A 56,258-nucleotide genomic window follows, 5' to 3' on the forward strand; every position below is an offset into this window, starting at 1 on the left:
TCCAAGCAACTTGCTGTCCACAACCGCCGCTCAAACAACTTTCCCATGAGGCCCCTGGGCTGGCTTTCTCCCTCTGAGTTCACTGTCCAATATGTTTGACAAACCTACAAATGGATACTTGACAAGCGGTGACACACATCAAACGGTATTTTTTAGCCGCTGCAATATCTCCGCATCCGCTGGGCAGAACTCATACTGGTCAATCTCATTTACCGTAATCCAGCGAATATCGTTGTGTTCCAGTTTTTGTGGTGTTCCTTCCTGGATTGTAGAATGAAACAATGTCAGGTGGACGGTCAAATCCGGATATTCATGGATAACGTCCATAAACACCTCGTCCACATCCAGCGTGACAGCCAGTTCCTCCTGGCACTCCCGGATGAGCGCTTGCTCTTTTGTCTCGCCTGGCTCCACCTTGCCACCCACAAACTCCCACAGTAGCCCTCTGGCCTTGTGGGCCGGGCGCTGGCAAATCATAAACTTGTCTTGATCCCAGATCAGAGCTGCGACTACTTCTGTCATATATCTTACTTTTGGCTCAGTTCAATTGCTGCGTCTAAGTTGTCTAAAATAAATTGTTGGGCCACTTTGTTATAGACGACCACTGTATAAACTCTGTTTTGTCCTTGACGCTGCTCTAATGTAATTCCCAGCTGTATCCCATTATCAGTTGGCTTTCGAGTTGTCGTTCCATCATCGTTTGTAACTAATACCAGAAAACCTGCCCGTATCAACCAATCTGAGATGAATTTATAATTTAGCTTCTTCATATCTTCCGATTGGATCAACTCATTAATGCGTCTTGTGATCTCACTGATTGGAATCGGAGTTTCAGAGTAGCGAAAATTTTTCCGAGCTTCATAGTCAAGTTGAAACGGCACCTTTGCCGTTTTTGTTTTTCTTTGCGATACGCCTCCATTTTCCACGATCTGCCTCAGAAGATCGGACACATAAAAAAGGCAGCGGGATATTCTAACATTATTTATACTATCAGCGTCTGGAACCGGTTGATCTGTCAATGGATTGATTCCGTTGGCAAGCTTTTCGATATAGGTCTTTGCATAAGCAATTTTCTCCAGTTCGGTCATTCCAATCCCTCCTTATCCCACAACAAGTTTATTTGTCTTCTTCAAAAACTTCGCCGGAATCGGTCGATCCAACTGCCAGGTGATATTCATAGGTCTGCTCCCGTCATGCTTCACATAGTTTGCTGTACCCAGGAAGGTATAGGCCTCAGCGCCTCCTGTGAGCCGGTCCACCTTGAACTCTCGGACAAACAGCAGCACCTTACTTCCGCGCTCTCGATGATGGATGTATCGCTGGCCAGTGGGAGCGTCCGCCGCCGTGGTGCTCTGGCTCTGCCAGTGGAACAGGTTTTCATTGATAGAATAATCGTGATACATGGTGGTGGGCGAATAGTCTTTATCTGCCTTATTCAGTGTCACAAAGAACACATCCAGTTGCTTTTCCGGCAACCACTTGACTCCCTCGCGCACCGTTGCTGGTTTCATGAAATCCATCGCCACCAGCAGTTGGTCACGGGTATAAGTGCAGTGGAGATCCAACGGGCAATCGAAGCCAAGTTCTACTGGCTCGTCAATGAAATCAATCTGCTCATACCGGTACTTGAGCAAATCCAGAAGCTCACCCAGCAGCACCGGGCTGTCCGAGAGGACGTACAGGTTGTCCAGCACCTCATCGGATGCCCAGCTCTCCGCCGCCTTGCCCCAAACAGTCACATAGAACATCTGGAGCATCCGCTGCTCCAGCTCACTCAGTGCTGTAAAGTCCACCTCGTTCAGACGCGGCAGCACATCCAGCAAAAATCGGATCCATCGTCGGGAGTCCACAACGGCCAACCGACCAAGGGCTTTTGTGAGCACCTCCTCCAGTGGTTCGCTAAAACCTGCAATCACATCCGCCCGGGCGCAGATCCGCGAGAAGGAAGAAAACTTGTAAATTGCCCTGGGGTCCAAGTGGTAATAGTCCAGGAAATTTGCCAGGGTCAGTTCCAAACCGCTATCTTCCGCAAAGCTGGCTACCCGAGACACAAGCCCGGCAGTATTGCCGTAGGAAGCGCGAATGTTGTCCAGAATATACTTGGCGGCCTTCTTTTCCAACTGTATATAACACCCTTTAGGTGCAGAAACGAATCCGTCTTTAATTTCTCGAGTTACGCTACGAGTGGTGTTGGACAACAGGGCGGCGAACTTGTCCTCGAAATTGTACTTCTTATTGGCCTGGCCGATGAAGTCCAGCACCGTCAGGCACTCCTTATCCTCCGCAAGCCGCAGGCCACGGCCCAGCTGCTGGAGGAAGATGGTCAGGGACTCGGTGGGACGTAGGAACAGCACGGTGTTGACCTCGGGAATGTCAACACCCTCGTTATAGATATCCACCACGAAGATGAAACGAATCTCGCCACTCACCAGCCGCCCCTTGGCGTCTTTTCTCTCCTCATCGGAGGATTTTCCGGTTAGAAAGATGGACGGAATCCCGCGATCGTTGAAATAGTGACACATAAACTCCGCATGCTCGATAGAAACACAGAAGCCCAGGCCCTTTACCTCATCGATGTCAGTCACATACTTCAAGAGCGAGGACACCACCAAATCGGCGCGGCGATTGGCCACAGCTCCGCTGAGAGTGTATAGATTGGAAAGCTCTCCCTTATCGTAGCCGCCGGCGCTCCACTTCAATGTGTTCAGATCCACCGTGTCGGTGACACCGAAATACTGGAAGGGACACAGCAACTTGCGGTCAATGGCTTCCGGCAGACGAATTTCCGCGGCAATCCGGTTGTTGAAGTAGGGCAGTACACTTTTGCCGTCCATACGCTCCGGGGTAGCAGTCAGGCCCAGGAGAATTTGGGGCTGATAGTAGGACAGTAGCTTCTGATAGGTAGGCGCCGCCGCATGATGGAACTCGTCCACAACGATGTAGTCATAAAAGTCCGGGGCAGTCTTAGCGGTGAAATCCTGAGAGTTGAAGGTCTGAATGGAAAGAAACAGGTGGTCGATACTCTCCGGCCGGTAATTACCCACGGACAGCTCTCCAAAATTGGCGTCCTTCAAAACACCACGGAATGTGTACATGCTCTGCCTTAAGATCTCCTCCCGATGGACCACGAAAAGCAGTCGGCAGGGTTTGCCAGAGTGTTGTTTGCAAAAGCACTTATAGTCCAAAGCGGAGATCACCGTTTTTCCGGTACCGGTGGCTGCTACCACCAAGTTACGAGTATATCCTCGGACAGTACGCTCCGCCTCCAGCTTGTCCAGAATCTCCTGCTGGTAGGAATAGGGAGTGATGTCCATGGTGTAGACTTCGGCGTTATTGGAATCGAAGTATTTTTCCGCCTTTAGTGCCCGGGCCAGCCGCTCCTTCTGATCCTCTGAGTAGTACTCAAACTCGCTGGAATTCCAGTAGCTCTCGAAGGTGGCGGCAATCTTGTCGATGGTCTCCGGCAGATCCCTGCGGGTAACCTTCACATTCCACTCCAGGCCGCTGGAGATAGCGGCGTTGGACAGGTTGGAGGAGCCCACATAGGCGGTGGTAAAGCCGCTATCCCGGTAGAAGACATAGGTCTTGGCGTGGAGCCGGGTGCGCTTGGTGTCGTAACTGACCTTGATTCTGGTGTTCGGTAATGCTCGGAGCTCCTCGATCGCCTTCACATCGGTAGCTCCCATGTAGGAGGTGGTGATGATACGCAGTTCTCCTCCGTTTTGGGTAAACTCCCGCAACTCATCCAGCAGGAGGCGCAGGCCGCTCCATTTGATGAAGGACACCAGCATATCGATGCGGTCGGCGGAGACGATCTCCTTTTTCAACTCTGTGTACATCTGTGGCTCATGAATGGCCCCGGTAAACAGGCTGCTCTGGGCGATGGAGGTTTCCGGCCGGATCAGGTCGGCAGCCGTTTTGCCTACGGCCAGCCGGGGGTCCTGCTCCCGTAAAAGCGCAAGAAGCTGCTCTGCCCGCTGGTCAACACTCAGCGTGGCAAAGTCAGCTTCTTGGGTTGTGTTCTGAATGAGATCTACGATCTTATTGGCGAGACCAATCTGCGTGGAGATGTCTCCACCGTTGTCCAGTACGTTGTCGAGGCCCTTCTGTACCACATCCGCCAGATACTGCGCCAGTACTTTCGATGCCTCTGCCTTGTCAATGGGCGCAACCGATTTGCGGGCGTCAGGAATCTCCGAAAGCTCGCGGTTTAGGGCAGTATTGATAACTTGTTCGTAGAGGCCGGGAGACAGCATAATCGTTCCCTCTTCCAATCTTCTCTTTGGCGATGTATATTGTACTTAGTATAGCTGGAATTACAAAATCCAGCAAGGGCTGATTGGCAAACATCGACAAAGCTGTTCGGCTTTGATCTATCCCATTTCCCATCATTGAGAACCCAGTTTAACATGATATTTGTCCCATAAGCAGGACTATTCTGTGCAAAACTCCCTATCGAAACAGAAAGCGGATGATGTAAGCTGGGTACGCCTTCTCGACCCAAGGCAAAATGGTATCCATTTTTCCATGTCTTGAGGCAACTGTCCCAATTGTCTACCTCAACACCTTTTCTGACGAGGGACGGAAGGTATATGAGGCCGCGCAGGCTGCCGGCTGCCCGCCGTTCACGCTGGTTGCCATCAGTGATTTGGACTGGAACCACGATATGGCGTCCTGGGACAGTCCGCCCGCCTTCAAAAACGCCGAGCCCTGCACCGGCGGCGCGGACGACTATCTGCGGTTGCTGACCAAGGAGATCATCCCAACAGCAGAGAAGGAGCTTGCCGGAGTTCCTTGTTGGCGCGGGATCGCCGGGTACTCCCTGGCCGGGCTGTTCGCCCTGTACGCCCTCTACCAGACGGATCTGTTTTCCCGGGTGGGCAGCATGGCCGGCTCCCTCTGGTTTCCCGGCATGAAGGAGTACCTCTTCTCCAATGAGCCCAAGCGCTGGCCGGACTGCATCTACTTCTCCCTGGGGGACAAGGAGAGCAAGACCCGGAACCCAGTCCTGCGGAGCGTCCGGCAGAATACGGAGGAGATCCAGGCCTTCTATCATGACAAGGGGATTGACACAGTGTTTCAGTTGAATCCTGGCAACCACTACGACCGCGCGGCGGAGCGCACCGCCGCCGGTATGGTGTGGCTGCTGAACAGGTAAGAAAGGTGGAATCCGCTATGGCGACCATTCGATGCCCGCACTGCGGCAGTCCCGTAAAAATCCGGGGCAGCCGGTGGGAGTGCGGATATTGCGGTGACTTCGGCAGCATCTCCTCCCTCCAGCCCTCGGAAAAGGCCAAACTGATGCAGTCAGCCCCGCCCACCGTTCAGGTCACCGTCACAGTGACGGATCCCTCTGCGGAAGAGACGCCACGCCGGTTTTCCCAGGCGGAACTGGAGGACATGGTGCGCCGGTGGGACTTTGACGAAAACGAGTGGGCCTGCCGGGATCTGCTCATAGCCGCCTTTCCCCAGGCGGCCAGCCGCTGGTCCCAGGAGGAACTGGCGGAGATGCACACCATGAACCTCCTGGTGGAAACCGGCCGGCGCGACCCTCAGACTGCCCTTGAGATGGCAAAGCTGCTGCTCAACACGGCGGAGGACCACCTTCAGGACAAGGGAACGGCCAATCAACTGCTGGGCTGGGACCTGTACGATCTGCTGGTCAGCAACGACGTGCTGCCGCTGTTGGTGGAGGATCTGAAGCGGGATGATCGTCTGGCCCGCCAGCTGTTCCAGAGCGCCTATGTGGACCGGCCTCAGGAAAAGATCCTGAACGACTGCGACCGCTTGGGCGAGAAGGAGCTGCAGCAGAAGCTGCTGGAGCTTCTGGACTGCACCCCCTTCCCTCACAACACGATCGAATATTAATAAGTATTTTCGTAACTTCCATCGTGTTTTATATCATAGTATTAGAGAAGCCGCAAATCACTGTTTGGTTGATTTGTGGCTTCTCTAATTATAAATTGTCTAAAATGGTTTTCAACGCATAGGGCTTGGCATATTTCAGATTAGCATCACTCACAAAAATAGTATCTGTCGACGTGGGTTTCGACCACATGGCTGGATATACGATTATCTTTTTCTTACTATACTTTCCCTCCGCAAAAATTGGCGCATGACTAACATCAATGTGTACGCCAGAAATCTGTAGTATCTGTTCCAAAGATTTCAAAAGATGCTGCTGCCCTCCCTGTGGGACCGCAGATACTTTTACTCCTGTTTCTCCCCAGTTCAACAAATCAAGTGCAGCCTTACGATCCAGAACGCTATGGATATATTGATTTCGATAGTGCTTTAGGCACCTGTGGCACGCACTGTCGCAGGTACATCCTTCAAGAAGTTCTCGAGTTTTGGTAAGTAACTGGCGAATGGAGGATTCAATACTAACGGCATAGCCGGCACCACTGGAGAGACTGTCATATAAGTAGATATCAACGAAATCTCCTTTACGATTTTGTCGAACACGAAAACCAGTCACAAGCTCTGTAAATTCAATGTCCAACTCCTGACACGCAGCCAAACGCAAGCCTTCTGCAAGAGACTGTCCAGCACGATTAAGCCAAGAATTCCTGGTGGGATTAATATCGATCTGCTGTCGATCCAAAGCAAATTCCAGGACAAGCATATCTGTAACAAAGTCATATCCAAGATTCACATTGATTGTATCGCTATGTTTGCAACGTGTCTTAATGAATTTGGATCTATATGGACGCAAAATATCCTTAAGGACCGAGGGTTTATCTCCGGGCATTGCAGCACCGCAGTCACAGCAGATTGTGAATCCCTTACCACTAACACCATTGTTAAGCATGATAATTCGCTGATTGGGACGAACCGCCATTCGGACGTTGGCACATCCATTAACCGTCGTAACATCATCTGCATCGGGTAGTGTGGAATATAGAGGTTGCTGAGTTGCTGAGTATTCTTCATTCAATTGTGCCGTTTCAATGGATGTGGCATTTCGTGGTGCGAATCCCCATGGGCGCAGCATTGGCAACATATTTGTCAATGCTTTATTGCCGCAGAAAGGACAAGTATCAGGGTTATCCTCTTCTAAGCCAAACCAACCACACTGACTGCAGGTACGAATGCTTTTTCGGTAGCTTGCATCCTGAATAAATGCTTTGGCTGGAGATGCAGCAGTTCTTTCGCTCCGCTCTCCTCCGGGATAATACAAACCACCAATCTGGTAGGTCGTCTTATCAACAACAATCGCTCTGCCAGGCGCATATTCACCAATTGCAACATCCAACCCTCGTTCAACCTGATATTTTACCTTCCCGCTGACATCGGAAATATATGTGCTAACAACATTTTTGGGGAAAGAATAGGTAGGTATAACACCCTCTTCATAAAGCGCATCCAAAAGCGATTTTTTCCCAGAATCACTGCTATCATCTGTTTCAAACAATTCAGGATGATCATCTCGTTTTTGCTTCAGCGCCGACAGAGATTTTTCAAGTTCATCTTTGTAGCTACCTAATGCACCTTTGGATCCAACGGGCACAAGAATATCATCTTTGCTAATTTCAAAGATTGCCAAAAAGCTGCTGAAAGGCTGTAGGTGTTCATCCAGAAATTCAATGGCGGGAATAGCATCCAAACTGTTAGATTTCTCTCTCAGATAGGTTTGAAGTGCAACCATACCAAGATGTCGCTGGGTGATTTTCTCGCTGCTGATATCAATCCACGGACTTCTGGGATCACCTCTGAACATTGGTACTGGGTTGGAAAAGTACAAGGAATCATGGGGGCCATCCTCGCAAAAAGTAACAATCGTAGACAGACTTGAACCGCGACGGCCAGCACGACCAGCACGTTGCTGATAATTCTCACGCATAGGAGGAATATTGCGCAAACCGACAGCAACCAACGATCCGATATCGATACCTACTTCCATCGTAGTTGTGCTGCTCAGAATATCTACAGGCGCCTCGCCGTTCTGCAAAAAATCCTGAAAGCGAAGTTCATACTGCTCTGTCCTGGACCAGAGTTCATCCCGCTGATCTTTATGGGAAAGTTGTGCAGTATGTTCTTCAGTATCAATTACACGAATGGTGTCACCTTGAAGCGCATCCTCAATGGGCTTACGCCAAAAAGCCAATGCATCAATTTCTTCCGTTGTCATGGGATGAATCTTTTCGCACTGACAACTTGGGCATTTCCCCTTTAATAAATACGGCGTGAGCTCTGAACATCGTTCACAACGGAACCACGTGTGTTCTAAATCAAAACGCGGTTTTATACGAGAAAGATCAATATAATACTTTCCGTTGGAAGACGAACCTTCGTCCATAAATGTTTCCCGCAAAATCTGGCTCCACTTTGCAGCAACGGAATCATTATCGCTCCATCCCATTATTTCGCGGATATCGGTCGAAAACTTTTTGCTCTTATCAATGCCATATCCCACATAGTTTGGCCGCGCTTTTTCACGAATCACATCCGGGATGGTATGTCCAAGAATCACCGAAGTATCACAAGTTGAAAGAATCCATGCATTAAAGAATTCCATGAATTCCTCCTCACTTATTTCGATGCCTGTTTCCTCTAACGCATCAAGTGCATCCCATTTTGCAGCATCCGTAGGCTCTATCCAACTGAGGGCTGAATCAACCAGCGTATTATATCCTCCACAGTAAAAACGAATGAGCTGTTCCTTCATTTGGGTAGGCGCATTATCAATAGTAAAGCGAGGAGTGTACTGTTGCCCACGTTTCTTTGCACGTGTGTAATTCTTCAGTGCCTGTGTTCCATGCTCAATTAACCGTTCTCGTTGTTTTTCTGTCTCGCTATCATGGAAAATTTGAACATGATGCTCTACAGCTACCATTGCAAAGTAGTCATAGAAATAGTTCATGGACTGTTCCGCAACTTCATGTTCCATTCGATCAATGGCAAGCACCGCAAGCTGTCGGGCTGCAGTTATATCAGATGCGTCAGACATATCTCTTGCCAGTTTAGCTGCACGTTGACGGCTATCCGAGAAAAGCAGAACTTTCCGTCCTTCGTTCGGAAGTCGATCGGGATCGCCTGTTTTCCCTGGAACTGCGGGTTGAGCTTGGAATTGTGCTTTAATCAGATTGAAGAAGGACTGGTTGCCTCTTGTACTAAAAGAGGTCAGTTGCATCTTAGATAGTTCATGCCGACAATGTGGACAGGTGGAAAATGTCAGAATATCCGGTCTGGCCTTTGCTGTGAAGCCGCTATAATACAGCTTCCTGATGCCCTGCTTTCCATCCAGGGAATCATCAGAAAAGTCGATGAAGCCGCTTTGAACATCCAAATAGCAAGGCGAAATTTTATTCTGTCCTTGACGTTCCGGCAATCGATAATCTGCGGACGGAATGAAAAGATGTATTTCTTTAACCTCATTTTCATTTATCATACCAGGTTGGTGCCAGAGGTATGTACGTCTTCTGGCTTCAAAATCTTGCTTCAGCACAAAACCTCTGAAGAAAATACTACCGCACCGGCGATCATTGTATAACTCATAAATTGTGCTTCCGCATTCTTTGCAAGTAAGGTTACCATCCGAAAAATAGACCTCACCCAATGTTAATCCGTTTTCCGTGTGTGAATGAGGACATTCTGGATTAGTACAAGCGTAAACGCCCTTGATTCCACGAAAAAGCATATGTATTCTTGCCGGAAACAAAACGCTTCCACTTTCGTTTCGCGCCAAAGGTGCGATCGAAAGCATAACACTGACAGCGTGCAGGGCATCTTCTGAACTATTATCAGGAAAGATAGACTCCGCTAATTCTTGTAAAGAGACTGCTGTTCCGCGGCAAAGTTTGAACATTTGGCAGAATGGTACATAGTCTACCAAATGGTCGTATAGCCATTGGTATGCATCTTCAGAGGAAACGAATGGAGCAGGACTATTGGCAATACCTGTCCAAAATCCATTGAGTGCCATAAGGCGCTCCGGATCATCGCCTTCAAACGCATCCGGAATAGATTTTTTAAATTTACTGAAGGGAATATGAACTGCGCTTCCGCTGCCTATTTCCTCTCGTTCGCCAGTGAGATAACAGAACGGATGCATGTCGTCAGATGCAGTCAATTCATTTGCAAATGTCCTGACGGCCAACCTGTCATTCTCGTCATTGTTGGGCATACTTGCAGTAGTCAATATAAATTGAACTCTACTGCGATCAATGCCCAAACGATGGAATAAACGCCGGATGAGCAATGATACCTCGCCGCCTGCAGAACCACGATACATATGCGCTTCATCGATGACGAATAGAAGCTTATTATTCGGATCTACATTTAGCCATGCCTGAGTATCTGACCATATTTTATGCTCTCTTGGCCGAAGAAGCATATATTCAAGCATGGAATAGTTTGTAATCAAAATATCGGGGCAGAATTGCTGCATTTCAAAACGAGTTACCAGTTCTGCATCCTCATCGTTCGGAATATGTTTTCCGTTATAGAGTTTTTCAAGGAATTCATCAAAATTTTCTTTGGCCGGTAGTTTTCCGTCCTTAATTAGTTTCTCTAAAAAGGCTTTTTCTTCGTCGCTTTCTGGATTGACCATACGAGAATATGTTGCCGCAAGTGAACGGTCCTCACTACGTCGGGGCTCCTTACCTGCATAAGGAGTTCTGCCGGTATACATGCCGAATTGAGGGCGGCGGGAATTATTTCCACAGGCGGTGCGGAATATATTTATAAATCGGTGGTTTGGATCACCAATCAAACGACGCAAACGACTAATCTGGTCAGAAACCAGAGCGTTCATAGGATACATGATAATCGTTCGGACACCACGCATAGCCCAGCTATCAGGGTTATTTCTTGCTTCTGAAGCAAGTTTTGCCATCAAGGGCCACATAAAGCATTCCGTCTTACCAGAGCCTGTACCTGTTGACACAAACAGATCCTTACCCTCAAATGCCGCTTCCAAAGCGGAAATTTGGTGACAGAAAGGTGATGGGTATACGCCAAGATTGGCATCTGATAGCGCCTTAAAATAGTCTTTCAACCAATCAGGTAACTTGGGAGATAACTGGATTCCGTTTGTCGTACTCTTGTAAGCAGGTGATGATTCAACATACGGTTTTTGATAAAGAACACCTTCTTGATTTAGCTTGTTTTGTGCAGCAGACAGCAAAATAGGTGACTTCCCAAAATATTGCGACTTTATATAGTTTTCCAGAGCTTCACGCAGTTGCAAGTGAACTCCGTTTGCACCATTGGACATAATCATTCCTCCACAAAGCAGTAACCCATTGATTCCAACTCATGTTTGAACATAGGATAGATTTGCCTTGCCATCATTCTTGTAAAGACTTGGGGCGTTTTTGATGTAAAATCATATCGCACAGGCCAGCTATAGAGTTTGAAGAAGTTTTCTTCCGAAGGTGGCAGACGATAGCCAAGTTTGATTTCTATCAGACTTCCCTTTGCCTTCGTTTTGATTTCTGGAAGTGTTCCATGTTTTTTTAGAAGTGATATTGCAATCCTTCTATATTCGCCGTGGTTGCCTGGAACATTTGAAAAATAGTCCCGCATTCTCCATTCTGGAATCGGTGTATTCAGAAATACCCCATTACTGTATCGATAAAATACAAAAATTTTATTTGGTTCACCATATCTTGCAAGGGATATATGGTCATTTTTTTCGGGAATCTGTTGCCAATACCCCCATTTAAATGGAGGATCAAGCCGCAGAAACTCTGAGTTATCTGGCCATTCTATTTGTTCCCATTCGCAATGCGCCAACAGTTCTTCGAGATAGCTTTCAAACGACTGCTTCTGCAAACCAAACATTGATGATATTGTCCTGTCGGAAGTTGAAGTTTGAACGGAATAGAAACCCAATCCGCTCATAAATAACTTCAAGTCAGGTGAAATACCTCTGTGAAGAACAAGATCCCCATTTCCTCCAGTTGCAAGAGCGGCTGGGGATATTTGATAAGCGGAATGATAAAAGAACCCATTTCGCAGATAGATAGAGTACATTTCCTCAATCAAATCCGTCTTGTCATGCGGGAGGAGAAATCCAATCTTCGGATAAATGCCTTCATAAGCATCAAAAATCTGGCCAATTCTGCTTTTGAAGTGCTGAATAGAAACTGAACCTCCATCCTCGGTGTGATCCCAAAGCGAAGCGAGAGCCATTTGCCCAGCAACACTATAAACGACCCGACAAACCCATTCGTTGTCATCTGACTGCGGAATATTTAATTGCCTTCCAATTGAAACAATTAGGTCGTTTATCATATCGTTCACTCTTCCTCAATATATCTTGCAACTTCAGCTTTTACCGAACTGGAGATTCCGCTCTCGCCTTCAATAACATCCTTTAAGACATCCAATCTCCCGGTAAGTACGCAGAGAGGAAGCACACCAAAGAGCAGTTCCAAGTCCTTATCTTTTGCGGGATTCTCCAAAATGCATTTTGCATCGGACAGGACACGGGTTAACTGGCCCAATAGGAGTTTGCTAAGGCCCAAACGCTTAAATGCAGATATCCGGAGAGACTGTTTTTCCTCAGAAACATATGGTTGGAACTTCTCAGCGCGTTTACTTGGCCATGTCTCGAGAGCAGGTAAACTTCCTATAAAACATTCACTCAGGACGGGGAGCATGTAATTATAAAGGCCTTTCGGCTCAATAAGCATATCCTCGACATATGGATGGGTCCAGATTATCTGCTTTTTGAGTCTTGTAAACTTCTGCGGTAATGCATCCGTCCACCCTTTTCCGAACATATTTTGAACCGACACAATAGAATCGTCAGCCTCGCTGATTCTTTCCACTATAGAAAGGTCACATTCATCTCCTAAAGTCAATTGTCCTGCTCCGTTTGCGTACATCGAAACAGACAGCACCTCAGCAATATCCTGTCCCCCAGGGCCTGCAATCAAAGTTGGCACATTGTTGATATGGGTTGCATACAGAAAAGCAGTGAGCATTGAGCAGAAGTCTGGTTCAATGCCCAACGCACATGACAAATTCTGATAGATTGCATCATATTCATTGCGCCAGCTTTCTGCGAGTTCAATATCCTCATCAGAATATTGGCCACTGGTACTGCTGTATTGCCATGAGGCAGGGGGATTCCCATACGGCAAGGTTGCATTTGACTGAGGCAGAAAAACAGAAATATCAGCAATGAATCCTGCCATATCTTTTTGCGCGTCAGCAATTTTCTGGCGCACTGCGACCAGCGTTTCTTTTCCAATCGATTCATATTGCGCTATCTCTGCAAGTAACCGATCAAGTTCACCTTGTTTTGTGGCAATTTCTGCAAGTAGTTCACTATGCTGCTTTTTTGCAATGGATATTGTTTCTTCCATTTCTGAAACTTCTGCCTCAGCTTTGGAAATTTCAGCAGCATGAGAATTATGCCATTCCACGGATACGGCTTTTTCGCATAATTCTCTTAATTCATCGTGATTCTTTGCAATTTCAGCCAACACATTAACATCGATATCGCCGACTTTAATCAATGCATCTGCTCGATTAACAAAATCATCAACTGTCTGTTTTGCTTGGTCCAGAGTACAATTTAGTTTTTGAACAATCGCGTCGTACAAAGATTCTCCGCAAATCTTCTCAAGAAGAAGTTTGCAATGTTTCCATTCAGCCTTGGTGGCACCAATACACTCCTTAAACAAAGGCCATGTGGTGCGTTCAAGAATGAGCGTGCGAATAACCTCGTCTGTATTTCCTATTGAAACATATCCAGAAGGCTCTCCCACCTGAAGTGTTTTTAGAAATCTTAGGTTACGATCATCCCAATTATAGATATCCCCGGAGGAAATTGTGTAGCTTGGCAGGGAGTAGACAGTTTCCGAAAGTTTTGCACATCGATCCGAAATGTTGAACTCATTTGCACGACACAGTACGCCTGCGAACTGCCCCCATTTAGGTTCATAGCAAAAAAGTGTATCGCAAAAGTAAGCTTGTGTACGAGCAGTTCCATTCTGAAGTTGTTCAACCACTTCGTCTAAAGACTTTGCCATAAGAACTACTACACGTACCGGCGAGTAGTCTTTGACATAGTACGACTGGACATAGTCAATTGCTGGGTTATCCCTATTAGGAATTGCTGTCCACTCCCAAATACCGACCGTTCCAAGCGCAGTAGGCCCATCGTTGCGGTACAGTCTATCTCTGTTTTCAAAATAGTTATCCGTCCGTTCCGACTTGAATGGTGTATGTAAAATATCATCTTCCACATCTGCTAAACGGTTCAGCCATATACGCCCTTCGTAATCTACTGTAATGTAGCACAGTGATGTGAAGGAAACTTCATTGTCAATCATCATTATCCCTCCCAGGATTATTTTGAATGGTTTTCCTGAGCAAATTTAAAGCTGTACGGGAAATTTCGCCTCGCCGCAAAGCCTTGCAGAGCCATTTTTGCGTTTGGGGATATTTCGAGAATTTACTGACAAAACTTCCAACTGCATGCGTTACAGGAATCATCGGGCCAGAGCAAGAACTCAATTTTTTGACAAGCACAGCATCCAGCAACATAACATCCATGTTGACGGTTTCCTGCTCAAAACGAATGGAGCGAATGTAGTCGCAGCCTTGATAAAAATGTATCTCTGTGCCAAATGATAGTTCGTCGATTGTTAAATGCTCCTCGCCAGAAAGCTTGTAGATATATTCAGTCTTACCATTTCTTTGAACCACAGCCTTCCCATCATACGGGCAAGAAACTGATATGCACTTTAATTTGGGGAGTTTTGCATAGCTCTCTTCATTCAGCGTGTTGCCAGAATGGTCAGATATGATTATTGCTGGTAACGGTGCCTTTTTGCGCAAGGGTTGCTTTACCAAATAGGAGAATCCCAAGGCTCCAGATTTGCCAAGTGAGATTAGCTGTTCTCTTTCCCTTGTACAGAGCTTGTATAATTTCCCGTCTTGAGTACCCAGCACATTCGCAGTTGCGGGATATGATTTCAGTTCAGCATCATCACCGCATAAATAGAAGTAAAACTCCGCTGAGTTGTGGTATATAAAATATGGGGCCTGTATGTATGCTGGCCAGATAGGATAGAATTTTGTTGGTTTTTCGGTCAAGAAAATAGCATATTTAAGAAAAAACTTTGCGGAGCGTTCTGAAAACCTTTTAATACGAATTTTATATAAATACCAACTATTGAAAGAGTTTGCGCGCGTTTTGGCTATTTCCATTGCTTCGATATCTGCAGGGAAAGTATATATTGGATGTCGTTGCAATAAATAATAGAAATTTCCGGCATACGCCTTTCCGCCAGATTGGAGAATCTGGCCAGTTCGTCCGTCAAAGAAGGAGCCGGCCTGATTAATTCCCGGTATATTATCGGACCAAAATCTTCTTAATTCGGGATTAGCATTTACATATTCAACACAGTAAATCTGGCTTGGAATAGAGCCAACACTCAAGTAGGTGGTTCCTATCCGCTCAATTCGTTCAAACGAGTATTCATAAACTTGGTGTGAATCTCCGGCTATCTTAATTTTGTCGCAGTGTGCCTTGTGGTCTGGAGGGTAGAAGAACCCTAATTGTAGAGAAAACATCGATCCTGTTACAACAAGACGCAAAGGCATTATATGGCTGTTAAGTGCTCGCAGCGATCGGCCGTAGTTTGGATCAAAAGAAGCTTGGCGTTCGTCGCATTCTTTATTGGGAGATGCCGGATCATGACGGAAGTGTTGAACATTCATACCAGGGGCGGTAAGTAAAACATTTTGTGCGCATAATTCACACACAAAATGGCCACTTCGTGCTGACGCACCATAGGGATACATCTTGCAAGCATCTTCTACCGTGATACGACGATATCCAATTTTAGAATCCCACACGCATACATGAGTTAATGGCATATACGATCATCCTCTGCATTTTTACAGCAAATTCGAATTGTCCAGGAATGTACGCAATTCAATAAATTCATTAGCGATTGCCCATTTGTGAGCGGTTTCTATTAGGTAGTAATAGAAGACACATTTCTCATTTTAGTGATACTTCCTATGCATTATGTGTAGCCGTGATACAGGACTCCGTTTTTTAAAATCTTAAGCACTACTTTTAATATTTATTTTATGATACGACACAATATCTGTTTTTTCAATATAATACGCATCAGGCTGTATTCTTTGTATAGGCGTGTTAAAAATTGATACGCCTGACTCGAAAAAAACTCTTGCTTCTCGGCCTCTGCAGAGGTACAATACCCCAAACCTGAACATGAAAAAAGAGCCCTTCTGAACAGGCGGTGGCAGCGGATGCCGCGCCTGGTCAAGAAGGGTTCTTTGACCACATGTTTGACCACAGACAGCGTCGGAACACTCGGAAACAGTGGAATTAAGGGCACCAAAGAGTGAGTAAAATGTAGCGAAAAGGGTTGAAAACCATTAGAAAGTACCAGAAAAAATTTAGTTTAACCGTTTAAGTCGTTTTAGGAATCAGAAACGAATAATCGTGAAAAGATTACCAATAATCTCTCAAAGCGGGGACAACTCTCTTAAAGATTGGAAAATAGTTATATACTTTTATAAATATTGACCATCACAAGCGGAGGGAGAAATTCTTCTGAAGAAGGCACTGAAGTGAGAAAAATTCGAAAAAACAGCGCTAAATGCTTTTATTTCTCTTACAATAATTAGTTTTTGAGTATTAGAATTTGTTTATAGCCCGTATCTCTCGGTTTGCTGGCTTAAAGGCCTTTTTTGAATATGCTTTATAGCACCTATTTCTTTGTATATTGCGTGCTAAAAATTGGTACGCGTGTTGTCCGCCAGCATCTATGTGTTTCCCTAACAGAGAACTGTTTCTGGGATTTTTCGATTCAAGTTTTAGTTGATAATTTCCATGTAATTAGGTATGATGGAAAAGAACCATCCGACCTTATTGTTTGAAAGAAGCAATTAACCATATATGAAAGTATCACAAGCAACTTACACTGTACGCATGGAATCATGCGTGATGTAGGCGGAAGTTTTTGGGAGATGCACACGAATCAGTTAAAGATAACTTTGATTCTATATAAAAAATGGATTTTGCCTGCGGAGGAAACCACATCTGGGGGTAGATGTGGCTTCTTTCTTGCGGCCTTTTCACGCCCTGCGTCAGCCTGTCCAAGTGACAGGGTGTCGCGGGGCGTTTTTCTATCTTTGGAAAGGAGTCAACGAATATGAGCCTGAAGTACACCTGCCCCGGCTGTGGGACACCCTTGGGCTATGAGGGATTGTGCTGGAAATGCAAATCTGAACAGGAGCGGAAGGCTGCTCTTGCTTGGACACCGGAACAAATCACAGAAAAGCAAAGAAACCTGATTCAGAACATCCAGCGGCTGGCTGATATGGAGGACCCGGAGTTCACCGACTTCTGGCAGCTGCTGGGGTACCATGATGCCATCACCCCGGAGATTCAGCGGGCGGCACTGGCCGCAGAGGTGTTCTGGCCGTGTGAAATCTATTATCACGCTCCCGCCGATGTGCGGGATGGTCTGATTCATGCGCTGTTGTCTTCGGAATATTCCAGCGCGGCTTCTAACCTGATGAGTTGCCTTGCTATGCAGGGAGATGACAAGGCAATGGAGACGCTGCTGGAGCTGGAGCGAAATCCCCGGCCCTGGCGCAAGGGCCTCTATGTGGACCCATCCAGCTATGCACAGATCGGCGGCTGGACCTTCGACAAAGAGGGCCAGAAAATCCAACTCAACTTCGATACCTGCTATCCTATGGTCAAAGGAACTACCGGCGAGAAATCTCCCGTCCGCATTGGCCGGGCACGGGAGGACACATGCCCCCACTGTGGCGGACGCATGGTGGACATGCTGGTGCTGGATGGCCGGGATGAGCGGCTCCGGTTCCTGGGGCTGGATGGTGTCCTGACTGCCACCTGCTGCCCCAGCTGCGTGGGATTCCTCAAAGGCCCCGCCTTCAACCGGTTCGCTCTGGATGGCGGCGTGGAGGTCTTTCCCTCCGAACTCTTTGACGGAGCGGAGAAGACGGATTGCTATGTCAGTCCCGAGGACTACAAGGCCCTCACGGAAAATCCCTTTGTGCTGGGCAAGATGCCTGTGCCCCTGTTTTACGGTGCGGCCTGCCAGGATGTGAACACCATCGGCGGCTTTGCCAACTGGGTACAGGACGCGGAATATACCATCTGTCCCCACTGCGGGAAACCTATGAAGTATCTGGCGCAGATCCAGTGGGATACGGTGTTTGACTGTGCGGAGGGCACGCTCTATGTGGAATTCTGTCCAGACTGCCAAATCGTATCCATGCGGCATCAGCAAACCTGAGAGGAGACCTTGCCATGAGTTTGCCAAAGCGTGATGGCGTACATGACCGCTACTATCTGATCCACAAGCCGGACACTTCCCCGGAGGTGCTGGCGGAGGCGGATCTCTGCATTCAGGATGTGCTGAACGGAACCGCTCGTGAAAATCACTCCGCCTACCCGACCGTGGTGCGAAATCACAACGGGACACCCTTTCTTCCCAGCCAGCTCCTGGAGCGGTATCTGTCCAAACTGCCTTTGAAGGGATTCCCCTATGAGGAAGCTGTTACATTCTGCGATGCCCTGCGGCGACTGGTGGGCTGGCAAGAGATCCGCTATAAGTTGGAGAAGTACATAGAAAAGCAGGTGCAGGAACGCTACTTCCTTGTGGGAGAGCGGGAAGATGGGTTTACCGTCTTTCCGCCCTGCACAGTACTGCCGGAATTGCGTCCGGAGGATGTGGACGAAGGTCTACTGCGCTTTGCCTGCTATGTGGCTATCTGCCATACCGTGTACGGGCAGAGTTTTGAATCCCTCACGACTGAACACATCCTCGGCCTGGTTTCCCAGCTCCGCCCAGATATGGTGAAGCAGCTGAAAACAGCCGGCAGCGGCAAATTACCAAAGGAAATCCAGCAGCGTAAGACGGAGCATTTCATCGCATCGGCCAATGATGCGTTTGCTGCCATCCGCATCACCGCCAGGGACTCCACCGAGGAGTGCTATGCTGAAATCCTGGACTACCTGTGTGCGGTGTTGGAGCAGGAGGAATTTCCCCGCAGTTACTCGGTGGAGTTCCGTGGGAAGGAAAAACTCTATCTGCCTATTCCCGGCCTGCCCAAGAAGGGAGTCAATCAGCTCTTTGCCTGCGCTGTGCAGCACCCCAATCTGCATCCAGCTATGGAGCGATACGCTCGTCTGGCTATGCGGGAGTTTGAGTGGTACCAAAACCTTGCGGACGAAGCCTGTGCTATGCCTGGCACCTTTGCCGTGTTCGCCCTGGGACTGGAAGGGCCGAAGTGGTGGCGGCTGGTGTGCGATTACCTGGATCGATGTGATGACGAGCACTCCTCTTTGCAGGAGAAGTTCCTGCATATTCTGTTCAAGCAGTACGGGTTCACTGCCCAGTCCCTGCCGGTGCTGGTCCACGGAGTACAGTCCATGCAGAATCTGAAGCCCGCAAAGGAGTTCCGCGCCCTGATCGCCAATGAGGAGAGCCTGGATGCTCTGCTGGAGATCAAAGGGCATCTGGAATATTACCTGCCGGAAGAATCCGGCAATGACAAAAGGGCGCTGGCCTACCTGTGGTGTGATGTGCTCTGGGCCATCTGGGGCACAGCCTCTGAAAACGGCGGCAGCAAGGTCATCAAGACAGCGCCCAAGGAACTGAAAGAGAAATACCAGCAGGTATTTGCGTAAGGAGAACGCCATGAAAAAGAGAACGGTCAAGGACTTTATTGCCCTATATGTCCCGGAAGATGAGGAAAAACTGGTACTGATTCAGGATGGTATCAGCGCGGACAAAACCTTTCTGGATACCTTTTGGACGGCACATACCCATGCCCTCGCCATGGCGGATGCCCAGACCGGACAGGTGATCTCCGGCCGATGCTACCTGAGCTGGCCGCTGACGGACAAGGAACGGGAAGCCAGCGACTATTCCAAGCGGTTTGCCAAGGGCAATATCTACCGGATCAAGGCCCGCGGCTGGAAAGGTGATGCCCTCTACGAACCTCAGTGGTATGTCACGGAGGTGCTGGAGGAAGACATCCCCTGTTCGGCGCTGGAGAAGATTTGGGCGGAATACACAAAGCCCATTCTTTTGGAGGACGAAGTGCTGGGAACCCTCACGCTGGATCGTGAGATGAGCATATTCGAGGGAACCTGTAAGTGGATGGGAAAAGAAGTCCGGATCTCGTTGGATGTGGAGATTGAAAAGAAAGCGTCCTGGACCCGTGTCACCAATGTGATGAAGAAACTGGTGGCAGACCAGGAAGCCTGGGATAAGTCCCTGCGTGCGATGGCTGCCCAAAAGCTCACCGCTCAGGCCAACGAGTGGCTGGCGGACAATGACCAGACCGACCGGGACCCGGAGAAAGACCCCATCACTGAGGATGAGTTCGCCCGGCGTATCCTGCTCACCGAGTTTACAGTATCTCCCGGCGGCCGTTTTACCGCCTGGTATGAGGACGACGATATGTTTTGGGGCCATGTGATCACTGTGGATGGAACGCTGAAAAAAGGCCCCGTTGACGCTGATATACAGGGATAGGGATAAGGAGAGGAGGAAACTTAAATGAACGGCGAGCAGATCACGGCCTTTTTACAGGCACACTGGGAGTGGGTGACTTTGATCATGGGCATTGTGTCCGTGGTTGGCTCAATTCTGAATTGGAACTGGATGTGCGACCCTACCGGCAAGCCGGACTCTCACCGCTATGGCCGCGGCTCCAGGCGGGCGATCTTCTTCCTACTGGGAATCGTGCTGATTGTGACCAGCATCATGTCCTGGGTGCTGTAAGGAGGACGAACGATGAGTGAAAAATATCCTACCTGGCTCACCGGCCATGTGAAGGAGTGGGCACAGAAACGCCTGCCCACCGTGACATTGTGTTCTACCACTGGCAATGAACTGCTGGAGGTTTGGTACTACGGTGACCTGTTGACCTTAAACGCAGAACCACAGCTATATATTGTTCCCAGTTATTTCGCTCCCGAACTTGTGACAGCTCGTGACCCGGAGAGCGGCGAGGAGTTCGTCATCTTCGACGGCGGGCGGCATGGCTACGACAATATGTTCTGCGATGAACATGATCCATCCGAGCTGGAACACCGTCCCCTCAAGCGGTATGAGATCCCCGCCTCCAAGTTGGTGCTGGAGCTGGGGTACAGCGTGGACTACGAGGACGAAAAAGAAGACTTCGAACCGGATGAGGCGGATACTGTGGAACTGATTAACGGCGAGCGTATGCCTTGGGAACAGGTCAAGCGGGACGGCATCGACTATATCGCCCTTTACTATGTGAACGAGGAAGGAAAACAAGTCCAGATACTGGACGCAGAGTTGGCATGAGTATGGTAATTCAATCTTTTGACAATCTGCACGACAACAGAGTCCTGCGCTACTGCGCTGATTTTGAAGCCCATACCCTGCACATGGATACCCGGACCGAGGCCGGAGAGAAAGTATCCGTTCACTTCACCGGCCTGCTGGCCCACTGGTTTGAAAATGTGATCCAGGACAACATCCTCTTCGGCATGGACGAGATCACCGTGGACGGTTTTTTTGAACAGTACAAAGACCTTCTGGGCGGGACCATCTCTTACGGCTTTCCCGCCTGCTGCAGCATCGAGGAACTGCGGGAGCGCATGGAACGGGAGCACATCCGGGTATTTGTCATCGACTCTTCCCTTGGGCTGTGCGGATTTGTACTGGCTCAGGAGGTGGAACTGCAATGTCCATAACTGCCTATAAAGTGGAAGCCGTCGGTCATGACCGAACCGGCAAGGACTTCGGTTATGCGAATATCATGTACCGATACGGCAACAAGAAGTCCTGTCCCCGGCCAGATCAATGTGAGAAGATGGAGGTCATGTGGGAGGACGAGAGCGTCTATGGGCCGCCTGCTCCCGGCAGCAAGGTGGGCGACTTTATACAGACATGGCTGATGGGCTCCTGGGACTGCGGAGTATTTACCCACCGGGAGATTGCCCAGCGGCTCATGGATACCTTCACCGGCCTGAAGATCAAGGAACTGGCGTGGTTTGAGAACCCCAGGGAAAAGACTCTGAAAAATGGTAAACCGCGTGCGCGCCAGGCCAAGTGGCTGCCGAACCGGGAGGTGGATCTGGTCTACCTCTATTCCGACCGCTATCTTGACGCCAGAAATCCCTCTCCCGCCGAAACCGACTTCTTCACCGTCACAAGGATGGATGCCTGGGGCGTGAGCACCTGGTTCATGTGTACCACAGAAGCCGCCGGGAAGCTGATCGCCATGAATTACGACAATCTGGCCGTCCAGGAAACCACCATTGTGGGATAGGAGAAAATGAATGATGACTTTGGAACAACTGCCCCCCAAGGGCATAAAGCGAGAACAGGCCATTTTGGAGCTGGGCAAGGATGAAGCAAACGGCGAACTGCTGTTCCAGCTTGTGAATACAGAAAAGGGCAAATGCAAAACGGCTGCTCAAAAGGCTTTGGCGCAGCTGGAGTATGCCACTGCTGCCCCATTGTGGGCCAAGCTGGTCAAGGGCAAATGGATGGGCAGCAATATCATGTCGGATGCCTGTTCCGACTGTGTATCGGAGCAGATTGCCCCAGTTATTCTGAAGACTCTCTCCCAGCTGCTGGACGAGGGGGACACAAAGCCGCTGGATATAGAACAACTGAACTTCTGTTTCCATTTGATGTTGGGGAAAGCCTCGCCTAAAATGCTGGAGGTCTACCGCTTCCTGGCGGAAAACACCCAGCGGATCGCCCAGCTGAAACGCACGCCTGTTTATTCTGATGATGATTGTACCTCCTGGTGGATTACGGACGGGCTTCGCATTTGGGATGCCGCACCCAAGGAAAAAGAGAAAATTCCCGCTGTGGTGCTGACTGCCTCCCTGATCCGCAACCCGGATGAGCGACTGCAAGCATTGGCTGATGAGCTGAATGAACGCTACGGCGGCAGCTGGCTGATGCCGGTCTTTATGAAGGCGATCATCACCCAGCCCAAGGAGCAGGTGTATGAGACCTATTCGCCCCTTCTGGATACGCCGCAAAAAGCCTATTTGTTCCATGCGCTGGGAATGCTCCATTACCGCTGTTATCCGGAAGACTGGACCTATGAACGCCTGGGCCCGGATGGAATGATCGCTCTGATTTTCTGGGGGGATTATAGCTATGGAACCTATGACACAAGGTTTATGATTGAACGCTATGTGGATCTGGATGAGCAGTGGCTCTTTGATCTGGCCAAGGACCCAGAGGGCCGCAAACCTACGGTGACATGGCAGACCTACAACCGGGGCGGTGTGCTATATGGAAGCTACGACGAAATGTTCATCAGCCTGCTGCCCCGCAAGGTGGAAAACCCGGAACTGAAGCGCATTCTGCGGGAATACTTCCGTATTCGCAGCGAAAAAGTGAAAGTGGAAGAAAGTATTACTGTTTACAAAGATGCTGCTGAGCGGTTCGGGGATGAATGAGTACAAGTCGAGAAAGCAGGTGCCTTATGTACCAAATTGCATATATTGGCCGCTGGGAGACCCTCCCGGAAACGGCTGCCGCCATCTGTGACCATGACACTCCCAAGCTGGAGGCGCTGCTCCAAGGCGGTCTGGATTTAGATGTTCCCATCCAGCTCAGCGAATACATCAAGCTGATGCCATTGGAGATTGCGGTTTTTCGGAATGATGTGCCCATGATCCACTTCCTGCTGGAGCATGGAGCTGATCCCGGTCTGGCAGAGGAACAGCCCCTGCTGCTCACCGCTGCCCGCTGTTGTGGGCCGGAGGTGGTGGCGCTCTTTGCTGGACAGGCCGCAAAACTCAGCCCGAAGCAGAAAGAGCGGGCCTTCCAGGAAGTGCGCTGGGGGCAGCGAGCGGAGAATATCCAGGTGCTGGAGCAAGCCGGGATCACAGTGAACCAGTTCGGCGGCGAGGCGTTCCGTGCGGCTGTGTCCGATGGACAGGCCGAGCTTGCCAAACTGCTGTTGGAAAAAGGGGCGGATATCAATTACCACAAGCCGGACATGGTGTTCCCGTATGCCTCGACCCCTGTCACCGAGGCCGCCCGCTCCAACAATTTCCCCATGGTGCGCTGGCTGGTGGAACAGGGGGCGGACATCACCCTTGTTGACAAATACGGCGACCGGCCTTACACCGTGGCGGTGCAGAACAATAATCAGGAGCTGGCCGACTACCTGAAAGCCCTGGAACCGGAGGAATGGCACAACGAGCAGGAGAAGCTCCGGCAGCTTATGCCCTACAAGCTGCCTGCCAAGCTGGTGGAATACTTGAAGACCGGCCCCCTACGGCTGGAGTTCCCGGATCAGGAATGGGTGAAGTGGGCAGAGCTCTACTCCTTCATGGATGTGCAGGAGATGACCTGGAAACGGAAGAAGCTGCTCTCCCTGATGGTGCAGATGGACAACTACAGCGACTATCTGCTGCTGTGGAGCCCCAGGGACAAAAAGCTGTGGTATCTGGACATCGAGCATGAGGAATTCCACCCTCTGGCCAAATGGGATGACTTCATCGCAGATCCCGGACGGTATCTGAACGGGATGATCGAGGGTGAGTTTGAGGAGTAAAGCCATGACATCCATAGACTTTCTGAACAAGGTACATAAAAACCTAGACTCGCAGGAATACAGCCTCTCTTATTCTCCGGCCAAGTCCAAGAATTATATGCTGTACTGCAACGGCAACTTCATCGGTGGCCTGTTCGATGAGGAGCTGTGCTTCGTCTACGCCGACAGTGTGAGCGAGCTGCTGGGGCAGCCGGAACCCGTCTACCGCGGCTACTCCAGCACCGCCCAGCACAGGATGCTGGTGATCCCGGAGGAACACTGGGCGAAGGCGCTGAAACTGCTCTATGCTGAGAAATTTGACTGGAGCCGTTTGGTGTACGACATCACATACACCAGCATTGGCGCGGCTGTGGTGGAGGACTTTTACGATGAGAATGTGGTGTTTCTGCGCTTCTGCTTTGAAAAGGAACTGCTGAAAAAGAATCCTCTGGACCGGCAGGGCCGTATCCTGCGGATGGTCTATCTCAATCAGGATCTGACAACAGCGGGCAAATATCTATTCCCCAGACTGATGCAAAAGTTCCTTGTTTTTACAGATCGAGGCGGGAAAAGCAGTCTGGAAACCATGCTGAATCGGTGGTACACCGCGCTGGAGAAGGAGTACCTCAGCCATACAGCGGGATAAGGAGGGCAGCAACATGACAGAGAAGAACAGAATCTACATCACCCATCTCAAGGTCGCTGATGTCCCGTGGCACCGGCTCACCACCGCCTATGGCCGGGGGACGGATTTTCCCGCATACCTGACAGTGCTGGAGCAGATGCGTGATTTGGCATCCGTCAAAGAGTCTCTCTATGAACTTACCACCAACATGGAACACCAGAGTACCCTGTGGCATGCTACCCCCTTCGGCATGGTGTTCCTGTGCCGAATTCTGGAGAAGGCCCTCGCAGAGAGCGGGCAAAACCCCGCAGCCCATTTTCTGGCCGGGGAGCTGCTTGACTTCTTCTCCTGCATCCTCCAGTGCTTCCACGATGGAGATGAGATGGAGCACGCCGAGGCGCTGCCGCTGTTCTCCGATCTGCTGAAGGAAGAATACCTGTGGTCGGAGGAATACGACGAGGAAGAAGATGAGATGCGCTACGAGGAGGACGAGGTCTTCCCCGATGACCTGTTCTACAGCTTCTATTACTACTCCTGGCAGGCGGTAAAAGCCTACCAGGATGTATTGGAGCAAGTCCCGTCAGAGTTTGCCAAGCCCGCTGCCGAGGTGCTGGAACTGCTGTAAAGGAGGCTACACATATGTTTGAAGAATTCTATGAGATGTACGAGCCCGAGGAGCAGGAAGTGGTCGCTCTGATCAATCGCTGCATTGGGGGCGGATTTAACTGGAAAGGCAGCTTTTGGGAAATGACCGTTGTGACGCTGGGCATGGTGTTCTGTAACACCGGCAAGGTCAGCACCAAAGAGGAACGACTGGATTGGCCGGTCACCGAGGAGGAACGCAATAGCGACAAGGGCTGGGGACGCTTTGGCAAGGAGCAGATCTGCCGCCTGAAGATCCGCCAGATAAAAGAAGAATTGGCAAAGGATCTGGTGGTGCGCCCCTGGTGTATCTCCCAGGTGGTCAAGGCCCATGAGGACTGCCCGGAACTCCAGGCCGTTCTGGACGAGTACCACAAGCCAGTGGTGATCCAGGACCAGGTGCTGGGAGAACTGACACTGGACAAGGACTATGATACCTTCGAGGGCGAAATCCAGTGGTGCGGAAAGGATGTGAGCCTTTCTCTGGAAGTCAATGCCGAGAGTAAGCCCTCCTGGACCCGCGCCCGCAGTGCCGCCAAGAAGCTGCTGGCCGACTGTGAAACCTGGGACAAAGCCATGCGGGAGCTTGTAGCCAAGAACCTGACCGAGCTGGCCAACAACTGGCTCTCCCAGGATGAGAAAGACCCCCGCAATCCAGAAACCGACCCCATCACAGAGGAAGAACTTGCCCGGCGGATCAGCATAACGAGCCTATCCGTCACCTCCGGCGGCAGCTTCACCGCCTGGTTTGACTGCGATGAGATGTTCACCGATCATGCTGTGACGGTCTACGGTTCCTTGAAAAAGGGCCTCAAAACTGCCAACATTGAGGGATAAGGAGGCGCAGAGATGAAGCTGAACTGTAAACGCATTGATTTTACATATACCCCCGGCAAGGAAATCTTCAACTTTCCCGAGGAATCGGGACTACCCTTTATCTTCGATGTAGAGGAAGAACTGACCGGCGATCCTGCTGCCATGGATGCGGTGGGAGAAATGCTGGATGAGGCGGAGAAATTGGCGGAGAAGGCCAAAGCCGCCATCAAAGCGGCGCTGGCGGACGAGGACAGCCGCTACCATAGCGTTGTGACATTTTTCATGGAGTTCCACCGGGACGATGTAGGCTCGGATATTGCGGCGGAACTTTTTCCGGGAACCGACCCATCCAAGCTGTCCTTTGCCGAGATGGTGGACTTTTTGAAGCTCAAGCGGTTCGGCAGTCTGGTGGATGACGAGATGGATCAACAAGTTTTCATTATGGATCTGTCCTTCAACCCGGAGATCACCGACGAGTTGATGGTAATCTACTTTGACTTAAACCAGGAGATTTTCTGTATTACCCATGAAAGCTGATGAAAGAGAATTGCCTATGGAAAAAGCGACTGCTGTTAATACCTGCTTAGGTGTTTTGAAGGGACGGGACTGCATCTATCTGGATCAGGTGAAACAGGATGCTCTGAACAATCTGACCTTTACGGGGGACATCAATGGCCATCTAATCTCCCAGTGCAGGGACGAAAAAGACTGGTTTCCCTATACACTCACCTTATACACTCACCTTCCGGCAGGTGCTGGCCTATTTTACCTGTGAATTGGACACCTATGAAAATATGGCTGGGACGGAGTATCTGGATGGCAGTTCCTTCGATTTAATTGAGGACAGCACCTGGCTGAAGTCTCTGCCAGTGCGGGAGGACTTTGACAAAGGCATCTATCGGCACTACCGGCTGTTTACATACGATGATGTTTACAACATCATTGCAGTTTCCTATGAGTTTGTGGCAGAGTTGTAAATGTCTGAAATCTGGTAATGGAGGTAACCACCATGATCAAAGAACGCATCCCCATTTCCGGCGATCTTAAAAGCAAGGTCAAGCAGCTGATGGAGTACGCCGGATGGCAGGAAGGGCGAAAAGTGGACATCTCCATTGCGGAAAAGTATTACGCCGAGCATGGTGCCCCGATGATGAAGTCCACCCAGCGGTTTTACCGCAAGTATTTCGGCCTGTGCTGTGAGTGGTATCTGGAGCAGAAAAAACTGAACTGGGCGGCTGACTTCCAATTCGCTTTGTTCCCTTACCTGGTCAACGGGATCAAAAACCATTTGGAAGAAGCCTATTTTCGGGATATGTCCGGCTGTGAACTGGCAGAGATAGAACAGGCTGCCGGTGAAAAATGCCAGCCTATCGGTCATATCGGCTACTACTACCCGGCGGAGGTTTGGATCTCCGAGTACGGGAAACTGTATGCGAAATATGAGTACCAGGATGAGATTGAGTGCTTTCCGGATGTGTTTGCCCTGATTGAGCGGGATCTGCGGCAGTGCAAATTTGATTCCGCTGCCATGAAAACAGTTGAGGCACTGGACGGAAAACTATGAAACATGACTTTACTATTTGGCGCAATCAAATATTGCAGAATCCGCGGGACATTTCACCGCTGAAATTCGGAATATCGCAGGATGAGGTCATAGAAATCTTCGGGAATCCCGATGCTGTTTCCACCATGAGAAGTGACGGGAAGCCTTTGATCCTCAAATATCATGACATTGAACTGCATTTCGATAGAAAGGCCCCTCATGGGCTCTACTTAGTTTATAGCGACGACGAAATCGAGCTGAGCATAACAGATGATCACGAAGAACTGCTGCAGCCGATCACAAACATAGAGCCGGTGGACAACGAATTTTTCCTTCGGGATGGAGCCGTTTATTTCTCCGGTCTATACGAAAACGGCTTGTTGAAGGGTGTTTCGCCCAAAGACTTCTGCTGTTGGCGTTACTGGGGCAAATCCTCTACGGCCTGCTTTCTCGGTGGGATTCGTCTGCGCGGAGCAGACCCGGCATCGTTTCGGGTGTTAAACTATGCCTACGCAATGGATAAAACAGCCGTCTACACTACCAGCGGGAGAATCCCAGATGTAGAGCTGGCAGCCTTCCAGGTGTTGGACAATGGCCAGAACGATTCAGGCGCGCCCCAGGGATATGCAAAAGACGGTCATCAGGTCTACTTCCATAATGGGGACGGCAATGTGAAGATCATCAAGGGCACGGAAGTTTCCACTTTCCGCTCGTTGGGCGATACCTATTTTGCCAGGGATGAGAAACGGATCTATGCCTACGGGAAGCAGCTTCCCAAAGCGGATCTGCCCTCATGGGAATTGCTCAGTCACTGGTATTCCCGCGATGCCAGGCGGGTGTACTACCTCAACCGGGAGATTAAGGGGGCGGATTGGGACAGTTTTACGGTATGCACCCCGCTGGACGCACCTCCACTTGCCGATCATCTGGCCCGTGACAAGGAACATTTTTACCAAAACGATGAGATGATTGAAGAACTGCTGTGGCTGGAAAGGCTGCAAGCAATACAGGAAAAATGAAAGGAGCAATCTCTATGAAAGCATTTGACCCCAATTACAAGCTGCTGGACGAGATGTATCAGGACAATTACTATCCTGCTTTTCTGGTAGACAAGGTAAAGCACGAACTCCAGAAAGTCATCGACCTGCTGGAGGGCGGCGAAACCGACGCCGAAGTGGTGCAGGAGACGCTGGACGAGGCGGTCTGCGGCATCAATGATCTCCAGGAGGAGTTTGACGAGAACGACAGCGAGATCGAAACTGTGGCCCGGGAATGCATTGCGGAAAATGTGGCCTACATTCTGGCGTGGTTCAACATTCCCATTGATACCGAGGAGGCCATCCGGGAAAGAGATTGGTGAACCTCATGGCAGAAAAAGAACTGGCCGTCTGTGATGAGTGCGGCAGCCTGTTTTTCAAAGGCTCCTCACAGATGATGGGACTGTGCCCGGAATGTGCTCATGTTCTCTATGGCTACCCAAATTGTCCCCATCGTTTCCTGAATGGCCGGTGTGTGAACTGCTACTGGGACGGCTCTAAGAGCGAGTACATCAAGCATTTAGAGGAAGATTGAGTCAAAAAGGGACTGGTGAAGACAATGTCCATTGAAAATATGTTTGGCGAACTGGATAAGATCGACATTCTGGCAGAAACCAAAACCGGAGAAGTGGTGATGGTTTTGGTCTGTAATGGCTTTATTGATGGCTCCCCGGAAACGCAGAAGGCCCTGCTGGACAAGATGGAGGGCTATCTGAACCACACCCAGAGTGAGGAATTTCAAAAGGAATATAGTGGCTGGCCCGTGATTCTGCGTGTGACCCTTGGCCGGGAGCCGGATGAGCACATCCTGGCCCTGCTCAGCAAGTGCCCTGCGTGGGCGGAGGATTACGGCGTAAAGCTGGAAATTGAAATTGGAGGAAAACCGGTCCGCATTGTAGAGAGCTGACCTATGCTCAAACCAAATCAACAGGAGGAAACGGGTATGCCGACAACAGAATGGCTGAACAAATACGAATCTATCAAAGATAAACTGGCCTGCAAAACAGACCTGGACACTCATTTCACAGAGAAAGTGATTGGGAATATGCGGGTGAATGTGCTGGACATTGGCACCGTCCATTTTCCCACCGGGACAATCTTCGCCTGCGATCCTCTGGTGGAGCTGGAGGACACGCCGCCCTTTATCCAGACGATCCCCGCCGGGACTTATCCCGTAAAGATCTGTGTGGTCCCCAGTGAGAAATATGGTGACCGCTACGCCTGTGTCAAGGTGGAGGTCAGCCGGGAAAAGCCTGTCCGCTATGAGCTGGGCATGACCGGCAAAGAGGATCTGGACGAGGAAGTGGGCGAGGACGAGTATTTTGGCTTTGGCGTAGACGCTGGAATGGGCTGTGTTGCGGACATCCAGACCCAGGCGGCTTTTAAGGTATACTGGGCCAAGCGGCTGGAGGAAGACCCGGACATCGACCCCTACAACGACCTGTTCTGCGATCTTCTGGAGGAAAACGCCAAAGCCAACCCCAAATATCAGGGAGACTGCGGCGACTGGCTCAACTGGACGGTGCCGGACACAGACTGCAATCTGCCCATCTTTGCCTCCGGCTGGGGCGACGGTTACTATCCCGTCTACTTCGGCTATGACGCAAAGGGCGAAATCTGCGCCGTGTATGTACGCTTCATCGACATTGAAGCCAGTTACAAGGAGCAGTCGTAAGGAGGGAAACAGCGATGGAATGGCCAAAACGGGCGCGGACAGTGAACTGGGAGAGCGGTGTCCTGACCTTAGACGGAGAAAAGCAATTTGAAATCCCGGAGCTGACCGCAGAGATCATGGAGCAGCTGGCCGCTTACACCCTGGTGGGCTTTCATGTGAAAGGCTATCCGGTGACGGATGAACTGCTTGCCCCCTTTGCCGGACATAAAAGCATGGCCAATTTCGGCGTGGAGGACGGTGCGCTCACCGACGCCTGTTTTCCCGTTTTTTCCGCTATGCCCAAGCTGCGTTATCTGCTGCTGGACGGCAATGCCGCCATCCACGGCAGCGGCCTGTCCGCCTTGCAAGGCTGCAAGCTGGACCTTTTGACTCTTAACCGGACCGGGCTGGATGATGCCGGTCTGCTCCAGGCGGCCTCCATCCCCAAGCTCTCCCACATCCAGATCGACCATACCGCTGTGACATACGAGGGCCTGCTGGCCATCGCCGGCAACAACCGCATCGAGCCGGTGGCCCATGTGCAATTCACCAAGGAGCAGATGGAACGCTTCTCCCAACTCCAGCGGGAAAAGGCCAAAAAGCCCGTCCAGCTGGATGAGCAGGCGGCGGCGGAATGCCGCAGGGTTCTGTCCGCTTTCTTTGCCGAGATGACGCAGTGGGAGCAGTACATGGAGCAGGCCGGGTTTGAGGATGCCCAGGCTGTGCCCCGCCTGCTGGCGATCTGGGAAAAGTATGTGAGCGAAAAGCCCCGTCCGGGCTACCGTCCTCTGGGCCTCTCATACAGTGCCCAGGGCACCTACAACGGGGAAGAATTCCTTGACGCGGAGCAGATCACCAAGAACAAACTCTACATCTACACCAGGGAGAAAAACACCGGCTTTGACCGCCGTTTCCTCATGAAGCGTGTGGGCGATAACTGGATGATCGACGGGGTTCAGGAGCGGCTGGACGGCTGGCAGCGCACGGGATTGTGAGGCATCACATGGCATGGGAATATGAAACCTTTGGCCCAGACGGTCAATGCAAATTGTTTGGTGTGAACATCTTTGACTACGACTGGCAAACCACCGGCAAGCGAGTAAAAGTCAAAGACCCGATCTATCACCAAGACCATACCTTCGAGGTCTGGCAGGTGGAGATTGACGGGCAGATCCACCGCTTTGCCGCCGGAGAGTTCTCCAACTGCGTATGGGGATTCTATCTGGAAAAGAACGGATGAGGGGAGCGTGGCGCCATGAAAGCCAACGCCGGAGAGGTCTATACAGTCTATAACCAATATCTTAAACGCTACACCGCCTGCCAGGTGGCCTATATTGCGCCGCCGGACACGGTGAGCGAAGAATCTTGGGCGGTGGTCCTCTCTCTGGATTGGGTGGGCGACGCCCCTCTGACTGCGGAGGAACTGCCCCATCTCCGCCCGCTCTACAAGGACTTCATGTACTGGTCCCGCGACCTCCACCTGCTGCGGGTGCCGTTGGAGGTCCCGCCCCAGTACACGCTAGTGGGCACACTGCCGCCCTTCACCGACCAGCCCTGCCGCTCCTATGGCGGCTGGAGTGACGGCTATGATATGTATCTCCAGATCCGGTGGCAGGCCATTCCGGAGGAACGGCGGCGGGCTTTCAAGGAGGCCATGGAGAGCGAAGAGAAAACGGAGATCGGCGGTATCCCGGTGAAGGTCAGCAGCCATCGGGTGACGGACCAGTACGAACCATTCGATTCGGCGCTGGAACTAAAGGCGCTGCCTTGCCTCTCCACCCTTATCTGCGAGCGGTGGCACCCGGATCTGCTGGAGTTTTTGCGGGAAAACCCCTTTGTTGATGAAGTGACTTTGCTGAACCACGGTCAGAGGACACTTGATCTGCGGGGCACCAGCATCAGAAAGCTGATGCTGGACATGACCGGGCTGGAGGAGCTATGGCTGTGTGAGGGAACGGAGCAGCTCCTGTTCCAGAACAAGGGGCTGGACGCCTGTACCATCCATGCCCCCGAAAATGGCAGCGGCTTGACCCTCCAATTTATCGGGGAATACTGCCCGCACACGGAACTGCCGAACCTACGGGGGCTGCATGGCATCGAGCTGAAGGACTTTGATCTGACCGGGCTGGCTGCTGTCCATCCCCACCTGAAGGAACTGCGGCTCTGGGGCGCGCCGGGAAATCTGGGGAACTTCTCCGCCGTGGGAGGGTTCCGGGAACTGACGAACCTCTCCACCTTCGACCTGTTCGGCTTCGGCGCAGCTGACATCCCCACCCCGGAGCAGGTGCCGGAGCTTCGCTGGTTCTGGATGACCAGCCTGCCGGAGACGGCGGCAAAAGCGGCAAAGCAGCTCTGGAAAAGCAAGCCGGGAATGGATCTGCGGATCACTAAGGCCCGGAAACCGGAGTGGCTGGCGCAAAACCTGGACAATCCCTTCCGGGGCTGGGACGGTGCGGAGCATATCCCTGCCGCCGCTGCGAAAAAGGCAGCCAATCAATACCGCAAGACCCGTTCCCAGCTGATGAAGCTGGCCGCTGAACCGGGTGAAGACGCCCAGGCCCAGGCGATGGATGCGGTGACAGCCTACACCCAGACCTTCAACAAGATGGGCTTTATCGAAACCGAGGAGCGGGATGAAATTTACATGGCTCTGCGGGGTATCCTGGACGCCCTGCCGGGCGATATGCTCCAGAAAGATGCCCTAATTGAACACTTTGATCATGTGCGAGATTTTTGAAAGGGGCATCACATGAGTTACACAAAATTCAGCAAGGCAGTGACCAAGTGGCTGAAAGCCAATGGCCTGCCCTGCTATGGAACAGCCTACGATAGCCCCGAGGAAACAAAAGCCCGGCTGGACGCATGGATGCGCGGGAGCAAAGAGATACTGCGCCAATGGATCACAGATAAGCGTTACCGTGAACTGATCTCCTGCGCCCACGGAGGCTGGTATCAGGATGATGTAATTTTTGAGCCCTTGGCTGAACATTTTGTGGCGAACCACCTGTTTGATGAACTGCGGTTTCTCTGCGAACGCGGCATCCGTTTTTCTGCGGAAGATATGCTGGCCACCATTAAATCTGAGAAAGAGGAGCATGGGACGCTTGATATAGAAACGATTCGGTCTATCGATGTTCCAAGCTATGTGTCAGGCCGCAGTTATTCCCATTTGGGGGAAATCGCAAAATACAGGAAACGGGCGCTGGATCAGATTATCCGCTATGCAGGCTATCTGGAGCAGATCCACGCACCTGCGGAGTATTTGGAACAGGTAAATGTCCTGCAAGAGAGCGTTTCGGATCTGACAATCAAAACAAAAGATTTGAAACCATTTCGATTTCGGCTGTGAGAGTAACTACCTGAAAGGAGTGTGTGGGCGCATGAGTCGAATTGTTGATGAACCCTATTTCACCCACATTGCCTACAGCGCCTTCACCACTGGCATCCAGGTAAAATGCCCCAAATGCCATGGCACGGGTGTGGTGACAGCGGACGATGACAACGCTTATTTCCGCTGCCTAAGCTGCGGCCATCAGGAGACACGCGACCGGACGATCTACCGCTATGATGTCCATAACCAGTGCAAAAACTGCGGCAGGTACTATCGGGTGGATATTGAAGACGAGGCAAAGCAGCGGTTTCCCGTCCTCCATGTGGCCTGTCCCTATTGCGGGGCAACCATGCCGGGCGCGGTACACAAAACGGCGGAGGCTTTCTCCTATGGCGCGGAGATTCAGGGCGGCAAGGACCCCTGGTTCGGCCTGGAACTGTGGTTTTTGACCTCATTCCAGGGTAAACCAGTCTGGGCCCTAAACCGGGAACACCTTGCCTATCTGATCGACTATCTCAGCGCCGACCTGCGGGAAAAGCCATCGGGTAGCCAGAAAAAGACTCAGGCCGACCATCTTCCCACCTTCATGAAAACCGCAAAGAACCGGGAGCGGATCGTGAAGCTGCTGAAGAAACTACAGGAGGGATGAGGATGGATCAGAATGTCCTTTATCGTGGTCAGCGTCTTACCCTGACGCGGTTTTGGGCGACGGGAGAGCCTTGCCTGTGGATCACCGATCCTCAACAGATCGGGATGCCCAAAATGGAGTTTGTGGGAGGCCACCCGGACGAATACTGCATTTTTCTGAAAAATCTGACGGAATCAGAGCTGACACAGATCACATCCCTGGACGGCGCTCCGCTGGATGTAAAAGAAGAACTAAGCGATATCTGACAGGAAAGGACAAGCCCTATGGCACTGCAAGACAAGAACATCATGCCTCCCCCTTGGCTGGCTCACCGGGAGATTGAGCGATACTCCATTGGCTGGCGCATGGGCTATGGGGAGGATTACATAGACCGGTTTGGCACATGGCTGGACACCCTCTCCCCGGAGGAGCGGACGGAATACCGCACCCTCTTTCCCGAGCCGGTGACCTGGAAGGGCTGGTGGGACGGCGAGGACAGCGACGAGATGCTGGTACACGGTGACTTCTTAGTGGAGGCATGGCAGCCGGAGGGCCGGCCCAAGTACACCCGCCAGTGGCTCCAGCAGGAGTTTGCTGCCAAGCGGCAGCGGGAATTCTGCCTGTTCTGGGGGCACTCCCCTGCCCCTGACGGCAGCATCACAAAAAGTTGCCTCAGCCAGTGGTGGATGGAGGACTTCTATACGACGGCTGACTCCTACCTCTGCATGGAGCAGTATATGATGGCTGCTAAGGCCGAGCTGTTCGGCGACAAAGAGATCCGGGACCAGATTTTGAAATGCAGCGACCAAAAGCAGATCAAGTCTCTTGGCCGCAAGGTGCGGGGCTTTGACCAGAAGGTATGGGACAAGTTCAAGTACGCCATTGTGCTGCTTGGCAACTGGCACAAATTTAGCCAGAACCGCGAACTGCGGGAGTTTCTCCTTTCCACCGGGGACAGCGTGCTGGTGGAGGCCAGCCCCTACGATGCCATCTGGGGCATCCGCCTCGCGGCCAGTTCGCCGGAGGCCCAGGACCCCATGAAGTGGCGTGGACAAAACCTGCTGGGCTTTGCGCTGATGGAGGTGCGGGACGAGCTGCGCAGAGTGACACAGAATGAAATGCTTTGCGATTGGAGTATGGTATGGCAACAATGAAACTCTATGAACTGGTCAACCACTACCATATCGGCACGGAACTGACCTGTGCCGAGGCGATGTTCATGGCCTGCAATGAATATTACCATCTGAATTTGTCCGAGGAGACCCGGAAAATGTTCTCCGTCATGGGCCTTGGGATGCAGACCGAGCACTCCTGCTGCGGCGCTTTCACCGTGGCGGTGGGGATCATTGGGCTGATGACCGCAAAAGAAGGTCAGACGGATGTGAGCAACATGGAAGGCTATGGGATGATTGCTGAATTGACGGACTTCATGCTGGGCTTCTATGGAACGCTCCACTGCGTCGAGCTGCAAAAGCTGGAGATCGTGGGGGTTGAGAATCCCTGCCACGCCATTGTGGAGGCGCTGGCCAAAAAGCTGGAGGAACTGCTGGCGGGGCAAAGGATCTTCCGCCCGGTAAACGGAGGACAACTGGGCTGCTGATGTGCCGGAGAGCGAGGGATTACATGAAAGACTTTTCCCAATACGGAAACAGACCGGATGACCAGTGGGAGATGCTGCCCTGGATACCCGATCCGCGTCCGCCCTTCAAAATCTGGGTGAAGCCGGAGCAGATCGCGCCATTCTTTCTCATTCCCCACCATCCCTATGCCATCTCCCTTCTGCTGAAAGTCAACGACGGATTCCGGGTAGAAGAATTCTGCCGGCTGGGGCTGGCCGGCAGCAGCGGAGACTGGGAACGGCTGGTCCGGGGTGTGATCCGGGAGTTCGAGGAAGGCAACAGCGGTGAGGATCTGTTTCACTTCGACTCCGACGAGGATGTGTTCTGCGTCTATTCCCAATACATCGACGATCTGATGATGCTGGCCAAAATGATCCGGGCGGCCTGTGCCGATGAAAAAACGATGGGGATGTATCTGAACATGAGCGAGGCAGCGAAAGCATGAAAGAGTTGACCACTCAAACAGGGATTATCGTAAAATGCAGTAAAACGGCCATTGAATTTTTCCAAAATGCTCAGTCAGTGGATTCCTTTTCTGTGCTGGAGATCCCAGAGGAATTCCAAGGTATAGCGGTTGAGTTTTATGATTTGATTATGGAAAATGATCATCTTGCGGCCTTGCTGGGCTGTCGCGGCAATTATGATATTGCGGTACAGATCGATGAGGTAACCGGCACCATGACGGGGTGGCATTGGTTCAAATGAGGGAAATGGAATGATCGAGTACATCAAGCTCTTTTGGGAGGGCGCACCGGAGGGTGAACCAGCGGTCATCCTCTATGAAGTGGATACCGAAAATGAGCGGCTGGCCCTCCGCTCCATTGACATCTCTGCGGATGGCCGCACCCGTAACATCCCTGACCTTTACGACGGTGCCATTGAGATTACGCCGATCCCCACCGTGGAGGAATTGAACGCCCATGTCTGGGGCGAGGAGTTCCACGCCTGTGTAATAGAGAAAGCAGAATTTGAGGCCATCTGGGAAACTCACACCTATGATGGAGCGTTAAAGTAACCAGGAGGAATCCCAATGAACAAATCCTTAAAAGCCAAAAATTTGCCGTTGTTCTCTATCATTGACCTGGACCAGCTGCGCCGGGAAAACCATCTGGAGGGCACAGAAGTGACAGATTTTTTCACGGCAAGGGATGGAAAAGTCTATCTTCTCATGGAACAGCCGTCCGAAACACAGAGTAAGGACTGGCTCAGCACTCCTTCCACCTATACCGCAGTGGAAATCCAGCTGGATTGGGCGGAACAGCGGGTGCTGGAAACGACGCTGTTTCCTCTTGGCCTCTTGAAGTTCCAGTTCCATTATTTGCGGCCCGCAGGTGACCACTTCCTCCTGCTGGGGGCAAGATGCGCCTATCGAGAAAACGGCCCCGACCAGAACGCCTGGATCGTCAGCCGGGACGGAGCTGTGCTGTCCCGTTTCTGCCTGGGGGATGGCATTCAAGACTGTGTGGTAAAAAAAGATGGCACCATCATTACCAGCTACTTTGACGAAGGTGTATTTGGTAATTACGGTTGGGATGAACCTCTGGGCGCTTGCGGCCTGATTGCATGGACATCGGGGGGAACTCCTCTCTGGAAAAATGAGAAGTATTCCATCTATGACTGCTATGCCATCAGCCTGGACGAAGAAGAAAACCTGTGGTTTTATTATTACGATGAATTCCGGCTGGTGCGGACGAACTTCAAAGAGGACTTTGTGTTTGAACTGCCAATCGAAGGAAGCGGAGCTTTTTCTGTTGCCCCGGCCGGCAATGCCTTCCTGTTTCAAGGCGGATACCAGCAACGGGACAAATTCTACTTCCTTACCGCTCATGGTGATCGCCTTGGGCAAAAACAGGAGGCTATTCCCACCTGTGACGGGAACAAGGTCGCTGTGGAGCAGTGCAGCCTGCTTCGCAGCCAGATGCTGTTCCTCGGAAAAAACGGTGTTCTCTATGGCGGGGTACTTGGTAAAAGCGAGGAATGACAATGGTTGAGATCAATCGTGTCTGGCTCAATGTGGATACAGACACCAACAAAATCACACTATTCAGCCGTCCCCGTGTATCCATCCGTGTGGATGAGTACATTTGGAGTTTGATCGAAGAACATATCGTGAAGCCCCATAAGCTCATGCGCAGCGAAAAGCACAAGTATCTGCTGAAAATTGCCTTTGGCCGATTTGATTCGGTGCGGCACCGATATTATCCGCTTTCCCCGTACAACGGGACGCTTCGGGAAGGCGTCAAGCCGGACAGCGCAAACGGATGGTATCCCCGTGAGGACTTTGCAGGTTCTGAGGAACGCACCACCTGGTTCTCTCCCGATAAAATCTGGACAAACTGCGGCAACAAGGTTCTGGATGTGAATGTTGATGCCGCCAATGTGAGCGAGAGCATCACCCCCAGAGAATACGCAGACTTGCTGTTTGATGGGATTGGGGCAGCACTGGTGTTTAACTTCAAAAGGCTCAAACGCGAGGAGTTTGATGGGCTGAAACCCAAGATTGACTGGAGCATGGTGGAAAGTTTTCCCTTTCCCGCACCCTTTGAGGAGCAACAGTACATTGGGGACGAGGGCAAAATTCATGTGTATTCCTGGGATGGCCGGCAGGAAACGAACCTTGTAGGCCCTTATTCTGTGCGGGATTTATATCTGGACCATTTCGGAAAATTGTGAGGTGAGCACATGGCAAAGGGCATTCGTGAACGCCTGCTGGAGCAGGCAATAAAGTTCCATCAATGGCAGGAAGCCACTTATCCCGGCAAAACCAGCGAGGAGCTCGGCGGTGAGTGGGAAGTCGATTATCCATACTGGAATGACACTTACAGTGCCTTTTGCCATGTGTTGACCCAAATGGATGCAGAAACGGCAGACAGCGTTCTACTGGATGAAATGGTCTATCTGATCGCCAGGGACAACGAAGCGGAGGGGTTTATACAGGAGACCACTTCCCATCCCCAATGGTTCGAGCGCCTCTGCCTCAGGGCCGCAGCCTCCAATGAGAGTGAGGCCAAGTGGCAGTTTGCCGCTTATCTGCCAGAATGTCCGTGCAGCCAGGAAGTCAAAGACATGATCCTGGACTTCGCAAAGGACCCCAATGAATATGTGAGCCGGCGGGCGCTTTTGGCGATGCCCGCTCTGCGTCCTGACTGTGTGGAACAGTTCGCTCCGCTGTTCTGGGAGCGGAACTGTTATTCCCTCGAATTACAGGAATACCAGCGGATCGCGGTTCTGGTCTCGCTGGATGCCATCCATTCCGGCCTGCTTCCACAATACTTGGAGCAGGCCAAGCAGGATGGCCGGCGCTATCTGCTGGAACACGCAGAAAGGATCGAAGGAGGACTACTGTGAACGAAAATTTATTCCGCACCCAATTCGATCAACTGGAAACCACCGAGAAACAGGCGCTGATGGAAAGCCTTGCTGCTCGGTATAATATAACTTTTCTCGGTCTACATACCTTTGACCGCTGGGGCCAGAGCAGCACCATCGGCATATTCGAGAAAGATGGCCGGGAGTATGTCTTCGTTCCCGGCGATACCGTCACCCTGGGCTGGGAACGGTTCGCCGTAGGGCTCAGTCAGGACAGCCGAGAGGAACTGGACGATCTGTTTCAGGAATGGGAGATGGAACAGGACTCAGAGGAAATGATCCGGGAAAGCACGGCTCCCGTTCGGCAGGCAACTATTGGCCCTATGCTGGTGGGCCGGGAGCTGGAGGAACTGTGCTGGGAGCCGGTCACAATGGACGATCCCAGGCTGATCGCCCACCCTGACTGGCTGAAGAAGTTCCGGGAGTTTGCCTGGAGTGACCTTGACAGCCTTACTATGCACCAGTCGGCCCGCATTGAGCGGACGGAAAAGGGCTTTCAGATCTGCATCTATAACCGCACAGACTACGATGCGCTTCTTGCCGGGCTGGAAAAGCAGGGACTTTCGCTGCCTACGGCGGACGAGTGGGCCTATCTGTGCGGCGGCGGGTGCCGCACCCTGTTCCCCTGGGGGGATGGAATGGACTACTCCATGCATCTGCACTGGTTCGAGGATATGGAGGAGGACGAGGATCGGCCCTACGACATGGAGGAGCCCAACTTCTTCGGCCTGTCCATCGCCTATGACCCCTATATGCGTGAGATCGTGAAGGCCGAACAGTTTACCACCTGCGGCGGCGACGGCGGGTGCAACATCTGCGGAGGACTTGGAATCTTCCTCGGTTTCCTGCCCTGTTCGCCCCACCGCAAGCCGGAAGTGCAGGAGGACAAGGAACTGAACGGCGACTATGACTTCTACCGGCCTATTATCCGGGTGGATACGGACTGTTAGAAAGGAAACCTGGACACTCGGCTGTGAGACCGGTGTGGAACTTACTACTTACAGAAAAAAGGATAAAGGAGGCGTCAATATGGATGTCATCAAACTGCCCAAAAAATTCCGCATGGCCTGTTATGAGGTCATGGACGGCAAGGAAGGGGCCCTGGATGCCCTGGAGACCTTTGCCGATCAATACCCCCATCAGGTTGCGGCGGTCAAGGCTGAGGTCGCCTATTTCAACCTGGACTATGAAAAGGCGCTGGCTTTGGATCTGACCATCCTTCCCTGGCTGGAGGAGTGGTATTACAGCAATGTGAGCGATGAACACATGACCGCCATGACGGTGGCCGCCATCCGGCTCCACCGGGAGCAGGAGCTGATGGAGGCGCTGACGAAGGAACAGGCGCGCATCCGTGCTGAGAACAGCCTCCCCCAGCGGGATCGGTTCTGTGACATTCTGATGGACTACCTCAAGCGGGGCGTTATGCCCTTTGCGGACAACGACAAGAACTACCCCTACCATGAACCGGAGGAACCTCAAACGAAGGAGCAGCTCTGGGCAAAGCTGGTGGAACAGAATAAAAAGCTCTCGCCAGACGATCCCGATGCCAGGCGGAAGCTCTATAACCACTGCTGTATGTTCGGAACCGCCAGGGATGCCGTAGATCTCTTTGAGGAGATTCAAGGCGTGCCCATGGCTGACTCCTCCTATCGGGACGCAATCGCCCGCTATCTCTATTTAGGCGAACGGGAGAAGGCGCTCCAGACAGCGGAGCGGTTGGCAACATCGCGGCTGTGGGCAGTTGCCGGGCCGACGCAGGTGCGTCCCATGTCCTTCTTTGAGGACCCGAACCTGCGGGAGTTTTTGCTGGAGCCGGAATCCCTCCGGCGCATCCGGGAGGCTGCCCTTATTGATAACGGAACTTTGACGCGCAAGTGAGGAGGATGGTCATGTATATCAAAAAATACTGGGGCAACTTTATCGGAGGCTCGGATGACAGCCTGAACCTTGTGGCCTTTTTGGTAGATCAGAAGAAGGAGGAGATCCCCCTCAGCGAGATCTTCGCCAAGATCGGGCTGGACAAGCAGAACTGGGACTTCCGCCAGACCGTGGAGTATCTGGAGTTTACACACTCCGATGGCGTGGAGATGGACTTTCACTTCGCCATTGATGTGGTCACCGACCTGGCCGCCATCCTGCTGGAGTGCAGCGTCAGCGGCAGTGTGAACCTCCAGGATCTGGACGAGTACAACACCCCCTCCCGCCGCATCCGCATCACCGCCACGCCAGAGGAGCACGACGCCATGAACAAGGCCCTGGCGGATTTTGCCCAGAACCCGATGGAATATGACCTCAGTGAGATGATGGACGACGAGGAGATCCAGGAGATGGCTCGGGATGTGGAGGCGCTGCGGAAGGAGCTGTACGAGGCCGCTGGCCGCAACCGGGACTACCATGTGAAGGCGGAGGATGTGAAACCTCTACTCTCTGACTGGGAGGGTGCCGATGGCTGCATTGCCACCAACCGTATCACGGTGGAGGGCTGCAAGATTGGCTACTGTTACCGGGAGAAGCCGGACGGCGACTGGGACAGCGGCTGGCGTTTCACCGCCGGTGATGAGAGCGAGGCGTACATGGACGACCCCAACAATGCCGGGATTTACAAGCTGAACACAATCTGCAACGACGATCCCGACATCATTGCGCTGCTACATACGCCCGCCCCCTGCGCCTTTGAGCGGGATGAAAATGGCGTGTTCCAGCAGATCAAAGACTGGAAACCGGATGAGAACGAGGAGGACCCGGATATGGATATTTTACAGCAGTGCCAGAAGTGGCATGAGGAGGACAAACACCAGAAAATCGTTGACGCGCTGGAGGCCATCCCTGCCGAGGAGCGGACCCCGGAAATGGATATGGAGCTGGCGCGAGCCTACAACAATTTGGGGAATCCCGGAAGTCAGGAGGGCAGAAAGCTGCTGCGAAAAGCACTGGAGCTGATGCAGCCCCACGAGGAGGAACTGGGAGATACTTATTCTTGGAATTTCCGCATGGGCTATTCCTATTTCTATCTGGATCAGGAGGGCCGCGCTCTGCGGTATTTTGAAAAAGCACTGGAACTGCATCCTGGTGATGATCCGAAACTCAACACCCGACAGGACATTGAGGAACTGATCGACTCGTGCAAGAAGGGCATCTCCCTGCCGCAGTTTTCGGAGTGCTTCCGGGAGCGGACAGAGGACTGGTGGGAAACCTTTGCCGAGATGGAAGCAGAATTGCGCCAGATGATGGACGACGACAAGGACCACACCCACGGCGCAGAACTCGTGGCCCAAATGCAGGAAACCCTGAATCTGGTCTTTGATGAGATTTCCTTCGAGATGGGCTTCAATGGCAAAAAGTATGAGTTGATCCTCACTCCAGAGGGTAACAAGGTCAAGCTGTTTGAGCTGATCTACTTCCAGAAGCACGCCCCCAAGGAGGTGCTGGAGCACTGGAACATCCTTGTGGGCCGTCAGCCCCTCCAGAACATCGGTCTGCGTACCGAGGATGGATGGGACATCTCCGGGGATGATGTGCAGATCTGGCTGGAGGAGCAGGGTGAAAACAGCTTCTCCATCTCCGCCTACTGCGAAAAGCTGCTTCCCATGCTCCGGGAGGCGGAAGGCCGGGTCTGGTGGATGCTCACCACCCTCACCGACCAAGTGCTGGGCGAGATCTCCCACATGTGGTACATTGATGACTTCAATGTGCTGGAGGAGCCCAAGGCGGAGCAGTCATTCCTCCTGTCCCAGCTGCCTGACAAACTGAAAGAAAAGGGAGCGAACCTCTCCACCGACCCGGAAGCCTATCTGAACAGCTACCTTGGCTACAAAATGGAACCCAACAAGGACCCAGAAGCCGACTGGCGGTTGGATGTGATGGTCGGCTCCACTTGCTGTGCGCCCTTGATCAACGGCTATCTGGATGCCGACAATGACTTCATGGACGCACTCCATGCCGACGGTGCGGTGGCCGGCTTCTTCTGCTATCCCCTGGATACCCTGCGGGAGGAGGAAGGATCGGAGAAGATTTTCGACTTTCGGGACAAGCTGGAAGAAGTGTTCACCACCGGCGACGGCCCGGAGGTTCTCACCCTCACCGGCGGAGCCACCGGCCTTTTCTGCGGCTATGTGGACTTCATCGCTTGGGACATCGAAGCGGCGCTCCAGATGGCCAAGAAATTCTTCGAGGACAGCGACATCCCATGGGCCAGCTTCCACACCTTCCGCCGGGAAGCGGGCACTGTGAACCTGAAAACGCCGTCCGAGGAGGAGCAGGCCCCTGAGCTGGACGAGACGCTGGCGGGCATGGACTACATCCCCTACACCCCGCAGAACGAAGAAGCATTTTTCCAGCAGCTGGAGCAGTGGAACGACGAGGACGAGTACACCCGCTGCATCCAGGCACTCAACGCCATCCCGGAGGATCAGCGAAACTATCGCACCGCCTATGCCATGGCACGGGCGCTGGAGAACTACGCCATCATTGGGGACCACGATGAGGGGACCCCTAACTATAAGGGAGATAAGGCCCTACAGCGCGCCATTGAGGTGCTGGAGTCCGTCCGGGAAGAGGGCCAGGATAAGGCCCAGTGGAATATGCGGATGGCGTATGCCTATCAGTATCTCTATGGTCAGGAGGAAAAGGCCATTCCCTACGCCCAGCGGTGGGCCGAGCTGGACATTGAGGACGACGACGCCCCGGCGGTGATTCAAGCGTGTCAGGAGAAAATCGCAAAGCGGGCTGAGGCCGAGGCAGAGTCCGAGGACGAAAGTGACCACACAGGCGTCTTCACCGGCTTTGTGCTGCTGTCCAAGGCAGAATGGGACAAAGAGCAGTTCATCCGGGACATGAAGGAAAAGTGGGACATCGCCGTGGATGAATACGACGAGAGCGAGGAGAAGGACGACGACGCACTGGTGTTTGAGGTGGGCGATATGCTGGCCGCTGTCAGTCTGGCCTCCTATCCTATCCCCGGCGGCGAGGCCGAGGGCAACGCGGAAAACAACTATATGTGGGAGGATGCGGTCAAGGTAGCCAAAGAGCACCGTGCCCACCTGATGGTAGCAGTGCTGGGTAAAGAGGAGGATTTGCTGGAAAAGGGCAAGCTGTTCACCAAGGTGGTGGCCGCCTGCTGCCGGCAGGAATATGCCACCGGCATCTACACCAGCGGCGTGGTGTTTGAGCCCCGGTTCTATGAGGGCTTTGCCGAGCAGATGTGCGAGGACGAACTGCCCATCTTCAACTGGATCTGGTTCGGCCTCTGGCGGGATGAGAATGGCATGAATGGCTACACCTATGGTCTGGAATCGTTTGGTAAGGAAGAGATGGAGGTGCTGGGCACCGATGCCAAGCCGAGCGATCTGCGGGACTTTTTGGCCAGCCTTGTGTCCTATGTGCTGGAGAACGATGTGGAACTCCACGATGGGGAGACCATCGGCTTTGCGGCAGACGATAAGCACACCATCACCCGCAGCCCTGGCGTCGGTCTTCCGGAGGAGCAGATGACTCTGAAAATCTCCTGGGCGTCATCGGACGGTGACCCGGACGATGATGACGATGACCCGGATGGCGAAGCGCCCGAGGATAAGGAATCCGGTGTTCCCGAGGTCTACACCGAGGAGGAGATGGAGGCAGTCGAGGGGCACATCCAGCAGTATTTCGGTGAGTTCGAGAATGTGTTCCATGAGCTGTCTTCGCCGGACATCCATGTTGACATCTGCGTGGTGCCGCCCTCCAAGGAACGGAACTACTACACCCTGGTCACCATGGGTATGGGCGCTCACCGGATGAATGTGCCCGAAGAACTGGCGGAATACAAGCTGGAGCGGGCGGAGCTGGCCATTGCGCTGCCAGGGAACTGGAAGCTAAAGCATGAGGATCTGAAGAATGAGCGGTGGTACTGGCCTATCCGCCTGCTGAAAACCCTGGCCCGCCTGCCCATTGCCAGCGATACCTGGCTGGGCTTCGGCCATACCATGGACAATGAGGAGGACTTCGCAAAGGGCACAAAGCTGTGCGCCGCCATGCTGACCGGTCCCCAGGACACCGAAGATGGCAGCGAGGTCTGCATCCTGCCGGGCGGCGAGGAGGTCAACTTCTATCAGGTGATCCCCCTCTACCGAGAGGAATTGGAATATAAAATGGAGCATGACGCAGATGCTCTGTTGGACAAAATGGACGGCATCAGCTTTGTGACTTACAATACCCGTCCCAACGCCATGACCATGGGCAAGCTGGGCAGCTTGGAGGACGGCGGCGTGATGGAAATGGATTGCGCTGACTGGCACCTGGAAACCATTCAGGAAAAGAATCTGCCGGTGGATGAGCTGAGCGCCTACAATCACATGGCCATTTACCTGCGCTGGTGCATGGAGCATGACCTGATGGGTGAAGAATTCCTCGCGGAGTACAAAGAGGTAGTAGAAAAGGTCAAGGCTGATCCTGCCGGCGTGGATCTGCGGGCGTTTCTCCGGGATGAACTGGACGGGCAGCTGGTGGGCCCGATGTTCAACAAGATTGGTCGCGCCTTTGCCTCCTACTACTATGGTGCATATTCCAATGGTCAGGAAAGTCCATTCTTCCCCAGCGATATTGATGATTATGCCTTGGAATACTTCGGTTTAGAAAAGTATCACTCTGAGGATTTTCAAGACGAAGCCTATCTGTTCATCCCCTTTGACGAGGACTACTACCAGGCCATGGCAAAGGTGATCGAGGAACGCTTCACCAACTGGCAGGGACAGGACTTCGACGAGGACACGCTGGAACCCTCCGAACTGGCTGAGGCGTTGATGGAGTATCTGGACTGTGAATGCACCTATTTCCCCTCCATGAAGGACGATGATCCCATCATGTCGGCATACAGCTATGCCAAACGGGAAAGTGTCAAAGAAGGCTTTGTGCCAGTGCTCATCAAGGCGGATGACGAAACCCTGTGGGAGTGCCTCATTATGAATTCCGACCCGGACAGTGATGGTGAGGACGACTATGCTTTCGACCCGGACAAGGTAGCCGACTACCGGAAGAAGATACTGTCTGCACCTGTCAAGGACAGCAAGGCGGTCCTGGAGGCACTGATCGGCCAGCGCAAGGAAGAAGCCGAGGATGACGATATGGACTGGGATGAGGAAATCCTGGGCGAGATGGAAGGCGGAGAACCAAACGACCGCTTCTCCAGCTACTGGGATGATGATACGGAGATGACCTATCCGCTTATCCTGGCCAAGATCCCGGTGAAGAATCCCTGGGAGATCTTCGCCTACCTGCCCTTCGGAAACTGGAACGACTGCCCTGACACACCCCAGCTGATGGCAGCGGCCAAATACTGGTTCGAGCAGCACGGCGCGGTGCCTGCCGCCATGAGCCACGATGAATTAGAATTCCTGCTCCCGGCCCCCGTCCACAAGGAGACGGCCATGGATGTGGCGGTGGAACTGTATGGCTTCTGCCCCGATGTCATTGACCAGGGACCGGAAGACGCCACTGTAGGCGCTTTGGCTGATGTGCTGCGGCAGTCCACTGTCTGGTATCTCTGGTGGGATTGATGCAGGGGGTCATGGCGATGCAAACCAAAACACTGACCATTCAACTGAATGATGAACAACTCCCCATCCTTCCAGTGGAACCGGAAGCTCACCTCTCCTTTACCACTCATGCCGATGGAAACGAATTGGAGCTAACGGGAAACCGGGCGGGGCTGCTCCTATTGGCGAAAGCCGCTCTGGGTATGGCGGAAACCGTTCGTGAGGATGGATTCCATATCCATTTGGATGACCTTTATGACATCAACTCCGAGGGAAAAAGCATCCTGATCCGAAAGGAGGAACGGCCAAAGCCATGATTGTTAAAACCTTCCTCAACCCCGCCACAAATAAGCAGTGGCGAATTGAAATTGACGGACATACCATCCGAACCTGCTTGAATGGCGGGAAGGTCAAGGAGATCCTGTGCGACTCCGCCTTCCAGGTCAAGAGCAAGACGGCCAGCGCCATGATGAGCCAGATGAGGAAAGGATTTGTCTATCAGAATCGGGATGCCGCTGTTGGGCAGGCGCGGTGCCATCGGTTTGTCGGTAAGGACAGCAACGGTTTTATGCCCCTGGCTGCCGCCCTCACACGGGATGACTTCTTCCTGACGAGAGCGGCCGGAGATTTTGAGGACGAGATTCTCTATCACCTTGATGGCAGCGGGGAGATTCTTGAAACAGTCTCTCTGGGTGCCAAGCGGATGACCTATGAGCAGGTCCTCTGCCCCAATGATACTCTGTTGCTGAACAACAGCTATCTCCTCCAGCAGTTCTCACTCCGCACTCATGAGATCACGCCCTTTGCCAACAAGAAAAACAGCATGAAGACCATGCTGGATGCCGGCGGGGACCTGGCCCTGTGGTACACAGGCGAGGAGATCGTCGTCTTTGACTTTGGCAGCAACACAGAAGTGTGGCGGGAAGGCGTGAAATGCAAGAAGTCTAAGAATCCGAATTTTGCCTATTACTGCTTCGGGATGCTCTCTCCTCGGCAGAGCAAAGCGGCTTACCGCGTCACCGAGGGTGAGTATGTGCTGGTCGATCTGAAGTCCGCCCAAAAAGTAGTGATCCCCAATGAGGGCTGGCATCCCTTCTTCTCTCCGGATGACCAGTGCTTCTCGGTGGGCGGCAAGTTCTATCTGACCCAGACCGGAGAGGAGATGGCCAATCCGTTCCCGTTTTCTGTCCGGCAGGGGCTGAATTTTTCAGATACCTGCATGGTACGGACAAGGGGCAGCTTGATGGCTGTTCAGCAGGATCGTGGCAACTCTCCCATAGAAGTATGGGATACCGGCAACGGCCAACTGCTGGCCACCATTGATGACCCCTTTGTGGTGCGGCAGGTGAATTTTGCCTTTACCCAAAGCGGGCTTGTCCTGCACACCGATTACGGGGCCATGAGCATCTATTCCTGCGCCCTCTGAAACGGAGAAGTGACCTATGGATCATGAGAGGAAAGAGCTATTGGCTCAGAAAAAAGCGCAGCTCAAGAAAAGGCAGAAAAGAGCAGAGATACAGCAATACAAGGACCGTCTTACAAAAAGCATTGAACATTTTTCTCAAAAATACCGATACGTGGATGAAGCTGAAGCGCTCAAAATTGAAGCCTTTATCTCAAAACTCAATTTTGAGCAGCCGGGGCAGCTGGCGGTCCAAGAAGTTTGCCCATATCCCCATGGAAATGTCTACTTGTGCTTCTTAATGGGAACTGACGCATTATTTCAGATTTATGTATTTGGCAAGTATTCTGACATCATGAGCGATCATGATGCATGGGAAGTTTTCAGTCCATACCTGTTGCTTGTGGACGAGGATTTTATTCATTACACTTATATCAACGATAATGGCGAAGTCATGGAATCACAAGTATCGTAATGGCGGAGAAAGAGCGTGGACACCTATGAACAAAGAATCATTGGCAGTAAAACTCCTGGACTTGGTCGAGGGGCGGGAAACTCCCGAAACCTGGAGGAGCTGGTGGGACGAACATGAGACGGAGTTGGAAGTCCTGCTGAGTCGGGGTGAATTTCTGAAACTGAAGCCCTGCCGACACGGTTTTCAGTGGGTCCCGGTGTTTGGCAGCCAAAAGGGAGCTATAGCCATTCTGGAAAAGAGCGGCACAGCATTTGAGGCCAGCAATCTCTACCAGGAGCGGTATCTGGCGGAGCTGGACGCTTTCTGCGAGGAACAGAAGCAAGTACAGCGGGAAAAGCAAGCGAAATTCAAGGCCGACAACCCGGAGCTGTTTCGACGCTACCCCAAGTTCTCCAAGGCGTTGGCAAAGGTGCTGGACCCCACTGATGAGATCCAGCCTGCCGCCACGGAGGAGCAAATCGCAGGCCGAGAAAGGACGCTGGACTTCACGCTCCCGTCCCAGGTGCGGGAGTTTTTCCTGCTGACCGCAGGCATCAATGTATCCACAGGCGTGATCCTTACCCTTTCCGGGATGTTTGATCTGACCATTTATGGAGAGCGGTATTGTGTGCTGGGCGAGTTCTGGAAAGAAGCGGATGGCGACCAGCTCCTGCTCCGCCCCGGAGAGGAAACCATCTGGTACTACGCCCATGAGCAGGACAAGGTAAAGCGCCTCTGCAATGATGTGACAGAACTGATGGAGAAGAAATTGGCGAGGTATTTCAATGAGCACTGAAAACATCGCCCATGAAAAACGCTATCGGGACTGGTGGGTGCAGTATATAAATGCGGTATAATGTTGACCAAAAAACTGACTTTAAAAGACGGTGAGTTCACTTGAGAGAAGACATTGAGAGCTTAGAGCACGACTTTTCCTTGATAGAAAATGGCTTTAAGGTTGAAGAAAAAAGAGCTTTGGATGATTATAAGGCTCATGATCGTGAATACATCAAAGAGTTGGCGCTTTTGGCGTACAAATCTGAAGTATATCAGGTAAGAATGTATGGCGTATTCCTTTTGGGCTACTTATCAGAAGATGATGACATTTTAGTATTCATGAGAGATGAGGTCTCGAAAGACGATGACTGGAGAGTTCAGAAGATATTAGCAAAGTCGTTTGATGAGTTCTGTAAGCGAAAAGGATATCAAAATGCTCTTCCAACGATTGATGAATGGATGAAAAGCAGCAATCCCAATACCCGGAGGGCTGTTACAGAAGGTTTGCGGATTTGGACGAGCAGACCATATTTCAAAGAGAACCCTATGGAAGCGATTAAACGGTTATCTGGTTTGAAAGAGGACTCCAGCGAATATGTCAGGAAGTCCGTCGGTAATGCTTTAAGAGATATCAGCAAAAAATTACCAGAGTTGATTGAAAGTGAACTGAACAGTTGGAAATTGGATAGCAAAGAAATTAATCAAGTATATAAATTGGCAATCAAATTTATTAAGTAGCGAATTCCATTTTGTTTGGGAAATGCTTCTGCCAAAGTCAAAGATACTAACAACCACAGAAAGGAGGCGGTCGCTATGCCAACTTGGAGCGGAATCCGGAACAAATTGGAGAATGACTATCTGTGTCCGGCGCTCTGGGGCCACATCCAGTATTTTGCCACCAGCTACAGCAAAAGTGCTGACCATGAGGGCCGGGCAGCCATTCGCATGGACGGCGTGGAAGTGCTGCGGAGCAACTACTACACCTATTTTGAGAATGTGTGGACGAAATTTCATCATTTAAGGTCCACAACGCTGAAAGATTGCGACTCCGCAAAAGAGGCCATCAACCAGGCTCATGCCTATGCGCTGGAGCAGGGTACCTTTGACCAAAAGGTGTTCTATGAGGCGTTTGGTATCTTTGATAACCAGAGCATTGAGAAAAGCCTTGTCAGCGAGAATCCCCTTGTCCGTATCTTTGCTCTCCTGGACCGCAGGCTGGGAAAGCGCCGCCTGCTGGCTTTGGAGGAATCCATGGAGCAGGAGCTGGACTGGGTGCGGGCTTTCTATGTAATCCGGATGCAGGCAGAAGGGCTGATGGAACAAGAATGACATTCAGGAGGAACCACTATGTCACAGGTCGCATCCTTTTATCGTCTCAACGACGGCCGGCGGCAGGAACTGTCCAACGGTGACTGCTCCGGTACGGTCTATATGGCCATCTGGGACTGGTGTGAGAGCGAGCTCAGTCTGGATGTCCGTTTTCCCGCTCCCCAGACGGAGGAGACCCTGGACTGCGCTCTGCTGGAGGGAGATCTGGCGTCTAAACTGCTGGCAGCTCTGCGGGAGCAGGCCCTCCCGGAACTGGCCGCTGAAATTGCCCCAGACTGGGATCTGCCCACCGAGGCGGTGCAAAGCGGACTTGAAACGCTGCGCTCCCATCTGGAACTGGTGCAGGACGACGCTGCCCTGCTGTATGAAATGACTTGACGGGACTATGCCCTGCCAGGGATGCAGGTTAAGAAACGGAGAGAAATGCCATGGTGAGAGATGGACTTGTGTTCAAAGATGAGGATGGTCAGGTCATATTCAACCAGTACAGCTTCTGTGAACTGGTGAAGCACCTGCTGGTGGAGCTGGTGGGGATCTCCTATGAGGAAGCCTCCCAGACAGTGGAACGCTCACCGCTGGCAGAGCCAGTGGCCGATGCCTTGGGAGTGGCGGTATTCAGCCATGACCTGCCTTATTACTGGGCTATGTTTTTCTACTATGGGAACGGTTATTGGTGGAAAAGGGGTATTCCAGCGCAGCCAGAGGATATGGATGCCTATGAAGCTCTGGAAAATAAGATCATGGAGAAATATGACTTAAAGGAACCCTTTGAGTGGGAATAAGTGGTGAAATTTATGTGGGAGAAGCAAATGTATGAGCTGCTTGATAAACTGAGCCAAATCAATTATGAAGAACTCGATATAGACGATTTCTTAGATCAAAGAGACAGTGATCCTTTTGACAGTGAATGGGTCAGGGTTTATCAGGCTCTCGAAGAACTGAAAAAGGGAAAAACGGTTGCTGATACCCGAGAAATAGAGAAGAAAGCATACATCACCGTCTACGAAAAATCGGAGAATGATGAGTTGGCAGGGTACATCTCTGACGACTTTGGACTGATTGCAGACAGCAAACGGCTGGGCTACTCGGACAAATGGCTGGAGGAGCTGATTTCCTGCTATGAAAATGCAAGGATACCTTGTGGGGAACTTTGAGGGAGGTATTGCCATGGGTCTTGATATTTACGCCGGAACATTGACCCGGTACTATTCTCACAACTGGAGAACTGTTGTTCAGCAGTGGGCGGAGGAAAACGGATACGCCTTTAACCGGATCACGCCGGATGGAGAACCTGCTGATAACGGGGAAGAAATGTCCACGGCAGAGGTCCAGGCGGCGGTGGAGAACTGGCGGGATCAGATCTTGAGCGCCATTTCTCAGCCGGGCCAGCCCCCCTACGCCCCCTGGCCTGAAGATAATGAGAAACCCTATTACACCGACAAGCCGGATTGGGATGCCTTCGGTGCTATGCTGCTGGTGGCCGCCTGCCATACATACGATGAGCCGATGCCCCCCACTGTGGAGAAGGACTGGAACTTCGGGGAGCATCCTCTGGTCGCCCGCCTTGCGGCAGATGAGGAGCGGGTGTGGTCCCTGTTCCGTGGGGCTACCTGGTGGCTGCCTCTGGCGGATGCCTTCTTCTTTCAGGCACCTCTGCCCACCGATGATCAGGCGATGATCGCCACCCTGGGCGGACTGCGGAAGGAGCTGGAGAAGCTGAACCAGCTGGCGTGGCAGGCCGATGAGGATACCATCCTTGATTGGGCAGACACGGAGGGATACCCGGTAGACGGGACCGTAGGCTCGGATGGACAGTATAGCAAGGCGGACATCCCGGAACACACTCAGTATGACACCCAATCCCTGGCCAAGTTTGCCTTCTCCATGTTCTGGCGGGCCATGCGGTTTGCCGAGGAACAGCGGGTGCCCATTTTACTGGATTACTGAGGAGGGATTTTATGGGATATGATGTAAGTTTTCATCCGATTTCACCGGAAGAAATGCGGGAGTGGTATTTCACTCCGCTTACCTGGATACAGCAGGGGCAGGAGGAAAAGGTGCTGACCCTTGCCTCACAGCACGGAATGGAGGATTTCTACGCGGAAAAATATCTGGACACCCTGCGAGTCGGGGCGGAGACAAAGCCTGATGAGTTATTTGATAAGAGCCATGGCTTTTACATTGCGGTGATCCAAGGCTTCTTCCGGGACTACTATTACACCAGAGGGAGCAGTTTTTCCCTTCTGATGGAGGAGAAGCCGGAATATGTCCGGTACTTCACCCCATGGGCGCAGGTGGTGCCAACAGCCTTTCCCAATCCGGCAGAAAATCAGATCATCGAAAACTACTGCTCCGGTGTGTACCTGTCTCGGGATCAGGTCACACAGCTCCTCCGGGATCTGGAGCAGGAACCAAAGGTGCTGGAAGATCTGGAGGGAGTTTGGAGCGATGGGCAGCTTGCGGTGCTGAAAAAGGCGCTTGTCGCTGCGGCAGAATTGGGTGTCGGTTTGCTGGAAGCCACTGAGGTGGTGGAACCTAACCCTATCCACCCCAATGAGAGTACGAGCTACTCAAACCTGTACCACTGCGACCGGGATGGGGTGTATCTCTACATGGATGCCGCCAGCAGGCAGATCGAGGATGCCATCAGGAGAAGTGAGGGACAAGTATGAGCAATAAAGTGTTCCAGCAAAACCTGAATGACAAAAAAGGCCCCCAGCCCGGTGGCCCCTATCTCATTCAGATGCTGTTCAAAGAGCCGGTGGACATGCCGGACAAGGACGAAATGACCGCTGTGATGGAAAAGCACATCGGCGCTGTAGAGTGTTTCTGCCGTGATAAAAAGATGGCCGGCTTTGCCGCCCTGGATCATATCGCGGAATTTCAGGATGGCAAATGCCCGGTGCAGCTGATGGTAATGAAATGCGATAAATTCAAGGGTAAAGGCTTTGACGCCTTCCTGATGAGTCAGATGTGGGACTGCCAGGAGGACCGAGAGCGGATTTTCCGGGAGTGCCGGTATCAGGTGGTGGCCACCGATATGCTGGCTGCGGCGCTTCCGGCGCTGGAGCGGGCCAACCTGGACGCCGACTTCGTGGAGGCCCTTGCGGAGCTGTACCCCACCTGTGAGGCGTTCTATTTCCAGAGCTGCGGCAAGCTCCTGCTGGCGGAGGATGTGCGTTCCCATCAGATTGAAGGCTCGGATCGGTTCATCCGCTTTGGCGTCAATGTCCGCTTCTTTAACATTGAGGGCACCGAAGATATGCTCATCGACACGGTGGGCATGAGCACTCTGTTTCTGCCGGATCTCCAGTACCACTTCCATGGCATGGACCCCAACGGGGTGGTAAACCACGCCTATAATGTTGCGTCCTATATTCTGGAGCATGATAACCCCATTCAGGATGGGGAAACCGTAGATGGTGTGGAGAATGGACAGATGAGCCGGGAGATCCAGTGGAAGTGTCAGTATGAGGATGCCATGATCCAGCCGCCCAGAGGAGTGCTGGACATCAATATGGGAGACTATGCTTCCGGAAAGCGCTAAGCGGATAGAATGACTGCTTGTGCAGCCAGAGAAAAAGTTTGTCGTTCCCTTAAGTGGATGTTACATTCAGCGGGTTATTCTTTGTCTATTGCATAATAAAATTTGATATGCCTGATGTAAAAAGACTTGCCTCTCAGACTTTGCAGAGGTAAAATACCCAAAACCTTAACATGAAAAAGAGCCCTTCTGACCATGCAACTGCAGTTTTGCTGCACCTGGTCAAGAAGAGCTCTTTGACCACATGTAAGACCACAGACAGCGTCGGAGTACACGGAAACAGCGGAAACAAGAGTGTTAAAAAGTAACCGGCTTAGAGCAGAAATGGCTATAAACTACTATAAATACCTATAAAAACTGCCGAGAACCTCTTTAAGTCGTTTTAGGAATCAGAAACGAATAATCGCAAAAAGATTACCAATAACTTCTCAAAGCGCGGACAACTCTCTTAAAGATTGGAAAATAGTTATATACTTTTATAAAAATTGGCCATCACAAGTGGAGGAAGAAATTCTTCTGAAGAAGGTACTAAAGTGAGAAAGATTTGAGAAATTAGTGTTAAATGCTTTCATTTCTCTTATAATAATTGTATTTTTTGAGTATTAGGATTTGTTTATAGCCCGTATCTCTCGTTTGTTGGTTCAAAGGCCTATTTTTAAACATGCTTTATAGCGCCTATTTCTTTGATTATAGCTTGTTAAAAACTGATATGCCTGATGTCCCGATCTGATCCTCTTGCCAGCAGAGCCTTTCCCAGATACAATGGGGACAAAAGGCAGTCTGCCCCATCCTGCCGGACGGAATGTAAAATACCAAGGAGGGTGAAACCATGCAGCACGAATGCAGAATTACAGTATTGGATACTAAAGTGTTCCCGGAGTACCAGGAGAAGTATCTCGCAGACCCCAAGTCAGGCCCCTGTCCCTGCTTTCAGAAGGGAGATACCTTTTTGCTCAAGCGTACCGCTGAGCGAGACGATTTTTACCACCTGATGAACGGGAAATTCTGCGGGGAAGCGTGGGACGCCATCAGCCGGTATGTCTACACAGCCCTCCAGGGCGGATCCATCATGCACAAGTGGACCAATGATGAGCGGATGATGATCGCCTGCTGCAACGACGGGACCCGGCCGGTGATCTTCAAGATCGAGCGAATCGATATCCCCGAGACCGAAGAGGAACGGGAATGGCTGGAAAAGCAGAATTTCAAGAATACGGCGGAGGATGCCTACACCGGCTGAATCAGGGACAGGCGCATCAAGCTGGTCACGGCTCTGCCAGATCCCAACACCACGCATAAAGGAATACTTAATGCAGAGCGGAGCGCTCACACGAGCGCTCCGCTCAGTCTGTCGAAAAACCCGGCTTATGCATCAAGCGTAAGCCGGGTCTGTATCATATTGGGGCCAAAAGAGGAGCATAAAGAGAGAGGTAAACTGCTCCTTCCACAACC

General features: G+C 51.8%; 60 protein-coding genes. 53 read left to right on the plus strand and 7 right to left on the minus strand.

The genetic code is table 11. The annotated features are described in order from the left end of the window. Positions 1-138 precede the first annotated feature (138 nt). The 3 genes from H7U37_RS04215 to H7U37_RS04225 are packed head-to-tail and all read right to left on the minus strand — an operon-like array spanning position 139 to position 4,256. Positions 139-522, minus strand: coding sequence for a (deoxy)nucleoside triphosphate pyrophosphohydrolase (locus H7U37_RS04215; RefSeq protein ID WP_204873877.1), 384 nt, complete (start codon positions 520-522; stop codon positions 139-141). Between the two features lie 5 nt (positions 523-527). Further along, entirely contained in the window at positions 528-1,088 is a 561-nt protein-coding gene (locus H7U37_RS04220) for a hypothetical protein (RefSeq protein WP_204873879.1), read from the minus strand. 12 nt (positions 1,089-1,100) lie between these two features. Next, positions 1,101-4,256: a DEAD/DEAH box helicase gene (locus tag H7U37_RS04225; RefSeq protein ID WP_204873881.1), complete on the minus strand. Its 3,156-nt coding sequence runs from the start codon at positions 4,254-4,256 to the stop codon at positions 1,101-1,103. Positions 4,257-4,510: 254 nt separating this feature from the next. Between H7U37_RS04225 and H7U37_RS04230 the strand changes: the two genes are divergently transcribed. Next, positions 4,511-5,158, plus strand: coding sequence for an alpha/beta hydrolase (locus H7U37_RS04230; RefSeq protein ID WP_204873883.1), 648 nt, complete (start codon positions 4,511-4,513; stop codon positions 5,156-5,158). A gap of 17 nt (positions 5,159-5,175) precedes the next feature. Next, positions 5,176-5,868: a hypothetical protein gene (locus tag H7U37_RS04235; protein WP_204873885.1), complete on the plus strand. Its 693-nt coding sequence runs from the start codon at positions 5,176-5,178 to the stop codon at positions 5,866-5,868. 88 nt (positions 5,869-5,956) lie between these two features. On the opposite strand, the gene H7U37_RS04240 is transcribed toward H7U37_RS04235, so the two are convergent. Genes H7U37_RS04240 through H7U37_RS04255 form a run of 4 tightly spaced genes read right to left on the minus strand, consistent with a single transcriptional unit; the run spans position 5,957 to position 15,843 of the window. Then, the gene (locus H7U37_RS04240; RefSeq protein WP_204873887.1) at positions 5,957-11,218 is read right to left on the minus strand and encodes a DEAD/DEAH box helicase; all 5,262 of its coding nucleotides are present in this window, start codon (positions 11,216-11,218) and stop codon (positions 5,957-5,959) included. A gap of 2 nt (positions 11,219-11,220) precedes the next feature. Further along, on the minus strand, positions 11,221-12,240 hold the full coding sequence (locus H7U37_RS04245) for a hypothetical protein (protein WP_204873889.1): 1,020 nt from the start codon (positions 12,238-12,240) through the stop codon (positions 11,221-11,223). Positions 12,241-12,245: 5 nt separating this feature from the next. Beyond that, the gene (locus H7U37_RS04250) at positions 12,246-14,291 is read right to left on the minus strand and encodes a coiled-coil domain-containing protein (protein WP_204873891.1); all 2,046 of its coding nucleotides are present in this window, start codon (positions 14,289-14,291) and stop codon (positions 12,246-12,248) included. Then, positions 14,284-15,843, minus strand: a complete 1,560-nt coding sequence (locus H7U37_RS04255) for a hypothetical protein (RefSeq protein ID WP_204873893.1) — start codon at positions 15,841-15,843, stop codon at positions 14,284-14,286. The genes H7U37_RS04250 and H7U37_RS04255 overlap by 8 nt, the downstream gene beginning before the upstream one ends. Positions 15,844-17,153: 1,310 nt before the next feature. Here H7U37_RS04255 and H7U37_RS04260 point away from each other — a divergent pair. From H7U37_RS04260 to H7U37_RS04505, 51 genes are all read left to right on the plus strand, one after another. Next, positions 17,154-18,269, plus strand: coding sequence for a hypothetical protein (locus H7U37_RS04260; protein WP_204873895.1), 1,116 nt, complete (start codon positions 17,154-17,156; stop codon positions 18,267-18,269). A 14-nt stretch (positions 18,270-18,283) separates the two neighbouring features. Continuing rightward, positions 18,284-19,666 (plus strand): DUF6138 family protein, encoded by a 1,383-nt coding sequence (locus tag H7U37_RS04265; RefSeq protein ID WP_204873897.1) that lies wholly within the window; start codon positions 18,284-18,286, stop codon positions 19,664-19,666. Positions 19,667-19,676: 10 nt separating this feature from the next. Continuing rightward, positions 19,677-20,519, plus strand: a complete 843-nt coding sequence (locus H7U37_RS04270) for a DUF2262 domain-containing protein (protein WP_204873899.1) — start codon at positions 19,677-19,679, stop codon at positions 20,517-20,519. A gap of 24 nt (positions 20,520-20,543) precedes the next feature. Beyond that, positions 20,544-20,768, plus strand: a complete 225-nt coding sequence (locus H7U37_RS04275) for an Imm17 family immunity protein (protein WP_204873900.1) — start codon at positions 20,544-20,546, stop codon at positions 20,766-20,768. Between the two features lie 12 nt (positions 20,769-20,780). Continuing rightward, entirely contained in the window at positions 20,781-21,320 is a 540-nt protein-coding gene (locus H7U37_RS04280; RefSeq protein ID WP_204873901.1) for a hypothetical protein, read from the plus strand. A 2-nt stretch (positions 21,321-21,322) separates the two neighbouring features. Then, positions 21,323-21,712, plus strand: a complete 390-nt coding sequence (locus tag H7U37_RS04285; RefSeq protein ID WP_243414228.1) for a hypothetical protein — start codon at positions 21,323-21,325, stop codon at positions 21,710-21,712. Continuing rightward, on the plus strand, positions 21,703-22,290 hold the full coding sequence (locus tag H7U37_RS04290) for a hypothetical protein (RefSeq protein ID WP_204873903.1): 588 nt from the start codon (positions 21,703-21,705) through the stop codon (positions 22,288-22,290). Before H7U37_RS04285 ends, H7U37_RS04290 begins: the two co-directional genes overlap by 10 nt. Positions 22,291-22,300: 10 nt before the next feature. Next, positions 22,301-23,443 carry a hypothetical protein gene (locus H7U37_RS04295; RefSeq protein ID WP_204873904.1) on the plus strand — a complete coding sequence of 381 codons (1,143 nt, stop codon included), beginning with the start codon at positions 22,301-22,303 and terminating at the stop codon, positions 23,441-23,443. Between the two features lie 26 nt (positions 23,444-23,469). Continuing rightward, positions 23,470-24,549, plus strand: coding sequence for an ankyrin repeat domain-containing protein (locus H7U37_RS04300; RefSeq protein ID WP_204873905.1), 1,080 nt, complete (start codon positions 23,470-23,472; stop codon positions 24,547-24,549). Positions 24,550-24,553: 4 nt separating this feature from the next. Further along, entirely contained in the window at positions 24,554-25,174 is a 621-nt protein-coding gene (locus H7U37_RS04305) for a hypothetical protein (protein ID WP_204873907.1), read from the plus strand. Positions 25,175-25,187: 13 nt separating this feature from the next. Continuing rightward, positions 25,188-25,778, plus strand: a complete 591-nt coding sequence (locus H7U37_RS04310) for a hypothetical protein (protein ID WP_204873909.1) — start codon at positions 25,188-25,190, stop codon at positions 25,776-25,778. A gap of 14 nt (positions 25,779-25,792) precedes the next feature. After that, on the plus strand, positions 25,793-26,632 hold the full coding sequence (locus H7U37_RS04315; protein ID WP_204873911.1) for a DUF2262 domain-containing protein: 840 nt from the start codon (positions 25,793-25,795) through the stop codon (positions 26,630-26,632). Positions 26,633-26,644: 12 nt separating this feature from the next. Beyond that, positions 26,645-27,148 carry a DUF2004 domain-containing protein gene (locus tag H7U37_RS04320; protein ID WP_204873913.1) on the plus strand — a complete coding sequence of 168 codons (504 nt, stop codon included), beginning with the start codon at positions 26,645-26,647 and terminating at the stop codon, positions 27,146-27,148. Beyond that, a complete protein-coding gene (locus H7U37_RS15625; RefSeq protein ID WP_243414229.1) occupies positions 27,138-27,386 on the plus strand; it encodes a hypothetical protein in 249 nt (82 codons plus the stop codon). Before H7U37_RS04320 ends, H7U37_RS15625 begins: the two co-directional genes overlap by 11 nt. Position 27,387: 1 nt before the next feature. Next, on the plus strand, positions 27,388-27,588 hold the full coding sequence (locus H7U37_RS15630) for a hypothetical protein (RefSeq protein WP_243414230.1): 201 nt from the start codon (positions 27,388-27,390) through the stop codon (positions 27,586-27,588). A gap of 32 nt (positions 27,589-27,620) precedes the next feature. Further along, a complete protein-coding gene (locus H7U37_RS04330; protein WP_204873915.1) occupies positions 27,621-28,175 on the plus strand; it encodes an SUKH-3 domain-containing protein in 555 nt (184 codons plus the stop codon). Beyond that, positions 28,172-29,173, plus strand: a complete 1,002-nt coding sequence (locus H7U37_RS04335) for a DKNYY domain-containing protein (RefSeq protein WP_204873917.1) — start codon at positions 28,172-28,174, stop codon at positions 29,171-29,173. Before H7U37_RS04330 ends, H7U37_RS04335 begins: the two co-directional genes overlap by 4 nt. Positions 29,174-29,187: 14 nt before the next feature. After that, positions 29,188-29,514, plus strand: coding sequence for a DUF5713 family protein (locus H7U37_RS04340; protein WP_204873918.1), 327 nt, complete (start codon positions 29,188-29,190; stop codon positions 29,512-29,514). Between the two features lie 5 nt (positions 29,515-29,519). After that, the gene (locus H7U37_RS04345) at positions 29,520-29,726 is read left to right on the plus strand and encodes a hypothetical protein (protein ID WP_054330790.1); all 207 of its coding nucleotides are present in this window, start codon (positions 29,520-29,522) and stop codon (positions 29,724-29,726) included. A gap of 24 nt (positions 29,727-29,750) precedes the next feature. Further along, positions 29,751-30,098 carry a DUF6572 domain-containing protein gene (locus tag H7U37_RS04350; RefSeq protein WP_204873919.1) on the plus strand — a complete coding sequence of 116 codons (348 nt, stop codon included), beginning with the start codon at positions 29,751-29,753 and terminating at the stop codon, positions 30,096-30,098. Between the two features lie 36 nt (positions 30,099-30,134). Further along, positions 30,135-30,866, plus strand: a complete 732-nt coding sequence (locus H7U37_RS04355; RefSeq protein WP_204873920.1) for a DUF4241 domain-containing protein — start codon at positions 30,135-30,137, stop codon at positions 30,864-30,866. Positions 30,867-30,880: 14 nt separating this feature from the next. Then, complete coding sequence (locus H7U37_RS04360) at positions 30,881-31,840, plus strand: NTF2 fold immunity protein (RefSeq protein ID WP_204873921.1); 960 nt, start codon at positions 30,881-30,883, stop codon at positions 31,838-31,840. An 8-nt stretch (positions 31,841-31,848) separates the two neighbouring features. Beyond that, positions 31,849-32,085, plus strand: a complete 237-nt coding sequence (locus H7U37_RS04365) for a hypothetical protein (RefSeq protein ID WP_006874676.1) — start codon at positions 31,849-31,851, stop codon at positions 32,083-32,085. A gap of 15 nt (positions 32,086-32,100) precedes the next feature. Continuing rightward, positions 32,101-33,582, plus strand: coding sequence for a hypothetical protein (locus H7U37_RS04370; protein ID WP_204873922.1), 1,482 nt, complete (start codon positions 32,101-32,103; stop codon positions 33,580-33,582). 12 nt (positions 33,583-33,594) lie between these two features. After that, a complete protein-coding gene (locus H7U37_RS04375) occupies positions 33,595-34,194 on the plus strand; it encodes a hypothetical protein (RefSeq protein WP_087260284.1) in 600 nt (199 codons plus the stop codon). A 31-nt stretch (positions 34,195-34,225) separates the two neighbouring features. Further along, positions 34,226-34,825, plus strand: coding sequence for a hypothetical protein (locus tag H7U37_RS04380; RefSeq protein WP_204873923.1), 600 nt, complete (start codon positions 34,226-34,228; stop codon positions 34,823-34,825). Positions 34,826-34,827: 2 nt separating this feature from the next. Then, entirely contained in the window at positions 34,828-35,070 is a 243-nt protein-coding gene (locus H7U37_RS04385; protein ID WP_199648707.1) for a hypothetical protein, read from the plus strand. Positions 35,071-35,088: 18 nt separating this feature from the next. Then, complete coding sequence (locus H7U37_RS04390; protein ID WP_204873924.1) at positions 35,089-35,958, plus strand: NADAR family protein; 870 nt, start codon at positions 35,089-35,091, stop codon at positions 35,956-35,958. Beyond that, the gene (locus tag H7U37_RS04395) at positions 35,946-36,404 is read left to right on the plus strand and encodes a C-GCAxxG-C-C family protein (RefSeq protein WP_243414232.1); all 459 of its coding nucleotides are present in this window, start codon (positions 35,946-35,948) and stop codon (positions 36,402-36,404) included. The genes H7U37_RS04390 and H7U37_RS04395 overlap by 13 nt, the downstream gene beginning before the upstream one ends. Positions 36,405-36,427: 23 nt before the next feature. Further along, positions 36,428-36,868, plus strand: coding sequence for an immunity 51 family protein (locus H7U37_RS04400; protein WP_204873926.1), 441 nt, complete (start codon positions 36,428-36,430; stop codon positions 36,866-36,868). Continuing rightward, positions 36,865-37,128: a S6 modification enzyme RimK gene (locus H7U37_RS04405; RefSeq protein WP_129872284.1), complete on the plus strand. Its 264-nt coding sequence runs from the start codon at positions 36,865-36,867 to the stop codon at positions 37,126-37,128. The genes H7U37_RS04400 and H7U37_RS04405 overlap by 4 nt, the downstream gene beginning before the upstream one ends. Positions 37,129-37,138: 10 nt before the next feature. Further along, positions 37,139-37,438, plus strand: a complete 300-nt coding sequence (locus H7U37_RS04410; RefSeq protein ID WP_204873928.1) for a DUF6881 domain-containing protein — start codon at positions 37,139-37,141, stop codon at positions 37,436-37,438. A 15-nt stretch (positions 37,439-37,453) separates the two neighbouring features. Then, a complete protein-coding gene (locus tag H7U37_RS04415; RefSeq protein WP_204873930.1) occupies positions 37,454-38,404 on the plus strand; it encodes a hypothetical protein in 951 nt (316 codons plus the stop codon). Between the two features lie 2 nt (positions 38,405-38,406). Continuing rightward, positions 38,407-39,096, plus strand: coding sequence for a hypothetical protein (locus H7U37_RS04420; protein WP_235964228.1), 690 nt, complete (start codon positions 38,407-38,409; stop codon positions 39,094-39,096). A 9-nt stretch (positions 39,097-39,105) separates the two neighbouring features. Continuing rightward, positions 39,106-39,771, plus strand: coding sequence for a hypothetical protein (locus H7U37_RS04425; RefSeq protein ID WP_204873932.1), 666 nt, complete (start codon positions 39,106-39,108; stop codon positions 39,769-39,771). Beyond that, positions 39,768-40,742 carry a hypothetical protein gene (locus H7U37_RS04430; RefSeq protein ID WP_204873934.1) on the plus strand — a complete coding sequence of 325 codons (975 nt, stop codon included), beginning with the start codon at positions 39,768-39,770 and terminating at the stop codon, positions 40,740-40,742. The genes H7U37_RS04425 and H7U37_RS04430 overlap by 4 nt, the downstream gene beginning before the upstream one ends. Before the next feature lie 79 nt (positions 40,743-40,821). Next, the gene (locus H7U37_RS04435) at positions 40,822-41,670 is read left to right on the plus strand and encodes a hypothetical protein (RefSeq protein ID WP_204873936.1); all 849 of its coding nucleotides are present in this window, start codon (positions 40,822-40,824) and stop codon (positions 41,668-41,670) included. A gap of 11 nt (positions 41,671-41,681) precedes the next feature. Next, positions 41,682-47,321, plus strand: coding sequence for an immunity protein Imm33 domain-containing protein (locus tag H7U37_RS04440; protein ID WP_204873938.1), 5,640 nt, complete (start codon positions 41,682-41,684; stop codon positions 47,319-47,321). Positions 47,322-47,332: 11 nt separating this feature from the next. Next, positions 47,333-47,617, plus strand: a complete 285-nt coding sequence (locus H7U37_RS04445; RefSeq protein ID WP_243414233.1) for an Imm32 family immunity protein — start codon at positions 47,333-47,335, stop codon at positions 47,615-47,617. After that, complete coding sequence (locus tag H7U37_RS04450; RefSeq protein WP_204873939.1) at positions 47,614-48,726, plus strand: hypothetical protein; 1,113 nt, start codon at positions 47,614-47,616, stop codon at positions 48,724-48,726. Before H7U37_RS04445 ends, H7U37_RS04450 begins: the two co-directional genes overlap by 4 nt. Positions 48,727-48,742: 16 nt before the next feature. Continuing rightward, positions 48,743-49,177: a hypothetical protein gene (locus H7U37_RS04455; RefSeq protein WP_204873940.1), complete on the plus strand. Its 435-nt coding sequence runs from the start codon at positions 48,743-48,745 to the stop codon at positions 49,175-49,177. A 40-nt stretch (positions 49,178-49,217) separates the two neighbouring features. Further along, positions 49,218-49,952, plus strand: coding sequence for an SMI1/KNR4 family protein (locus H7U37_RS04460; RefSeq protein WP_243414234.1), 735 nt, complete (start codon positions 49,218-49,220; stop codon positions 49,950-49,952). Between the two features lie 101 nt (positions 49,953-50,053). Beyond that, entirely contained in the window at positions 50,054-50,671 is a 618-nt protein-coding gene (locus H7U37_RS04465; RefSeq protein ID WP_204873942.1) for a DNA alkylation repair protein, read from the plus strand. Positions 50,672-50,746: 75 nt separating this feature from the next. Then, on the plus strand, positions 50,747-51,262 hold the full coding sequence (locus H7U37_RS04470) for an SF0329 family protein (RefSeq protein ID WP_204873943.1): 516 nt from the start codon (positions 50,747-50,749) through the stop codon (positions 51,260-51,262). Between the two features lie 18 nt (positions 51,263-51,280). Then, positions 51,281-51,640, plus strand: coding sequence for a hypothetical protein (locus H7U37_RS04475; protein WP_204873944.1), 360 nt, complete (start codon positions 51,281-51,283; stop codon positions 51,638-51,640). Positions 51,641-51,690: 50 nt separating this feature from the next. Further along, on the plus strand, positions 51,691-52,044 hold the full coding sequence (locus tag H7U37_RS04480; RefSeq protein WP_204873945.1) for a hypothetical protein: 354 nt from the start codon (positions 51,691-51,693) through the stop codon (positions 52,042-52,044). Between the two features lie 27 nt (positions 52,045-52,071). Next, on the plus strand, positions 52,072-52,416 hold the full coding sequence (locus H7U37_RS04485) for a hypothetical protein (RefSeq protein WP_204873946.1): 345 nt from the start codon (positions 52,072-52,074) through the stop codon (positions 52,414-52,416). A 13-nt stretch (positions 52,417-52,429) separates the two neighbouring features. Further along, a complete protein-coding gene (locus tag H7U37_RS04490; protein ID WP_204873948.1) occupies positions 52,430-53,209 on the plus strand; it encodes a hypothetical protein in 780 nt (259 codons plus the stop codon). An 11-nt stretch (positions 53,210-53,220) separates the two neighbouring features. Next, positions 53,221-53,934 carry a hypothetical protein gene (locus H7U37_RS04495; protein WP_204873950.1) on the plus strand — a complete coding sequence of 238 codons (714 nt, stop codon included), beginning with the start codon at positions 53,221-53,223 and terminating at the stop codon, positions 53,932-53,934. Then, positions 53,931-54,809: a DUF4261 domain-containing protein gene (locus tag H7U37_RS04500; protein ID WP_204873952.1), complete on the plus strand. Its 879-nt coding sequence runs from the start codon at positions 53,931-53,933 to the stop codon at positions 54,807-54,809. The genes H7U37_RS04495 and H7U37_RS04500 overlap by 4 nt, the downstream gene beginning before the upstream one ends. 826 nt (positions 54,810-55,635) lie before the next feature. After that, positions 55,636-56,046, plus strand: a complete 411-nt coding sequence (locus H7U37_RS04505) for a TIGR04076 family protein (protein WP_204873954.1) — start codon at positions 55,636-55,638, stop codon at positions 56,044-56,046. The last annotated feature ends 212 nt before the right edge of the window (positions 56,047-56,258 follow it).

The sequence above is a fragment of the Pseudoflavonifractor phocaeensis genome, from assembly GCF_016901735.1.
Lineage (GTDB): Bacteria > Bacillota > Clostridia > Oscillospirales > Oscillospiraceae > Pseudoflavonifractor_A.

What these genes read in the sequence shown, in the direction of transcription:
- H7U37_RS04495 (WP_204873950.1), top strand. Translation starts at nt 53,221, where the DNA reads ATGGGATATGATGTAAGTTTTCATCCGATTTCACCGGAAGAAATGCGG.
- H7U37_RS04505 (WP_204873954.1), top strand. Translation starts at nt 55,636, where the DNA reads ATGCAGCACGAATGCAGAATTACAGTATTGGATACTAAAGTGTTCCCG.
- H7U37_RS04375 (WP_087260284.1), top strand. Translation starts at nt 33,595, where the DNA reads ATGAGTTACACAAAATTCAGCAAGGCAGTGACCAAGTGGCTGAAAGCC.
- H7U37_RS04275 (WP_204873900.1), top strand. Translation starts at nt 20,544, where the DNA reads ATGAACGGCGAGCAGATCACGGCCTTTTTACAGGCACACTGGGAGTGG.
- H7U37_RS04370 (WP_204873922.1), top strand. Translation starts at nt 32,101, where the DNA reads ATGAAAGCCAACGCCGGAGAGGTCTATACAGTCTATAACCAATATCTT.
- H7U37_RS04330 (WP_204873915.1), top strand. Translation starts at nt 27,621, where the DNA reads ATGATCAAAGAACGCATCCCCATTTCCGGCGATCTTAAAAGCAAGGTC.
- H7U37_RS04340 (WP_204873918.1), top strand. Translation starts at nt 29,188, where the DNA reads ATGAAAGCATTTGACCCCAATTACAAGCTGCTGGACGAGATGTATCAG.
- H7U37_RS04290 (WP_204873903.1), top strand. Translation starts at nt 21,703, where the DNA reads ATGTCCATAACTGCCTATAAAGTGGAAGCCGTCGGTCATGACCGAACC.
- H7U37_RS04500 (WP_204873952.1), top strand. Translation starts at nt 53,931, where the DNA reads ATGAGCAATAAAGTGTTCCAGCAAAACCTGAATGACAAAAAAGGCCCC.
- H7U37_RS04320 (WP_204873913.1), top strand. Translation starts at nt 26,645, where the DNA reads ATGAAGCTGAACTGTAAACGCATTGATTTTACATATACCCCCGGCAAG.
- H7U37_RS04260 (WP_204873895.1), top strand. Translation starts at nt 17,154, where the DNA reads ATGAGCCTGAAGTACACCTGCCCCGGCTGTGGGACACCCTTGGGCTAT.
- H7U37_RS04250 (WP_204873891.1), bottom strand. Translation starts at nt 14,291, where the DNA reads ATGATTGACAATGAAGTTTCCTTCACATCACTGTGCTACATTACAGTA.
- H7U37_RS04255 (WP_204873893.1), bottom strand. Translation starts at nt 15,843, where the DNA reads ATGCCATTAACTCATGTATGCGTGTGGGATTCTAAAATTGGATATCGT.
- H7U37_RS04480 (WP_204873945.1), top strand. Translation starts at nt 51,691, where the DNA reads ATGGTGAGAGATGGACTTGTGTTCAAAGATGAGGATGGTCAGGTCATA.
- H7U37_RS15625 (WP_243414229.1), top strand. Translation starts at nt 27,138, where the DNA reads ATGAAAGCTGATGAAAGAGAATTGCCTATGGAAAAAGCGACTGCTGTT.
- H7U37_RS04490 (WP_204873948.1), top strand. Translation starts at nt 52,430, where the DNA reads ATGGGTCTTGATATTTACGCCGGAACATTGACCCGGTACTATTCTCAC.
- H7U37_RS04335 (WP_204873917.1), top strand. Translation starts at nt 28,172, where the DNA reads ATGAAACATGACTTTACTATTTGGCGCAATCAAATATTGCAGAATCCG.
- H7U37_RS04345 (WP_054330790.1), top strand. Translation starts at nt 29,520, where the DNA reads ATGGCAGAAAAAGAACTGGCCGTCTGTGATGAGTGCGGCAGCCTGTTT.
- H7U37_RS04315 (WP_204873911.1), top strand. Translation starts at nt 25,793, where the DNA reads ATGTTTGAAGAATTCTATGAGATGTACGAGCCCGAGGAGCAGGAAGTG.
- H7U37_RS04485 (WP_204873946.1), top strand. Translation starts at nt 52,072, where the DNA reads ATGTATGAGCTGCTTGATAAACTGAGCCAAATCAATTATGAAGAACTC.
- H7U37_RS04230 (WP_204873883.1), top strand. Translation starts at nt 4,511, where the DNA reads ATGGTATCCATTTTTCCATGTCTTGAGGCAACTGTCCCAATTGTCTAC.
- H7U37_RS04455 (WP_204873940.1), top strand. Translation starts at nt 48,743, where the DNA reads ATGGATCATGAGAGGAAAGAGCTATTGGCTCAGAAAAAAGCGCAGCTC.
- H7U37_RS04440 (WP_204873938.1), top strand. Translation starts at nt 41,682, where the DNA reads ATGTATATCAAAAAATACTGGGGCAACTTTATCGGAGGCTCGGATGAC.
- H7U37_RS04435 (WP_204873936.1), top strand. Translation starts at nt 40,822, where the DNA reads ATGGATGTCATCAAACTGCCCAAAAAATTCCGCATGGCCTGTTATGAG.
- H7U37_RS04395 (WP_243414232.1), top strand. Translation starts at nt 35,946, where the DNA reads ATGGCAACAATGAAACTCTATGAACTGGTCAACCACTACCATATCGGC.
- H7U37_RS04305 (WP_204873907.1), top strand. Translation starts at nt 24,554, where the DNA reads ATGACATCCATAGACTTTCTGAACAAGGTACATAAAAACCTAGACTCG.
- H7U37_RS04365 (WP_006874676.1), top strand. Translation starts at nt 31,849, where the DNA reads ATGGCATGGGAATATGAAACCTTTGGCCCAGACGGTCAATGCAAATTG.
- H7U37_RS04235 (WP_204873885.1), top strand. Translation starts at nt 5,176, where the DNA reads ATGGCGACCATTCGATGCCCGCACTGCGGCAGTCCCGTAAAAATCCGG.
- H7U37_RS04380 (WP_204873923.1), top strand. Translation starts at nt 34,226, where the DNA reads ATGAGTCGAATTGTTGATGAACCCTATTTCACCCACATTGCCTACAGC.
- H7U37_RS04385 (WP_199648707.1), top strand. Translation starts at nt 34,828, where the DNA reads ATGGATCAGAATGTCCTTTATCGTGGTCAGCGTCTTACCCTGACGCGG.
- H7U37_RS04405 (WP_129872284.1), top strand. Translation starts at nt 36,865, where the DNA reads ATGAAAGAGTTGACCACTCAAACAGGGATTATCGTAAAATGCAGTAAA.
- H7U37_RS04270 (WP_204873899.1), top strand. Translation starts at nt 19,677, where the DNA reads ATGAAAAAGAGAACGGTCAAGGACTTTATTGCCCTATATGTCCCGGAA.
- H7U37_RS04280 (WP_204873901.1), top strand. Translation starts at nt 20,781, where the DNA reads ATGAGTGAAAAATATCCTACCTGGCTCACCGGCCATGTGAAGGAGTGG.
- H7U37_RS04310 (WP_204873909.1), top strand. Translation starts at nt 25,188, where the DNA reads ATGACAGAGAAGAACAGAATCTACATCACCCATCTCAAGGTCGCTGAT.
- H7U37_RS04245 (WP_204873889.1), bottom strand. Translation starts at nt 12,240, where the DNA reads ATGATAAACGACCTAATTGTTTCAATTGGAAGGCAATTAAATATTCCG.
- H7U37_RS04445 (WP_243414233.1), top strand. Translation starts at nt 47,333, where the DNA reads ATGGCGATGCAAACCAAAACACTGACCATTCAACTGAATGATGAACAA.
- H7U37_RS04470 (WP_204873943.1), top strand. Translation starts at nt 50,747, where the DNA reads ATGCCAACTTGGAGCGGAATCCGGAACAAATTGGAGAATGACTATCTG.
- H7U37_RS04350 (WP_204873919.1), top strand. Translation starts at nt 29,751, where the DNA reads ATGTCCATTGAAAATATGTTTGGCGAACTGGATAAGATCGACATTCTG.
- H7U37_RS04295 (WP_204873904.1), top strand. Translation starts at nt 22,301, where the DNA reads ATGATGACTTTGGAACAACTGCCCCCCAAGGGCATAAAGCGAGAACAG.
- H7U37_RS04240 (WP_204873887.1), bottom strand. Translation starts at nt 11,218, where the DNA reads ATGTCCAATGGTGCAAACGGAGTTCACTTGCAACTGCGTGAAGCTCTG.
- H7U37_RS04220 (WP_204873879.1), bottom strand. Translation starts at nt 1,088, where the DNA reads ATGACCGAACTGGAGAAAATTGCTTATGCAAAGACCTATATCGAAAAG.
- H7U37_RS04415 (WP_204873930.1), top strand. Translation starts at nt 37,454, where the DNA reads ATGAACAAATCCTTAAAAGCCAAAAATTTGCCGTTGTTCTCTATCATT.
- H7U37_RS04215 (WP_204873877.1), bottom strand. Translation starts at nt 522, where the DNA reads ATGACAGAAGTAGTCGCAGCTCTGATCTGGGATCAAGACAAGTTTATG.
- H7U37_RS04400 (WP_204873926.1), top strand. Translation starts at nt 36,428, where the DNA reads ATGAAAGACTTTTCCCAATACGGAAACAGACCGGATGACCAGTGGGAG.
- H7U37_RS04360 (WP_204873921.1), top strand. Translation starts at nt 30,881, where the DNA reads ATGGAATGGCCAAAACGGGCGCGGACAGTGAACTGGGAGAGCGGTGTC.
- H7U37_RS04285 (WP_243414228.1), top strand. Translation starts at nt 21,323, where the DNA reads ATGGTAATTCAATCTTTTGACAATCTGCACGACAACAGAGTCCTGCGC.
- H7U37_RS04410 (WP_204873928.1), top strand. Translation starts at nt 37,139, where the DNA reads ATGATCGAGTACATCAAGCTCTTTTGGGAGGGCGCACCGGAGGGTGAA.
- H7U37_RS04420 (WP_235964228.1), top strand. Translation starts at nt 38,407, where the DNA reads ATGGTTGAGATCAATCGTGTCTGGCTCAATGTGGATACAGACACCAAC.
- H7U37_RS04300 (WP_204873905.1), top strand. Translation starts at nt 23,470, where the DNA reads ATGTACCAAATTGCATATATTGGCCGCTGGGAGACCCTCCCGGAAACG.
- H7U37_RS04390 (WP_204873924.1), top strand. Translation starts at nt 35,089, where the DNA reads ATGGCACTGCAAGACAAGAACATCATGCCTCCCCCTTGGCTGGCTCAC.
- H7U37_RS04225 (WP_204873881.1), bottom strand. Translation starts at nt 4,256, where the DNA reads ATGCTGTCTCCCGGCCTCTACGAACAAGTTATCAATACTGCCCTAAAC.
- H7U37_RS04450 (WP_204873939.1), top strand. Translation starts at nt 47,614, where the DNA reads ATGATTGTTAAAACCTTCCTCAACCCCGCCACAAATAAGCAGTGGCGA.
- H7U37_RS04475 (WP_204873944.1), top strand. Translation starts at nt 51,281, where the DNA reads ATGTCACAGGTCGCATCCTTTTATCGTCTCAACGACGGCCGGCGGCAG.
- H7U37_RS04265 (WP_204873897.1), top strand. Translation starts at nt 18,284, where the DNA reads ATGAGTTTGCCAAAGCGTGATGGCGTACATGACCGCTACTATCTGATC.
- H7U37_RS04355 (WP_204873920.1), top strand. Translation starts at nt 30,135, where the DNA reads ATGCCGACAACAGAATGGCTGAACAAATACGAATCTATCAAAGATAAA.
- H7U37_RS04425 (WP_204873932.1), top strand. Translation starts at nt 39,106, where the DNA reads ATGGCAAAGGGCATTCGTGAACGCCTGCTGGAGCAGGCAATAAAGTTC.